Source organism: Pseudomonas sp. NFACC14 (assembly GCF_900106885.1).
Lineage (GTDB): Bacteria > Pseudomonadota > Gammaproteobacteria > Pseudomonadales > Pseudomonadaceae > Aquipseudomonas > Aquipseudomonas fluorescens_AA.
In genome coordinates, this window is the sequence record NZ_FNOA01000001.1 from 824,918 (window position 1) to 881,392 (window position 56,475).

The 56,475-nt window shown below is 62.1% G+C and carries 53 protein-coding genes (2 of these 53 only partly in view); 15 read left to right on the plus strand and 38 right to left on the minus strand.

Annotated elements, in window-relative coordinates:
* The 4 genes from pheA to mtnA all read right to left on the minus strand — a co-directional run.
* Positions 1–106 carry the 5' portion of a prephenate dehydratase gene (gene pheA, locus BLU85_RS03875; RefSeq protein WP_003199233.1) on the minus strand. The gene continues 989 nt to the left of window position 1, outside the view, so the window shows 106 of its 1,095 coding nt (coding positions 1–106); its start codon is at positions 104–106; its stop codon lies beyond the left edge, outside the window.
* Positions 106–1,191: a 3-phosphoserine/phosphohydroxythreonine transaminase gene (gene serC, locus BLU85_RS03880; RefSeq protein ID WP_041024563.1), complete on the minus strand. Its 1,086-nt coding sequence runs from the start codon at positions 1,189–1,191 to the stop codon at positions 106–108. The genes pheA and serC overlap by 1 nt, the downstream gene beginning before the upstream one ends.
* Before the next feature lie 323 nt (positions 1,192–1,514).
* Positions 1,515–4,178: a DNA gyrase subunit A gene (gyrA, locus tag BLU85_RS03885; protein WP_092197709.1), complete on the minus strand. Its 2,664-nt coding sequence runs from the start codon at positions 4,176–4,178 to the stop codon at positions 1,515–1,517.
* A gap of 412 nt (positions 4,179–4,590) precedes the next feature.
* Positions 4,591–5,667 carry an S-methyl-5-thioribose-1-phosphate isomerase gene (mtnA, locus tag BLU85_RS03890; RefSeq protein ID WP_092197711.1) on the minus strand — a complete coding sequence of 359 codons (1,077 nt, stop codon included), beginning with the start codon at positions 5,665–5,667 and terminating at the stop codon, positions 4,591–4,593.
* A 105-nt stretch (positions 5,668–5,772) separates the two neighbouring features.
* Between mtnA and BLU85_RS03895 the strand changes: the two genes are divergently transcribed.
* The 5 genes from BLU85_RS03895 (at position 5,773) to BLU85_RS03920 (ending at position 10,757) form a co-directional block, all read left to right on the plus strand.
* On the plus strand, positions 5,773–7,104 hold the full coding sequence (locus BLU85_RS03895) for a TRZ/ATZ family hydrolase (RefSeq protein WP_092197713.1): 1,332 nt from the start codon (positions 5,773–5,775) through the stop codon (positions 7,102–7,104).
* Between the two features lie 61 nt (positions 7,105–7,165).
* Positions 7,166–7,864 (plus strand): bifunctional 2-polyprenyl-6-hydroxyphenol methylase/3-demethylubiquinol 3-O-methyltransferase UbiG, encoded by a 699-nt coding sequence (gene ubiG / locus BLU85_RS03900; protein ID WP_063322361.1) that lies wholly within the window; start codon positions 7,166–7,168, stop codon positions 7,862–7,864.
* A gap of 4 nt (positions 7,865–7,868) precedes the next feature.
* Positions 7,869–8,540 (plus strand): N-acetylmuramic acid 6-phosphate phosphatase MupP, encoded by a 672-nt coding sequence (gene mupP, locus BLU85_RS03905; RefSeq protein WP_060738596.1) that lies wholly within the window; start codon positions 7,869–7,871, stop codon positions 8,538–8,540.
* A 191-nt stretch (positions 8,541–8,731) separates the two neighbouring features.
* Entirely contained in the window at positions 8,732–9,472 is a 741-nt protein-coding gene (locus BLU85_RS03915; RefSeq protein WP_060738597.1) for a YciK family oxidoreductase, read from the plus strand.
* 358 nt (positions 9,473–9,830) lie between these two features.
* Positions 9,831–10,757: a GGDEF domain-containing protein gene (locus BLU85_RS03920; protein ID WP_092197717.1), complete on the plus strand. Its 927-nt coding sequence runs from the start codon at positions 9,831–9,833 to the stop codon at positions 10,755–10,757.
* Between the two features lie 191 nt (positions 10,758–10,948).
* Here the strand turns inward: BLU85_RS03920 and BLU85_RS03925 are convergent, their stop codons facing one another.
* The 7 genes from BLU85_RS03925 to BLU85_RS03955 all read right to left on the minus strand — a co-directional run bounded on the left by BLU85_RS03925 (position 10,949) and on the right by BLU85_RS03955 (position 18,971).
* Complete coding sequence (locus BLU85_RS03925) at positions 10,949–11,719, minus strand: iron-containing redox enzyme family protein (protein ID WP_371914222.1); 771 nt, start codon at positions 11,717–11,719, stop codon at positions 10,949–10,951.
* A gap of 78 nt (positions 11,720–11,797) precedes the next feature.
* Complete coding sequence (locus BLU85_RS03930) at positions 11,798–14,257, minus strand: EAL domain-containing protein (RefSeq protein WP_092197721.1); 2,460 nt, start codon at positions 14,255–14,257, stop codon at positions 11,798–11,800.
* 181 nt (positions 14,258–14,438) lie between these two features.
* A complete protein-coding gene (locus BLU85_RS03935) occupies positions 14,439–16,253 on the minus strand; it encodes an ABC transporter ATP-binding protein (RefSeq protein ID WP_371128520.1) in 1,815 nt (604 codons plus the stop codon).
* Positions 16,254–16,257: 4 nt separating this feature from the next.
* Positions 16,258–16,860, minus strand: coding sequence for a DsbA family protein (locus BLU85_RS03940; RefSeq protein WP_170847552.1), 603 nt, complete (start codon positions 16,858–16,860; stop codon positions 16,258–16,260).
* Between the two features lie 36 nt (positions 16,861–16,896).
* Positions 16,897–17,838: an oxygen-dependent tRNA uridine(34) hydroxylase TrhO gene (locus BLU85_RS03945; protein ID WP_092197727.1), complete on the minus strand. Its 942-nt coding sequence runs from the start codon at positions 17,836–17,838 to the stop codon at positions 16,897–16,899.
* A gap of 302 nt (positions 17,839–18,140) precedes the next feature.
* Positions 18,141–18,440, minus strand: coding sequence for a BolA family protein (locus tag BLU85_RS03950; protein ID WP_060738604.1), 300 nt, complete (start codon positions 18,438–18,440; stop codon positions 18,141–18,143).
* A 12-nt stretch (positions 18,441–18,452) separates the two neighbouring features.
* Positions 18,453–18,971 carry a DUF2059 domain-containing protein gene (locus BLU85_RS03955; RefSeq protein WP_060738605.1) on the minus strand — a complete coding sequence of 173 codons (519 nt, stop codon included), beginning with the start codon at positions 18,969–18,971 and terminating at the stop codon, positions 18,453–18,455.
* A gap of 202 nt (positions 18,972–19,173) precedes the next feature.
* On the opposite strand from BLU85_RS03955, the gene BLU85_RS03960 reads away from it, so the two are divergent.
* Positions 19,174–20,568 carry a class II fumarate hydratase gene (locus tag BLU85_RS03960; RefSeq protein WP_092167491.1) on the plus strand — a complete coding sequence of 465 codons (1,395 nt, stop codon included), beginning with the start codon at positions 19,174–19,176 and terminating at the stop codon, positions 20,566–20,568.
* A gap of 186 nt (positions 20,569–20,754) precedes the next feature.
* Here the strand turns inward: BLU85_RS03960 and BLU85_RS03965 are convergent, their stop codons facing one another.
* On the minus strand, positions 20,755–21,717 hold the full coding sequence (locus BLU85_RS03965; protein ID WP_041475797.1) for a DMT family transporter: 963 nt from the start codon (positions 21,715–21,717) through the stop codon (positions 20,755–20,757).
* A gap of 191 nt (positions 21,718–21,908) precedes the next feature.
* On the opposite strand from BLU85_RS03965, the gene BLU85_RS03970 reads away from it, so the two are divergent.
* On the plus strand, positions 21,909–22,106 hold the full coding sequence (locus BLU85_RS03970; RefSeq protein ID WP_060738608.1) for a DUF6316 family protein: 198 nt from the start codon (positions 21,909–21,911) through the stop codon (positions 22,104–22,106).
* Positions 22,107–22,266: 160 nt separating this feature from the next.
* Here BLU85_RS03970 and BLU85_RS03975 read toward each other — a convergent pair whose 3' ends face one another.
* A complete protein-coding gene (locus tag BLU85_RS03975) occupies positions 22,267–23,451 on the minus strand; it encodes a thiolase family protein (RefSeq protein WP_092197729.1) in 1,185 nt (394 codons plus the stop codon).
* Positions 23,452–23,554: 103 nt separating this feature from the next.
* Positions 23,555–25,069, minus strand: coding sequence for a polyphosphate:AMP phosphotransferase (pap, locus tag BLU85_RS03980; RefSeq protein WP_092197731.1), 1,515 nt, complete (start codon positions 25,067–25,069; stop codon positions 23,555–23,557).
* 231 nt (positions 25,070–25,300) lie between these two features.
* Here pap and mnmC point away from each other — a divergent pair, with 231 nt between their 5' ends.
* From mnmC to BLU85_RS04005, 5 genes are all read left to right on the plus strand, one after another.
* A complete protein-coding gene (mnmC, locus tag BLU85_RS03985; RefSeq protein WP_092197733.1) occupies positions 25,301–27,283 on the plus strand; it encodes a bifunctional tRNA (5-methylaminomethyl-2-thiouridine)(34)-methyltransferase MnmC2/FAD-dependent 5-carboxymethylaminomethyl-2-thiouridine(34) oxidoreductase MnmC1 in 1,983 nt (660 codons plus the stop codon).
* A 271-nt stretch (positions 27,284–27,554) separates the two neighbouring features.
* Positions 27,555–29,327 (plus strand): N-acetylglutaminylglutamine amidotransferase, encoded by a 1,773-nt coding sequence (locus BLU85_RS03990; RefSeq protein WP_092197735.1) that lies wholly within the window; start codon positions 27,555–27,557, stop codon positions 29,325–29,327.
* 3 nt (positions 29,328–29,330) lie between these two features.
* Positions 29,331–31,076 carry an N-acetylglutaminylglutamine synthetase gene (ngg, locus tag BLU85_RS03995; protein WP_092197737.1) on the plus strand — a complete coding sequence of 582 codons (1,746 nt, stop codon included), beginning with the start codon at positions 29,331–29,333 and terminating at the stop codon, positions 31,074–31,076.
* A 201-nt stretch (positions 31,077–31,277) separates the two neighbouring features.
* Positions 31,278–32,468 carry an osmoprotectant NAGGN system M42 family peptidase gene (locus BLU85_RS04000; RefSeq protein WP_092197739.1) on the plus strand — a complete coding sequence of 397 codons (1,191 nt, stop codon included), beginning with the start codon at positions 31,278–31,280 and terminating at the stop codon, positions 32,466–32,468.
* A gap of 181 nt (positions 32,469–32,649) precedes the next feature.
* Positions 32,650–32,877: a YheU family protein gene (locus BLU85_RS04005; protein ID WP_003199186.1), complete on the plus strand. Its 228-nt coding sequence runs from the start codon at positions 32,650–32,652 to the stop codon at positions 32,875–32,877.
* Here the strand turns inward: BLU85_RS04005 and csrA are convergent.
* The 3 genes from csrA to BLU85_RS04020 form a co-directional block, all read right to left on the minus strand.
* Positions 32,866–33,066 (minus strand): carbon storage regulator CsrA, encoded by a 201-nt coding sequence (csrA, locus tag BLU85_RS04010; RefSeq protein WP_060738615.1) that lies wholly within the window; start codon positions 33,064–33,066, stop codon positions 32,866–32,868. The genes BLU85_RS04005 and csrA overlap by 12 nt on opposite strands.
* Before the next feature lie 151 nt (positions 33,067–33,217).
* Complete coding sequence (locus BLU85_RS04015) at positions 33,218–33,550, minus strand: YnfA family protein (RefSeq protein ID WP_092197797.1); 333 nt, start codon at positions 33,548–33,550, stop codon at positions 33,218–33,220.
* A 57-nt stretch (positions 33,551–33,607) separates the two neighbouring features.
* Positions 33,608–34,423 carry an SDR family oxidoreductase gene (locus tag BLU85_RS04020; RefSeq protein ID WP_092197741.1) on the minus strand — a complete coding sequence of 272 codons (816 nt, stop codon included), beginning with the start codon at positions 34,421–34,423 and terminating at the stop codon, positions 33,608–33,610.
* Between the two features lie 229 nt (positions 34,424–34,652).
* Between BLU85_RS04020 and BLU85_RS04025 the strand changes: the two genes are divergently transcribed.
* Positions 34,653–34,805 (plus strand): DUF3309 family protein, encoded by a 153-nt coding sequence (locus tag BLU85_RS04025; RefSeq protein ID WP_003183939.1) that lies wholly within the window; start codon positions 34,653–34,655, stop codon positions 34,803–34,805.
* Positions 34,806–34,868: 63 nt separating this feature from the next.
* Here BLU85_RS04025 and BLU85_RS04030 read toward each other — a convergent pair whose 3' ends face one another.
* The 11 genes from BLU85_RS04030 to ccmA all read right to left on the minus strand — a co-directional run bounded on the left by BLU85_RS04030 (position 34,869) and on the right by ccmA (position 44,726).
* The gene (locus tag BLU85_RS04030) at positions 34,869–36,962 is read right to left on the minus strand and encodes an LTA synthase family protein (RefSeq protein WP_092197743.1); all 2,094 of its coding nucleotides are present in this window, start codon (positions 36,960–36,962) and stop codon (positions 34,869–34,871) included.
* A 376-nt stretch (positions 36,963–37,338) separates the two neighbouring features.
* Complete coding sequence (locus BLU85_RS04035; RefSeq protein WP_092197745.1) at positions 37,339–37,746, minus strand: hypothetical protein; 408 nt, start codon at positions 37,744–37,746, stop codon at positions 37,339–37,341.
* A gap of 14 nt (positions 37,747–37,760) precedes the next feature.
* The gene (gene ccmI, locus BLU85_RS04040) at positions 37,761–38,963 is read right to left on the minus strand and encodes a c-type cytochrome biogenesis protein CcmI (RefSeq protein WP_092197747.1); all 1,203 of its coding nucleotides are present in this window, start codon (positions 38,961–38,963) and stop codon (positions 37,761–37,763) included.
* On the minus strand, positions 38,956–39,429 hold the full coding sequence (locus tag BLU85_RS04045) for a cytochrome c-type biogenesis protein (RefSeq protein WP_092197749.1): 474 nt from the start codon (positions 39,427–39,429) through the stop codon (positions 38,956–38,958). Before BLU85_RS04045 ends, ccmI begins: the two co-directional genes overlap by 8 nt.
* Positions 39,426–39,962, minus strand: a complete 537-nt coding sequence (locus tag BLU85_RS04050) for a DsbE family thiol:disulfide interchange protein (protein WP_072408483.1) — start codon at positions 39,960–39,962, stop codon at positions 39,426–39,428. The genes BLU85_RS04045 and BLU85_RS04050 overlap by 4 nt, the downstream gene beginning before the upstream one ends.
* Positions 39,959–41,947 (minus strand): heme lyase CcmF/NrfE family subunit, encoded by a 1,989-nt coding sequence (locus BLU85_RS04055; protein ID WP_092197751.1) that lies wholly within the window; start codon positions 41,945–41,947, stop codon positions 39,959–39,961. Before BLU85_RS04055 ends, BLU85_RS04050 begins: the two co-directional genes overlap by 4 nt.
* Before the next feature lie 3 nt (positions 41,948–41,950).
* Positions 41,951–42,406, minus strand: coding sequence for a cytochrome c maturation protein CcmE (gene ccmE, locus BLU85_RS04060; RefSeq protein WP_092197753.1), 456 nt, complete (start codon positions 42,404–42,406; stop codon positions 41,951–41,953).
* Entirely contained in the window at positions 42,403–42,579 is a 177-nt protein-coding gene (gene ccmD, locus BLU85_RS04065; protein WP_003199159.1) for a heme exporter protein CcmD, read from the minus strand. Before ccmD ends, ccmE begins: the two co-directional genes overlap by 4 nt.
* On the minus strand, positions 42,576–43,331 hold the full coding sequence (locus BLU85_RS04070) for a heme ABC transporter permease (protein WP_092167464.1): 756 nt from the start codon (positions 43,329–43,331) through the stop codon (positions 42,576–42,578). The genes ccmD and BLU85_RS04070 overlap by 4 nt, the downstream gene beginning before the upstream one ends.
* 94 nt (positions 43,332–43,425) lie before the next feature.
* Positions 43,426–44,094: a heme exporter protein CcmB gene (gene ccmB / locus BLU85_RS04075; RefSeq protein WP_003183957.1), complete on the minus strand. Its 669-nt coding sequence runs from the start codon at positions 44,092–44,094 to the stop codon at positions 43,426–43,428.
* Positions 44,091–44,726, minus strand: a complete 636-nt coding sequence (gene ccmA, locus BLU85_RS04080; RefSeq protein WP_060738625.1) for a cytochrome c biogenesis heme-transporting ATPase CcmA — start codon at positions 44,724–44,726, stop codon at positions 44,091–44,093. The genes ccmB and ccmA overlap by 4 nt, the downstream gene beginning before the upstream one ends.
* Positions 44,727–44,926: 200 nt before the next feature.
* Here ccmA and BLU85_RS04085 point away from each other — a divergent pair, with 200 nt between their 5' ends.
* Entirely contained in the window at positions 44,927–46,498 is a 1,572-nt protein-coding gene (locus tag BLU85_RS04085) for a flagellar hook-length control protein FliK (protein ID WP_092197755.1), read from the plus strand.
* Positions 46,495–46,824, plus strand: a complete 330-nt coding sequence (locus BLU85_RS04090; protein WP_060738627.1) for an EscU/YscU/HrcU family type III secretion system export apparatus switch protein — start codon at positions 46,495–46,497, stop codon at positions 46,822–46,824. The genes BLU85_RS04085 and BLU85_RS04090 overlap by 4 nt, the downstream gene beginning before the upstream one ends.
* A gap of 779 nt (positions 46,825–47,603) precedes the next feature.
* Here the strand turns inward: BLU85_RS04090 and BLU85_RS04095 are convergent.
* From BLU85_RS04095 to BLU85_RS04140, 10 genes are all read right to left on the minus strand, one after another.
* Positions 47,604–47,999 (minus strand): DUF2802 domain-containing protein, encoded by a 396-nt coding sequence (locus BLU85_RS04095; RefSeq protein ID WP_060738629.1) that lies wholly within the window; start codon positions 47,997–47,999, stop codon positions 47,604–47,606.
* Positions 48,000–48,485, minus strand: coding sequence for a chemotaxis protein CheW (locus BLU85_RS04100; protein WP_003199144.1), 486 nt, complete (start codon positions 48,483–48,485; stop codon positions 48,000–48,002).
* 72 nt (positions 48,486–48,557) lie between these two features.
* Complete coding sequence (locus BLU85_RS04105; protein WP_092204557.1) at positions 48,558–49,433, minus strand: CheW domain-containing protein; 876 nt, start codon at positions 49,431–49,433, stop codon at positions 48,558–48,560.
* A 96-nt stretch (positions 49,434–49,529) separates the two neighbouring features.
* On the minus strand, positions 49,530–50,321 hold the full coding sequence (locus tag BLU85_RS04110) for a ParA family protein (protein WP_060738631.1): 792 nt from the start codon (positions 50,319–50,321) through the stop codon (positions 49,530–49,532).
* 49 nt (positions 50,322–50,370) lie between these two features.
* On the minus strand, positions 50,371–51,255 hold the full coding sequence (motD, locus tag BLU85_RS04115) for a flagellar motor protein MotD (protein ID WP_060738632.1): 885 nt from the start codon (positions 51,253–51,255) through the stop codon (positions 50,371–50,373).
* A gap of 15 nt (positions 51,256–51,270) precedes the next feature.
* The gene (locus BLU85_RS04120; protein WP_003199135.1) at positions 51,271–52,011 is read right to left on the minus strand and encodes a flagellar motor protein; all 741 of its coding nucleotides are present in this window, start codon (positions 52,009–52,011) and stop codon (positions 51,271–51,273) included.
* Positions 52,011–53,144 (minus strand): protein-glutamate methylesterase/protein-glutamine glutaminase, encoded by a 1,134-nt coding sequence (locus tag BLU85_RS04125; RefSeq protein WP_092204556.1) that lies wholly within the window; start codon positions 53,142–53,144, stop codon positions 52,011–52,013. Before BLU85_RS04125 ends, BLU85_RS04120 begins: the two co-directional genes overlap by 1 nt.
* A gap of 48 nt (positions 53,145–53,192) precedes the next feature.
* Positions 53,193–55,445, minus strand: coding sequence for a chemotaxis protein CheA (locus tag BLU85_RS04130; RefSeq protein ID WP_092204555.1), 2,253 nt, complete (start codon positions 55,443–55,445; stop codon positions 53,193–53,195).
* A 30-nt stretch (positions 55,446–55,475) separates the two neighbouring features.
* The gene (locus BLU85_RS04135) at positions 55,476–56,261 is read right to left on the minus strand and encodes a protein phosphatase CheZ (RefSeq protein WP_060738635.1); all 786 of its coding nucleotides are present in this window, start codon (positions 56,259–56,261) and stop codon (positions 55,476–55,478) included.
* A gap of 18 nt (positions 56,262–56,279) precedes the next feature.
* A protein-coding gene (locus BLU85_RS04140; RefSeq protein ID WP_003199125.1) for a chemotaxis response regulator CheY crosses the window boundary here: on the minus strand, positions 56,280–56,475 show its 3' portion. Its footprint extends 176 nt past the window's final position; the window shows 196 of its 372 coding nt (coding positions 177–372); its start codon lies off the right edge, out of view; the stop codon is at positions 56,280–56,282.

Below are 56,475 nucleotides of genomic sequence, written 5' to 3' on the forward strand. Positions count from 1 at the left end.
GGGCGACTTCCTGGGCGCAGCGCGCGCGCTCGCTGATCAGCTCCAGGACCTTTTCGTCCAGGGCATCGATACGCAGGCGCAGCGCCTTGAGTTCTTGCTCAGACATCAGCCATGTTCCTTCTCGAACTCTGCCATGTAGGCGATCAACGCATTGACGGCGTTGATGTCGACGGCGTTGTAGATGGAGGCGCGCATGCCACCGACCGAACGGTGGCCCTTGAGGTTCAGCAGGCCGCGCTCGTCGGCACCGGCCAGGAATGGTTTGTCGAGACGGTCATCGGCCAGGCGGAACGGCACGTTCATCCACGAGCGATCGGTCTTGTTGATCGGGTTGCTGTAGAGGCCACTGGCGTCGATGAAGTCATACAGCGTGCGCTGCTTCACTTCATTGAGCTTGCCGATGGCTTCGACACCGCCCTGCTCCTTCAACCATTCGAACACCAGGCCCGACAGGTACCAGGCCAGGGTCGGCGGGGTGTTGTACATCGAGCCGTTGTCGGCCGCGACCTTGTAGTTGAGCATAGTCGGGCACAGGGAGCGGGCACGCCCCAGCAAGTCTTCACGGATGATGCTGACCAGGATGCCGCTTGGGCCGATGTTCTTCTGGGCACCCGCGTAGATCATGCCGAAACGGGAGATATCCACAGGGCGCGAGAGAATGTCCGAGGACATGTCGGCCACCAATGGCACGTCGCCCGTTTCCGGGATCCAGTTGAATTCCAGGCCACCGATGGTTTCGTTCGGTGCGTAGTGAACGTAGGCCGCATCCTTGGACAGGTTCCACTCGTTCTGGCCGGGAATCGCGAAATAGTCGTAGGGCTTGGCGGTGGCGGCCACATTGACATGACCGTAGCGCGAAGCTTCTTCGATGGCTTTCTGCGACCAGATGCCGGTATCGATGTAGTCGGCCTTGCCGTTTTCCGGCAGCAGGTTCAGCGGGATCTGGGCGAACTGCTGGCTCGCGCCGCCTTGCAGGAACAGCACCTTGTAGTTGGACGGGATGTTCAGCAGATCACGCAGGTCCTGCTCGGCCTTGGTGGCAATGGACACGAACTCATCGCTGCGATGGCTCATTTCCATGACCGACAGGCCCTTGCCATGCCAGTCGAGAAGTTCACCCTGGGCACGCTTCAGGACCGCTTCAGGAAGCGCCGCCGGGCCGGCACAGAAGTTATAGGCTCTCTTGCTCACATCCAATCTCGCTCTGATCTGGTGGTCACTTAAATCTTGAGTCTGCACTGTGGGAGCGAGCTTGCTCGCGATAGCGATGCAACAGTCAACAGTGATGTTGAATGTCAGGCCGTCATCGCGAGCGAGCTCGCTCCCACATAAAGGTATCGTCCACTCCAGGTATGGATGAATCCGTGGCGAGGGAGCTTGCTCTCTCGCCACACTGAATCAAACGAACCTTAAGTGAGCAGCATTACCCCCACAGGGGGATGCGCAGTGTCGCAAATTTTCAAACGGGACAAACAACAAGGGGGCGAATCTTCATCCGCCCCCTGCGTGTCCGCTTAGTCCTGCGGTTCTTCTTCGTCTGCGGCAGCGTCGAGCGGTTGCTCGCCGACAGCGTCGTCGACATCGGCACCGAGGGTACCGTCGAACGCCACGCCTTCCTCGCCGTCCAACTCCTCGCCTTCAACCTCCGACGGCTCCTGGACCCGCTCCAGCCCGACCAGCGTTTCATCACTGGCCAGCTTGATCAGCGTCACGCCCTGGGTGTTACGACCCAGGCTCGACACTTCGGCGACCCGCGTGCGCACCAGGGTGCCCTGGTCGGAGATCAACATGATCTCCTCGCCATCGAGCACTTGGACCGCACCGACCAGACGACCGTTGCGCTCGTTGCTGACCATGGCGATCACGCCCTGGCCGCCACGCTTGTACTCGGGGAACTCGCTGATAGCCGTGCGCTTGCCATAACCACGGGCCGAAGCGGTGAGGATCTGACTGCCTTCTTCGGGGATCAGCATGGAAATCAGCTTCTGGCCTTCCGGCAGGCGCATGCCGCGCACACCGCGAGCGGTACGGCCCATGGCGCGAACGTCGGATTCCTTGAAGCGAGTGACCTTGCCGCCGTCGGAGAACAGCATGACCTCACGCTCGCCGTCGGTGATGGCGGCGGAGATCAGCACGTCACCTTCGTCCAGCTCCAGGGCGATCAGACCGACGCTGCGCTGACGGCTGAAGGACTCCAGCGGGGTCTTCTTCACGGTTCCGTTGGCGGTGGCCATGAAGATGTAGTGCCCCTCGGTGTACTCTTCCACCGGCAACATGGTGGTGATGTATTCACCATCGTCCAGCGGCAACAGGTTGACCAGCGGACGGCCGCGAGCGGCACGGGACGCTTCCGGGATTTCGTAGGTCTTGAGCCAGTACACCTTGCCCTTGCTGGAGAACAGCAGCAGCGTGGTGTGGCTGTTGGCGACCAGCAGGTGAGCGATGTAGTCCTCGTCCTTGACGCCAGTCGCTGACTTGCCCTTGCCGCCGCGACGCTGGGCCTGGTAGGCGGCCAGCGGCTGGGTCTTGGCGTAGCCGCCGTGGGAAATGGTCACCACGCGCTCTTCTTCCGGGATCATGTCACCCAGGGTCAGGTCCAGGCGCGCATCGAGGATCTCGGTGCGGCGCACGTCGCCGTATTCGGCGCGGATCACTTCCAGCTCTTCGCGAATCACTTCCATCAGGCGCGTAGCGCTGTTGAGGATGCGGATCAGCTCGCCGATCTGGTTGAGGATTTCCTGGTACTCGGCCAGCAGCTTCTCGTGCTCGAGGCCGGTCAGGCGGTGCAGGCGCAGTTCCAGGATGGCTTGCGCCTGTTCCGGGGACAGGAAGTACTTGCCTTCGCGCAGACCGTATTGCGGGTCGAGGTTCTCCGGGCGGCACGAATCGGCGCCAGCGCGCTCGACCATCGCCACCACCGCAGTGGACTCCCAAGGGGTGCTGATCAGCGCTTCCTTGGCTTCCGACGGAGTTGGCGAGGCCTTGATCAAGGCGATCACCGGGTCGATGTTCGACAGGGCGACGGCCTGGCCTTCGAGAATGTGGCCACGCTCGCGGGCCTTGCGCAGTTCGAACACCGTGCGGCGGGTGACCACTTCGCGACGGTGACGCACGAAGGCTTCCAGCAGGTCCTTGAGGTTCAGGATCCGCGGACGGCCGTCGATCAGCGCAACGATGTTGATGCCGAACACGCTTTGCAACTGGGTCTGGGCGTAGAGGTTGTTGAGGATCACCTCAGGCACTTCGCCACGGCGCAGCTCGATCACGACACGCATGCCATCCTTGTCGGACTCGTCACGCAGCTCGGTGATGCCTTCGAGCTTCTTCTCTTTCACCAGCTCGGCGATCTTCTCGATCAGGCGAGCCTTGTTCAGCTGGTACGGCAGTTCGGTGATGACGATCTGCTGGCGGCCGCCGACCTTGTCGATGTCTTCCACCGTCGAGCGGGCGCGCATGTAAATGCGACCACGGCCGGTACGGTAGGCTTCGATGATGCCGGCGCGACCGTTGATGATCGCAGCGGTCGGGAAGTCCGGACCGGGGATGTATTGCATCAGCTCATCGACGGTCAGCTCGGGATTGTCGATGAGCGCCAGGCAACCGTCGATGACTTCACCGAGGTTGTGCGGCGGGATGTTGGTCGCCATGCCCACGGCGATACCGCTGGAGCCGTTGACCAACAGGTTCGGGATACGGGTCGGCATGACCGCCGGGATCATTTCGGTGCCGTCGTAGTTCGGCACCCAGTCCACGGTTTCCTTGTGCAGGTCGGCCAGCAGCTCGTGGGCCAGCTTGGTCATGCGCACTTCGGTGTATCGCATGGCCGCGGCGTTGTCGCCGTCCACCGAACCGAAGTTGCCCTGGCCGTCTACCAGCAGGTAGCGCAAGGAGAAGGGTTGCGCCATACGAACGATGGTGTCGTACACGGCAGTGTCGCCGTGGGGGTGATACTTACCGATCACGTCGCCGACGACACGGGCGGATTTCTTGTACGGCTTGTTGAAGTCGTTGCCCAGCTCGCTCATCGCGAACAGCACGCGCCGGTGCACGGGCTTCAAGCCATCGCGCGCATCCGGCAGCGCCCGCCCGACGATTACGCTCATTGCGTAGTCGAGGTAGGACTGTTTCAGCTCGTCTTCGATATTGACCGGGAGGATTTCTTTGGCCAGTTCGCCCATGAGAAGCCTGATTCCTTTTTCTGGTGAAACCTCGTCACATCCAGATGGGACGAACGAAGCTCGCCGCTGCAGAACAAATGCCGTGCAGCGACTTACGACAAATCAACGAGTTATGCCATGGATCTGCGCAGTAAAGGCCACCTCGCGAGGCAGCCTTGGAAACCGCCGGATGTTATCACAAGAGCCGCCACGCACCTATCCCCCAGATGCGCATGGTGCGTAGTTAGTTGACCGGTGACAGGCTGATATGGGACCAGAGGGGCTTAGAAGCGCTGTGGATGGAGATTCAGGGGCAAAATGCAAGGGATTTGTTGCCTTCAAGGGCCTCATCGCGAGCAAGCTCGCTCCCACAGGGATCTTTGCATGTGGAGCGAGCTTGCTCGCGATGGCGGCAATCAGGCAGCACCCATCATCAATGCAACCGCTTGCGGCACATCAACTGTGCCAGCTTCGCGGTGTCCGGGCGCTCGATGATGCCCTTTTCCGTGACGATGACGTCGATCAGATCCGCCGGGGTGATATCGAAGACCGGATTGAAGGCGCCCACCTCCGCGCCGAGCCCCCTGCCGCCGATTTCCAGCAGTTCGCGCCCGTCGCGCTCCTCCGCCGGGATGTCTTCACCGCTGGCCAGGCTCATGTCGATGATCGAGCTCGGCGCCACCACCATGAAACGCACACCATGGTGCATGGCACAGACCGCCAGCTGGTAAGTGCCGATCTTGTTCGCCACGTCGCCATTGGCGGCGATGCAATCGGCACCGACGATCACCCAGGTCACACCCTTGGTCTTCATGATATGGGCGGCGGCGGAATCGGCGTTGAGGGTCACCGGAATGCCTTCCCGGGCCAGTTCCCAAGCCGTCAGGCGCGAGCCTTGCAGCCACGGCCGGGTTTCATCGGCATAGACGCATTCCACCATGCCTTCGATATACGCCCCCCGGATAACCCCCAAGGCCGTGCCAAAACCGCCGGAGGCCAGGGCGCCGGTGTTGCCATGGGTGAGAATGGCCTGGGCGTTGCCCTGGTGCTTGCGGATCAGGTCGACCCCCAACTGGGCCATGGTCAGGTTGGCTTCGCGATCACTCACGTGGATCGCGATGGCTTCAGCCTCGAGTACCGCCAGCGGCTCGGCATGTTCTTTCAAGCGCCCCAGCCGGTCGCGCATTCGATCCAGCGCCCAGAAAAGGTTCGCCGCCGTCGGCCGGGCCTCAGCCAGCAAGGCAAAATCGGCCTCCAGGGCCGCTTGCCAATCGCCGCCTTCGGCCATCCTGGCCCGCGCCGCCAGCACCACGCCATACGCCGCACTGATGCCGATGACCGGTGCGCCGCGCACGGCCATCGAGCCAATGGCCTCGGCCACATCCGCGATACGGGTGCAGGCGATCCAGCTTTCCTCGAACGGCAAGCTACGCTGGTCCAGCAGGTACAGGACGCCATTACGCCAATCGATGGCCTTCACCTTCTCCGCAGCCAATAGTCGATCGCGCATCCTTCACCCCGTACTCATGAACAAAGCCGCCGATTATAGCGATCCCTCCGCGAAGACGCTCGGGTATACTTCGCCATCCTTTATACCCCATGGAACCGTTCCACGATGCCCAAGCCTGCCGTTGCGCTCGACTTATTATTGCTGCCGACCTGGTTGGTGCCTGTCGAACCCGCCGGTGTAGTGCTCAAGGACCATGGCCTGGGCATTCGCGACGGTTGCATCGTGTTCATCGGTCCACGGGCAGAAGCCCTGAAGTGTGACGCCACCGAGGTCCGTGAACTGCCCGGCATGCTGCTCAGCCCCGGCCTGATCAACGCCCACGGCCACGCGGCCATGACCCTGTTTCGCGGCCTGGCCGACGATCTGCCCTTGATGACTTGGCTGGAACAGCACATCTGGCCGGCTGAAGCCAAATGGGTCGATGAAGATTTCGTCCGGGATGGCACTGACCTGGCAATCGCCGAGCAGATCAAGGGTGGCATCACCTGCTTCTCCGACATGTATTTCTACCCCAAGATCGCCAGCGAGTGCGTCCACGACAGCGGGATTCGCGCGCAAATCGCCATTCCGATCCTCGATTTTCCGATCCCCGGTGCCGCCAGCGCCGACGACGCCATTCGTCAGGGCATCGAATTGTTTGGCGACCTCAAGCACCATCCGCGGATCAAAGTCGCATTCGGCCCGCACGCGCCCTACACGGTGGGGGACGAGAATCTGGAGAAAATCCGCGTGATCGCCGAGGAACTGGACGCGGCCATTCATATGCATGTTCATGAAACCGCCTTCGAAGTGCAGCAGGCTGTGGATAACACCGCTGAGCGGCCAATGGCTCGCCTGGCACGTCTGGGCCTGCTGGGGCCACGCTTCCAGGCTGTGCACATGACTCAGATCAGCGACGAGGACCTGGCCCTGCTGGTAGAAAGCAATTGCAGCGTGATCCATTGCCCGGAATCGAACCTGAAGCTGGCCAGCGGTTTCTGCCCGGTGGAGCGCCTGTGGCAAGGCGGCGTCAATGTCGCACTCGGCACCGATGGTGCGGCGAGCAACAACGACCTGGACCTGCTCGGCGAAACCCGCACCGCCGCCCTGCTGGCCAAGGCCGTCGCCGGGTCGGCCACGGCCCTGGATGCCCATCGGGCGCTGCGCATGGCCACGCTCAACGGTGCCCGGGCGCTGGGCATCGAAGCGACCGTCGGCTCCCTGGAAGTCGGCAAGGCCGCCGACCTGGTGGCCTTCGATCTGTCTGGCCTGGCCCAGCAGCCGATCTACGACCCGGTGTCGCAACTGATTTATGCCACCGGCCGCGACTGCGTCAAATACCTGTGGGTAGGCGGCAAGCCGTTACTGGAGGATGGCCGGCTGACCCGCCTGGACGAACCGACACTGATCGCCGCGGCCCAGGCCTGGGGTCGGCGCATCAGCGGCCACAACGAATGACCACGCCCCTGGAGCCACGGCTCGGGGCATCTGATTTTTCAAGCTTTTCGAGGATCTGCACATGAGCAACGTCGACCACGCCGAAATCGCCAAGTTCGAAGCCCTGGCCCATCGCTGGTGGGACCGTGAAAGCGAATTCAAACCGCTGCACGACATCAACCCACTGCGGGTCAACTGGATTGACGAACGGGTCAACCTGGCCGGCAAGAAGGTCCTCGACGTCGGTTGCGGTGGCGGCATCCTCAGTGAGGCCATGGCCCAGCGCGGGGCGACGGTGATGGGCATCGACATGGGCGAAGCGCCGCTGGCGGTGGCGCAACTGCATCAATTGGAGTCAGGCGTCAGCGTGGAATACCGGCAGATCACCGCCGAGGCCCTGGCCGAAGAAATGCCCGGCCAATTCGACGTGGTCACCTGCCTGGAAATGCTCGAACACGTGCCAGACCCGTCCTCGGTCATCCGCGCCTGCTTCCGCATGGTCAAGCCGGGCGGCCAGGTGTTCTTCTCCACTATCAACCGCAACCCGAAGGCCTACCTGTTCGCCATCATCGGCGCCGAATACATCATGAAGCTGTTGCCGCGGGGCACTCACGACTTCAAGAAATTCATCCGTCCCTCCGAACTGGGCGCCTGGAGCCGCGCGGCCGGGCTGACCGTCAAGGACATCATCGGCCTGACCTACAATCCGCTGACCAAGCACTACAAGCTGGCCGCCGACGTTGACGTCAACTACATGATCCAGACCCTGCGCGAGGAATAAGGCGATGCGTCTCAAAGCGGTTCTCTTCGACATGGACGGCACGCTGCTCGACACTGCGCCGGACTTCATCGCCATCTGCCAGGCCATGCGCGCCGACCGTGGCTTGCCACCGATGAACACCCAGCACATTCGCGACGAGATTTCCGGCGGCGCCCGGGCGATGGTCGCGGTGACCTTTTCCATGGACCCGGAATCACCAGGGTTCGAGGAACTGCGCCAGGAATTCCTTGACCGCTACCTCAAGGGTTGTGCGGTCCACAGCCACCTGTTCGACGGCATGGCCGAAGTGCTGGCCGATATCGAAGCGGCCAATCTGATCTGGGGCGTGGTCACCAACAAGCCAGTGCGTTTCGCCGAACCGATCATGCAGCAACTGGGCCTGGCCGAGCGCTCGAAAGTGCTGATCTGCCCTGACCACGTGAAAAACAGCAAGCCGGACCCGGAGCCGCTGACCCTGGCCTGCAAGATGCTCGACCTGGACCCGGCCAGCGTGCTGTTCGTGGGCGATGACCTGCGGGACATCGAGTCCGGCCGCAGCGCCGGCACCAAGACCTGCGCGGTGACCTACGGCTACATCCACCCGGACGACAACCCCAGGCACTGGGGCGCGGATGTGGTGATCGACCACCCCTCGGCGCTGCGTGAAGTGCTGGATAACGCGTTGTGCAGTTGCTGATGTGACTGTCTTGTGATGAAGGGATTTATGTGGGAGCAAGGCTTGCCCGCGATGAAGGCGATGCGGTCGTTCAGGAATCGAGGTGCCTGTTTCGCGAGCAAGCTTTGCTCCCACAGCCTGCTCCCAGCAGCGGGGCTCAATCCCCTCGCCACTACAGCTTCTGCCAACAGATTGATTTGTTGAGGTTTTTTATGTTTGATTATTCCGCCCGTCCCGACCTGCTCAATGGCCGGGTGATCCTGGTCACCGGCGCCGGTCGCGGAATCGGTGCCGCAGCGGCGAAAACCTACGCCGCCCACGGTGCCACCGTACTGCTGCTGGGCAAGACCGAAGCCAACCTGACCCAGGTCTACGATGAAATCGAAGCGGCCGGTCATCCGCAGCCAGCGGTGATCCCGTTCAACCTCGAAACCGCACTGCCCCATCAGTACGATGAACTGGCGGCGATGATCGAAACCGAGTTCGGGCATCTGGACGGCTTGCTGCACAACGCCTCGATCATCGGCCCACGCACCCCACTGGAACAATTGTCCGGTGAGAACTTCATGCGGGTGATGCACGTCAACGTCAACGCGATGTTCATGCTCACCAGCACCTTGCTGCCGCTGCTCAAGCTGTCCAAGGATGCGTCCGTGGTGTTCACCTCCAGCAGCGTCGGCCGCAAGGGCCGGGCCTACTGGGGCGCCTATGGCGTGTCCAAGTTCGCCACCGAGGGGCTGATGCAGACCCTGGCCGACGAAGTCGATACCGTCGCCGCCGTGCGCGCCAACAGCATCAACCCCGGCGCCACCCGCACCAGCATGCGCGCCCAGGCCTACCCGGGAGAAAACCCGCTCAACAACCCGACGCCCGAAGCGATCATGCCGGTCTACCTGTACCTCATGGGCCCGGACAGCACCGGCGTCAACGGTCAGGCGTTCAACGCACAATAACGCACAATAATGAAGCCGCCATCGCGACGATTTACCGTCGCGATGGCGGCCCCGGTCGACGCCAAACCAGACGAACCGCCAAGTCCACGTCGCCCCTGCGTTCGCGACTCGCTATCAATTCATTGATTCCTAATCGGTTTTTACACAAGTGAACCGAATGGCACGACTTTCGCTCTAACCTCTTCAAACATGCCAGGTTCGGCAGGTAATGGACGGTGAGACGAGACTTATGCCTGCCATGGAAAGCGGACTAGACTCAAATCAGTTGTCCTACGGGACTGAAGGACCAGTAAGACGCGCAGCCCAAAGCCGCCACACCCAACCTGCGGGACAGATTTAGCTTAGGGGCTAACGCCAAATGAAAACGCCCAACCAGATCAACGCGTTCGACTTCGACAGCGCCAAATTGCAGCGTTTGGGCCTGACCCAGCCATCGCCGCTCCCTGCACGCTCGGTCAGTCTGTCGCAATTGCGCCAGCAACTGAGCCAGCAACTACAGACCAGCCTGGAGCCGCAGCGGATCCTGGGCCTGTTTTTCCGGGAAATCCAGCGACTGGTGCCCCTGGATGCGTTGGCTTATCAGCACAAAGCCAGTGACCTGCGCCTGGAGTTCGGGCAACGCGGGCATCACACCCTCAGCTATAATCTCAGCCATGAAGGCGAACACCTGGGTGAGCTGGTATTCCGTCGTAACCAACGGTTCTCGGAGGCGGAACAGAGCGACCTTGAATCCATCATGTCGACGCTGCTGTATCCACTGCGCAACGCGCTGCTCTACCGCGCCGCGACCCAAAGCGCCCTGCGCGATCCGCTGACCGGTACCGGCAACCGCATCGCCATGGACCAGACCCTGATGCGGGAAATCGACATGGCCAAGCGTCATTCGCAACCCTTGTCGGTGCTGATGCTCGATATCGATCATTTCAAGCGCATCAACGACAGCCATGGTCACGGCGTTGGCGACGACGTGCTCAAGGCCGTGGCCGAGTCGATCAAGGGCCAACTGCGCAATGTGGACATGGTGTTCCGGTTCGGTGGTGAAGAGTTTCTGATCCTGCTGGCCAATACCAGCCGTGATGCGGCGGCCATGGTCGGTGAACGACTGCGTCATGCCGCCCAGACCCAGGATTACTTCGCCGCAGGCACAAGGATCGAGCTGACGGTCAGCCTGGGGTGCGCCACCCTGCTACCGGGGGAGTCCTCGGAAAGCCTGCTGCGCAGGGCCGACAGCGCGCTGTACGTAGCCAAACGCGAAGGCCGCAATCGGCTGGCGATGGCCGGCTGAAAACGATTGTGGGAACGAGCTCGCTCCCACAGGGATTTGGGGTGAACCTGAAGCCAGCACTCATCCAAAACAACTGTGGGAGCGAGCTTGCTCGCGATAGGGGCCTGGCAGTCAACCTCCCCGTCGACTGCCCAGACCTCTTCGCAAGCAGGCTCGCTCCCACAGGTTGTGTCTATCTGTAGCGGTAGTAATCAGCTACCGGCCAGCGCCAGACGCTCACGGGTGGCAGACGTCCTGCTGGCAGGCTCAGCCTGTTCCAGCTGCATGCAACGCTCCAGGAACAGGTACATGTAGTCATAGCTCTTGCACACGGCCTGGCGCAGCTCCGTTTGCAGGGCCTTGCTCGGGTTCATCCCCGCCAGCGTACAGATGATTTCCAGGGCTTCCCAAGGATGGGCATCGTCGTACTGGGCATGCATCTTCAGCCATTTCATGGCCCGCTTGCGGTCTTCCTCGGCGAAGGCGGCCGCGTAGACACCATTGGAACACACCAGCGCCGACCACTCTCCCGTGGCGCCTTCGATGGCGTAGTTGGTCGCGGCGATGGCCACGATCAACGAGTCCGAGGAACTGGTGTGCCAGCACCAGTGGCTCAAGGCATGAAGCTCAGGCGGTACCTGCTGGGCTTGCAGGTCTTCCAGGGTCACGCCATGGGCGGCGCTCCAGTTGACCCAGTAGTCGGCATGGTTGAGTTCGACACGAATGTTGCGCATCAGCCAGCGACGCGCCATGTCCTCGCCGGGGTGGCGGGCAAAGCGGGTCTTGGTGAGGTTCTGTGCCATGTATAAAGCGAACTGTTCGACGACCGGCCAACCACCAATGAGGTAGTGGCGCATGGTCTTGGCGCTGAGCTTGTTGTCGCGCATGCGCTGATACAGTTCGTGTTCGACAACCCGGCGCTTGCTCTCGCTGCAATCGGTAATGAGCTGCTGTGCCCATTTCGGATAGCTTGTGGCGTCCATGAGCGGGCCTGTTCGGTTGAATGTGTCGATCACTGTCGGGCTCCTTTTGATTGTGATTTTCTCGGATCAACAAGAGTTTCAGCGGAACGTGCCGGGGGCCTTGAATAACAGTGGCTGGGGCCGGGCCGGCCGACATTGCAACGTGTCGCAGGTAAACAATTGCGGGCGTTCGATCACATACCCCTGAGCATAGTCCACCCCTATCTCCAGCAATGCCTGCTCGATCTGGGCGGTTTCAACAAACTCGGCAATCGTGCGCTTACCCATGACGTGCCCGATGTGATTGATCACTTCGACCATTGCACGGTTAATCGGGTCGTCCAGCATATCCTTTACGAAACTCCCGTCGATCTTCAAGAAGTCTACAGGTAAATGTTTCAGGTAAGCGAATGAAGACATTCCGGCGCAAAAGTCGTCCAGAGAAAAATAGCAGCCCAAGCTCTTGAGTTCATTGATAAAGCGGATCGCACTGCCCAAATTCGAAATAGCGCTGGTCTCTGTAATTTCAAAACAAATCATTTCCGGCGGAATCGAGTAAGCCACAAACTGTTTACGCAGGAAGTCGAGGAACGCCTGATCTCCGATAGTTGTGCCTGACAGATTAATCGCACACATCGCCATGGGGCCCTGCCGCGATTCATTCAGGCACTGGCGGATGATCTTGAAGACGTTCTCCACGACCCAACGGTCCAGGGACGTCATCAGCCCGTAACGTTCCGCCGCAGGAATGAAGCTGTCCGGCAGGATCATCCGCCCGGCTTCGTCATGCAGGCGCAACAGGACTTCAATGTGCCCGCCACCATGATCGCCTGGACCCAGCGCGGCGATTTCCTGGGCGTACAGGCAAAAGCGATTTTCCTCCAGGGCCATGTGCAAGCGCTGGACCCAGGCCATCTCGCCAAAACGCAGGGACAACTCCGAGTCGTCGGCATGATAGACCTGGACCCGGTTGCGCCCCTTTTCCTTGGCCATGTAACAGGCCATGTCGGCAGCCCGCAGGGAAGCCTCCAGGGTCGTCGGAGTCTGGGCGATATGCACCAGGCCGATGCTCACGGTGGTCACGAACGGCCGGCCCTTCCAGACAAAGTGCAGGTTCTGCACGGTCTGGCGCAACCCTTCGGCGATTTTTTCCGCCGCCTCCGGCGAACAGTTCTCCAGCAGGATCCCGAACTCATCGCCACCCAGCCGGGCCAGGGTGTCGTTTTCCCGCAGCCCTGACTGCAGCAAGGCGCAGATATGCCGCAACAATTCGTCACCCGCCGCATGACCGCAGGTGTCGTTGACCAGCTTGAACTGATCCAGGTCGAGAAACATCAAGGCATGGCGCCCGATCTGGCGAGTGAGATTGTGCAAGGCCTGCTCGAGGCGATACTCGAATTCGCGGCGGTTGGCCAGGCCAGTCAGGGCGTCATGGGTGGCCTGCCACGACAGGTTGGCGATGTATTGCCGCTCCTGGGTCATGTCATGCAGCACCAGCACGGCGCCACTGACCTTGCCCGCATGGCGGATCGGAGCGCCCACCAGGGTGACCGACACGGTGCTGCCATCCAGGCGCTGGATCAGTTTCGAATGTTCACTGGCGCCGCTGAGCCGACCGCTGAGGATGTGCTCGATCAGGGTCAGTCCTTCGGTCTGAGCATTGTCATCGAGCAAATTGAACAATGCGGCCAGGGGCAAGCCCGTGGCGTGTTCGGCTTTCCAGTGGGTCATCGCTTCGGCGGCGGGGTTCATGTAGGCGATGGCCCCCTCCACGTCGGTGGTGATCACCCCATCGCCTATGGATTGCAGGGTGATCTGTGCCCGCTCTTTCTCCATCTGCAGCGCATTGGCGAACACCTGCCGCTGGGCCAGCAGTTTATGGGTACGCAACAACGCCAGGACGATCAACCCCAGGGCGGTGGCGAAATTGGTCACCAGCAAGAGCCGCAGGATGAAACGCGAGCCCTCGCCCAATGCGTCGCTAAACGCCTTGGCAGCCGGGGTGACGGAATCGTTGATCGCAAAGATCTGGGCCTTCCAGCCGCGAATATCCACCTCTGACGCCTGGCCCGCGACAATACTGCTGTGCATCTGCCGGGCAACGTTATCCAGTTCGGTCAGGTAGCCATCGCCCACCGTCCAGAGATCGATGGCTTCTTCCAGATAACTGAAGTGACGGAAATTCAGATAAAGCCAGATCAGGCTGGCCACATCGTCCGGGTGATTGCCGCCCTTGAGGATGCCGGCCCGTGCCGCTTCCAGGTTCGGCGGTTGGCGGTCCAGCGCTACCCGCAGTTCATGGCCGCCCTCGGGTACGGCGATGGCTTGCTGGTATTTGCGGAAAATCGCCTCGTCGCGGCTGTCGGCGTAGAGGTTGAGGTAATAGATGGCGTCTTTCTGGCCCTTGGACCAGAGACTCTCCCCCGCTACATAGCCGCGGACTGCGGAAAGCACGTAAAGGCTGACGCCGCCAAGCAATGCCTGAAATAGCACAACGGCAATAAAGGGCCAGACGATGCCCAGCAGCCGTGGTGTTCCGAGAGTCTGCTTTTGCTTCATGAGGTCCCTTGCACAGGTACTGCCGGACGAACACCCGCCAGAATTCCGCTCCTGACTCAACAGCCTAGGCTAGTTTTCGCCCCATAGAATGGATGGATGAAGAGATCTTTGCGTGGAATTTGGAAGAATCGGCGTGTTTGCCTGTTTTTTCCGATACTAAGCACAGAAAACGGCGGGAAACTCAAGGCTGTTGTATCTGTTGCAAATGACCGTAGAGTCGAGCGTAGAGACCCCCGTCGGCAATCAACTGCAAATGGTCGCCGTCTTCGGCGACTTGCCCACCGTCGAACACCAATACCCGATCGGCCTGCTTCACCGCCGAAAGCCGGTGGGCGATGATCAACGTGGTGCGCGCGCTCAAAAAACGCGCCAGCGCCTGGTGAAGGTTGTACTCGGTGGCCGCGTCCAATGCCGAGGTGGCTTCGTCGAGAATCACCACCCGCGGGTCGGCCAGTACCATGCGGGCGATGGCCAGCCGTTGGCGCTGTCCGCCCGACAGCCGAACCCCGGAACGCCCTACCACGCTTTCCAGGCCCTGGGGCAACGCCCGTACCGTGGCGTCGAGCTGGGCGATTTCCAATGCCCGCCAGCAGTCGTCGTCGCTGCATTCACGCCCCATGGCAAGGTTGGCCCGTACCGTGTCGTTGAACAGCGCCGGATGTTGCAACACCACTGCGACATTCTCCCGAATGGTTTCCAGGCCGATCTCCTGCTGCGTGGCGCCGCCAAAACGAATGCTGCCCGACTGTGGCGTGTACAGCCCCAGCAGCAACTGCACCAAGGTGCTCTTGCCGCCGCCACTGGCCCCGACGATGGCGACTTTCTCGCCCGGCGAAATGGACAGGTTCAACTGGTCGAGCACCAGCTCCTCGCCGTAACCGAAACTCAACCCCTGGATTTCGATGCCCACGGTGTCACGGCCCTTGAACGGATCGACGCCCCCCGTGTACTGGGGCTCGTCGGCCCGGGCCAGCAGTTCGTTGATCCGGTTCAAGGCGCCGCCGGCCGCGTAATAGGCGTATTGCAGGTTCAACAGTTGCTCGACCGGGCCGATCATGAACCAGAGGTAGCTGAACACCGCCAGCATCTGGCCGATGGACAGGTCGGAAAACACCACGGTGAGCATGGCCGCCGCGCGAAAAATATCGATGCCGAACTGGAACAGCAAACCACTGGCGCGGTTCGAGGCATCGGTTTTCCACTGCGAATTCACGGCGTAATCGCGGACCTCCTTGGCACGCATCCCCAATCGGCCAAGGAAATAACCCTGGCGGTTGCCGGCGCGCACTTCCTGGATGGCATCCAGGGTTTCGGTCAAGGCCTGGGTGAAGCGCGAGGTGCTGTCGTTCTCCAGCTTCTTGAGGTGTTTGACCCGCTTGCCCAGTTGCACCGTGGCGTAGATCACCAGCGGGTTGAACAGCAGGATCAGCAGCGCCAGCTTCCAGTGCATCCACACCAGGATCCCGGCGGTGCCCACCAGGGTCAGCATCGCCACCAGGAAACGGCTGAGGGTCTCGCCGATGAATTTGTCGAGGGTGTCCAGGTCGGTGACCAGGTGGGCCGCCACGGTGCCGCTGCCCAGGCTTTCGTACTCGCCCAGGGAGATTCGCTTGAGGCGTTCGATCAAGCGGATGCGAATGCGATAGACAATGTCCTTGGCCAGCCTGGCGAACAGGCGCGCCTGCACCACGTTGAACAGCAAGGCGCCACAGCGCAGGGTCAGGGTCGCCAGCAACATCAGCCCGATGTAGCCGGCTGCGCTCTGCCAGGCCGTGGGTAAGGCATGGTTCATGACTTTCAGGGCCGCATCGCCGTGGCCCAGCAGGACCTCGTCCACCAGCAGCGGCAACAGCAACGGAATCGGCACGCTGCACAGCGTCGCCAGCACGGCCACGCCGTTGGCGATCCACAGGGCTTTTTTATGTTTGAGGGCCAGGCGACGGATCTCCGCCCAGCTCAACCGGTCGATGCGCTGCGAGGTCGATGGGGCTGACAGCCGCTCAGGCACAGGTCGCGCGCTCCAGCCAGCGGCCAAGCAAGGGCGACAACTGGCTCAGGGGCTGGTAACCGTTGGTCAGCAAGGCCAACTGGCCGTCACGCTCGGCCAGTAGCGTGGGAAACCCGGCAATGCCCAAATCCTGGACCCAGGTGAAATCCGCCGCGGTGGCCGCGTGCTGGTCGGCGCGGTCGAAGGCCGCGGCGAATTCGATGCGTGGCAACCCCGCCTGCTCGGCCAGTTCCACCAGGACGCTGGCGTGGGTGACGTCACGGCCTTGTACATAAAAGGCCTGTTGGATCAGCTTCACCAGCGTCCAGGCCAGGTCCGGGGCCAGGCTGCGGGCCGTCACCACTGCCCGGCAGGCGGGCTCGGTGTCGTAGACGAAACCATCCGGCAACGCGCCTTCAAACTTGAAGGGCTGGCCAGTGGCCTGGGTCACGGCCTGCCAGTGCTCGAGAATGTAGCGCCGGGTGGTCGGCTCCAGCGCCGAACCGCTGCCGGTGCGCAAACCGCCCACCACCAGGTGCAACTCCACACCTGCGGCGTGCGCCTGCTCGACCAACGCCTCGGCCACCGGCGCAAAGCCCCAGCACCAGGAACACATCGGGTCCATCACATAGAGCAGGCGTGACGTCATGGCTCAAGCCTCGGAAGATGTTTGCTTGTAGTTGTAGCCGATCGGGTGCGGCATGTTGCGCGCCTTGGCCAACTCGATCTGTTTCTGCCGGTCGATGGCGCTGCGACGGGTTTTCTCGCTCAGCTTATCCCAGCAATGCGGGCAACTGATGCCAGGCACATAGTGCTCCGAAGCGCGGTCTTCCACGCTCACCGGAGTACGACAAGCATGACATTGATCGTAGTCCCCTTCGCTGAGGTCGTGGCGAACGGTCACGCGGTTATCGAACACGAAGCAGTCGCCGCGCCACTTGGTTTCTTCCTGAGGGACCTCCTCGAGGTATTTCAGGATGCCGCCCTTGAGGTGATAGACCTCGTCGAATCCCTGGCCGAGCATGTAGCTGGAGGCTTTTTCACAGCGAATGCCACCGGTGCAGAACATCGCGACTTTCTTGTGCCTGGTCGGGTCGAAGTGGGCCTTGATGTACTCGGGGAACTCGCGAAAGCTGGTGGTCTTGGGGTCGATGGCGCCTTCGAAGGTGCCGATGGACACTTCATAATCGTTGCGAGTGTCGATCAGCAGCACTTCCGGATCGCTGATCAGCGCATTCCAGTCCCGCGGTTCGACGTAGGTGCCGACTTGCTTGTTCGGGTCCACGCCTTCGACGCCAAGGGTGACGATTTCTTTCTTGAGCTTGACCTTGGTGCGGTAGAACGGCTGCTCATCGCAATACGACTCTTTATGGTCGATGTCGATCATGCGCGGATCGTTCTTGAGCCAGGCCAGCAGGCCGTCGATGCCTTCGCGGGTGCCGGAGACCGTGCCGTTGATGCCTTCCTCGGCGATCAGCAACGTACCTTTGATGCCGTTGTCGAGCATGGCCTTGAGCAAGGGCTCACGCAGCTCGACGTAATCTTCCAGGGTGACGAACTTATACAGTGCCGCCACGACAATGGGTTGTGTCATGGGTGTTTCTCCAGGTGGCTACCCTCGTAAAGGGTGAACCGGATACGAAAAAAAACGCGCCGGGTGAGCGGCGCGTTGCGGATTCTAGCAAAAACAATATGGCTTTAGGAGCGAAGTGCCCTGCAGGCAAGTGGAGCGAAGCGCTTATCGTGGCGAGGGAGCTTACCGCCGGCTGCTCTGTAGGAGCTGGCGAAGCCTGCGATCTTTTAATCTTTCGCTTGAGATTCAAGTGCAAGGAGAAAGATCGCAGCCTCGTTGCACTCGACAGCTCCTACAGCCCCAATGGGAGCAAGCCCTATCGATCAGTGCTTGCTACCACCGGCACAGGTCGGCGAAGCCGGGGCCGCGTCGATCCGGGCCCATTCCTCGGGTGTGTAGGTGTGCAGCGCCAACGCATGGAATTCGCCCATCAGCTCGCCCAGCGTGCCATAGACCTTCTGGTGACGCTTGACGCGATTGAGCCCTTCGAACTGCTGGCTGACCACCACGGCCTTGAAGTGGGTCTGCAGGCCACGGCTGTGCATGTGGCTTTCATCCAGCACTTGCAAATGCTCGGGCTGCAACAGCCCGAGCGTTGATTCGATGCGTTGTTGCATGCTCATACCGGGCTCCGCTTACGGCTTTTTCTTGGCTGGAGCGGCTTTTGGCTCGAGTTCGGCCGTCATGTCGGCCAGCAGCTTGTTGACCACCGGCACCGCGCTTTCCAGCTTGGCCTGGGTCAGTTGGGCCGATTGCTGGGTCAACTGTGGCATTTTTTCCAGGACTTTCTTGCCCAGTGGCGACTGGTAGAAGGCGACCAGGTCCTTGAGCTCCGATTCGTTGAAGTTGCTGGTGTAGAGCTTGACCATGTCCGGCTTGAGCTTGTTCCAGCCGATGGCTTGGTCCAGCGCGGCATTGGCCTTGGCCTGGTAGGTTTCCAGGGTGGCTTTTTTCGACTCAGGGGCCTTGGTCTGTTCAAAGCGCTGGGCGAACATCTGCTGCACTTGCATGTACACCGGAGTGCCCAGTTTGTCAGCGTGCGCCAGGGTCAGGAACGCTTCGGCGCTGGCGTTGTGGCTGGCGGTATCGGCGAAAACAGGGCCGCTGGCACACACCAGAGCAACTGCGGTACAGATGGCACGAAGACGGGTCATCGAGTTTCCTTTCATTACAGGCGAGGTAAAACCCCAAGGGCGACCATTCTGCGCCTAAAAAACGCCGGGGCTCAACCCCGACGGTTGTCGGGTCCGATTGACGGGCCGAAGCCACCGTTGCTGGATTGAGGGATGATTGAGGGAACCGGAGCCGCCCATCTGGGCCTAAACTGCGCATTCAGCCCTTAAGGAGTTTGACCCGATGAGCCGTATCGAAACCGACAGCCTTGGCCAGGTTGAAGTCCCGGACGACGCCTACTGGGGCGCGCAGACGCAGCGTTCCATGATCAACTTCGCCATTGGCAACGAACGCATGCCGCTGTCGGTGTTGCACGCCCTGGCGCTGATCAAGAAGGCCGCCGCACGAGTCAATGATCGCAATGGCGACCTGCCTGCCGACATCGCCCGCCTGATCGAACAGGCCGCCGACGAAGTGTTGGCCGGCCAGCACGACGATCAGTTCCCACTAGTGGTCTGGCAGACCGGCAGCGGGACCCAGAGCAACATGAACGTCAACGAAGTGATCGCCGGACGCGCCAACGAACTGGCCGGCAACCCCCGCGGCGGCAAGAGCCCGGTGCACCCCAACGACCATGTCAACCGTTCGCAGAGCTCCAACGACTGCTTCCCCACCGCGATGCACATCGCCGCCGCCCAGGCCGTGCATCAGCAATTGTTGCCGGCCATCGGCGAGCTGTCCGGCGGTCTCGCGGAGCTGGCCGCGCGCCACATGAAGCTGGTCAAGACCGGCCGTACCCACATGATGGATGCCACGCCGATCACCTTTGGCCAGGAGCTGTCGGCGTTCATTGCCCAGCTCGATTACGCCGAACGGGCGATTCGCGCCGCGCTACCGGCGGTCTGCGAACTGGCCCAGGGCGGCACGGCAGTGGGCACCGGGCTCAATTCACCCCATGGGTTCGGCGAAGCGATTGCCGCTGAACTGGCGGCGCTGTCGGGCCTGCCGTTCGTCACCGCACCCAACAAGTTTGCCGCGTTGGCCGGCCATGAACCCCTGACCTCGTTGTCCGGCGCGCTGAAAACCCTCGCCGTGACCCTGATGAAAATCGCCAACGACCTGCGCCTGCTGGGCTCCGGGCCACGGGCCGGGTTCGCCGAGGTGAAGTTGCCGGCCAACGAACCGGGCAGTTCCATCATGCCCGGCAAGGTCAACCCGACCCAGTGCGAAGCCTTGTCGATGCTAGCCTGCCAGGTCATGGGCAACGACGTGACCATCGGTTTTGCCGCCAGCCAGGGGCATTTGCAGTTGAACGTGTTCAAACCGGTGATCATTCACAACCTGCTGCAATCGATTCGCCTGTTGGCCGATGGCTGCAGCAACTTCCAGCAGCACTGCATCGCCGGGCTCGAGCCGGACGCCGAACAGATGGCCGCGCACTTGGAACGTGGGTTGATGCTGGTGACCGCGCTGAACCCGCACATCGGCTACGACAAGTCAGCGGAAATCGCCAAGAAAGCCTACGGTGAAGGGCTGACCTTGCGCGAGGCGGCGTTGCAGCTGGGGTACCTGACCGATGAAGAGTTCGATGCCTGGGTGAGGCCGGAGAATATGCTGGAAGCGGGTAGCCAGGGCTGAGTTTTGCCTTGATCGATAGTGCGCTATCGCGAGCAAGCTCGCTCCCACAGGGACAGCGTGGACCGCGATAGGACATCCACTGAAGATCCACTGTGGGAGCGAGCTTGCTCGCGATGAGGCCGGCAGGCTCGACATCACTGTTGCCTCACAAGCCGTTATCGCGAGCAGGCTCGCTCCCACAGGGGGCTAACGCCCGACAGCCAAGCGCTCGCGCCGGGCCCTGAGCCCGGCGATCAGCGAGGGCCCCAGGGCAACCAGCGCCGACCCCAGGACCACCAGCACCGCCCCGCCATAGCCCAACAGATTGATCTGCTCGGCATGGACATAATCAGGCCACCACCAGGCCGCCATCGCCACCGCGGCGAAGGTCACCAGCGGCGTGATCGCCAGGGTCGCGCTGACCCGCGACGCTTCCCAATGGGCCAGGGCTTCGGCAAACGCGCCATAGGCAATCAGTGTGTTGAGGCAGCAAGCGAGCAACAACCAACCTTGCAACGGGCTCAATTGCAGCGCCTCCAACGGATGCACCCAGGGTGTGAGCAGCAACGCGCAGAACAGGTAGATCACCATCATCACCTGCAACGAGTTCCACACCGTCAACAATTGCTTCTGGCCCAGGGCATAGAACGTCCAGACCGTCGACGCCAGCAACACCATCAGCACCCCGGCGGTGTAGTCGCTCAGGGACGTCAGCAGCTCGCCCAGGCGCTGGTTGAAAAACAGCGTGAAACCGATCAGCAGCACCAGCAGGCCGATGCCCTGCCCCACGCTGAACCGCTCCTTGAACACGAACAGGCTGGCGACCAGCAACATGATCGGCCCCATCTGCACCACCAGTTGCGCGGTGCCGGGGCTCAAGCGATTCAGGCCCATCAGGTACAGCACGTAGTTGCCCACCAGCCCGAGCACCGCCATCGCCACCAGCCAGCCGCCGCGAGGGCCGAGCACCTTGCGACTGGGCAGGCGCCGGGTGGCCGCCAGATAGATGAACAGCAAACCGCCGGACACCAGCAAGCGAAACCAGGTCACGGTGACCGGGTCCATCACTTGCAGCACTTGCTTGAGCTTGATCGGCAGGATTCCCCAGAGCAGGGCAGTCAACAGGGCAAGGAACAAGCCGTAGACCCAGCGACCGGACGATATGTGCATGCAACCCTCGAAGCCCAGGACAAAGAACGCCCATTCTAGGCATCTATCGCCCAGCAACACAGGAACAGTTGTGGATTAATTGAACCGGGTACGGATATGGCACATGGCCGCCTATCGGCTCGCCAAGCAGCCGCCAACGCCAGCCCCTAAACTTCACTCAACCTGATCCGCCGCCTCTTTTGGAGCCCCTCATGCTCGGCAAACGCGCCCAGGACCTCGCCCCTGCGATGGTCTTTCCCAGTGATCGGATTTGCCGGATAAACGGCGAATTTTACTTCAACACCCGGGAAGGCACCCAGGAAGGGCCGTTCGCCAGTCGCGAGGATGCGTTGCGGGAGGTAGAGGCGTATGTACAGCGAATGCTGCAACTGACGCAGGTCGCCAGCTAGCGCACCGCGCTCTTGCTCCCACTGGGCTCTGTAGGAGCTGGCGAAGCCTGCGATCTTTTGCTCTTTTACTTGAGATTCAAGCGTCCGGGGAAAGATCGCAGCCTCGTTGCACTCGACAGCTCCTACGCAGTCCAGTCGCCACAAAAGCGCTGTGCCATGCTTATCCCACCGCCTCGAACAACCCCGTAGCCCCCATCCCGCCGCCCACGCACATGGTCACGATGCCGTAACGCAGGTTGCGCCGTTGCAGCTCACGCACCAGATGCCCCACCTGCCGCGAACCGGTCATGCCGAATGGATGGCCGATGGAGATCGAACCGCCATTGACGTTGTATTTCTGCGGATCGATTTCCAGCCGGTCGCGGCTGTACAGGCACTGGGATGCAAACGCCTCGTTGAGTTCCCACAGGTCGATATCGGCGATCCGCAAGCCCTTGGCCTTGAGCAGCTTGGGCACCGAAAACACCGGGCCGATACCCATTTCGTCCGGCTCGCAACCGGCCACCGTAAAGCCACGGAAAAACGCCTTGGGCTTGAGCCCCAGGGCCTGGGCTTTTTCCAGGCTCATCACCAAGGTCATCGAAGCCCCATCGGACAACTGCGAGGAGTTGCCCGCCGTCACCGAGCCGTCTTCGGCAAACACCGGCTTCAGGCCCGCGAGGCTTTCATAGGTGGTGTCGGGACGGTTGCAGTCATCACGATCGACCACGCCATCGAGGATCTGCACGGCACCCGTGTTCTTGTCCTCGACCCGGTACTTGACCGCCATCGGGATGATTTCGTCATCGAACAACCCGGCCGCCTGGGCCTTGGCGGTGCGTTGCTGGCTCTGCAAGGCGTAGCGATCCTGCTCCTCGCGGCTGACCTGGTAGCGTCGGGCGACGATTTCGGCGGTCTCGCCCATGGGAAAATAAATCCCGGGCACCTGCTCCTTGAGCAGCGGGTTGATCAGGTTGTCGGTGTTGACGCTTTTCATCGTCAGGCTGATGGACTCCACCCCGCCGGCCACGATGATGTCGCTGCAACCGGAAGCGATCTGGTTGGCGGCGATGGCAATGGCTTGCAGGCCCGAAGAACAGAAGCGGTTGAGGGTCATGCCGGCCGTGCCGATGCCCAATTGCGAGAGCACCGCCACGTTGCGCCCGATATTGTAGCCCTGGGCACCTTCATTGGACCCGGCCCCGACGATACAGTCCTCGACACTGGCCGGGTTGATGTCGTTGCGCGCCAGCAAGGCATTGACGCAATGGGCCGCCATGTCATCCGGACGGGTCATGTTGAACTTGCCACGAAAGGACTTGGCCAGGCCGGTCCGTACGCTGTCGACGATCACCACTTCACGCATGGCTGCACCTCATTGTTGTAGTCGGTTGAGAGTGGATCGAGCATAGATCCACCGGATAACCTACCGCGACAATCATTCACCTCGCGTATGCGCGCCCATCGCCCTAGCGCTTCTTCTTGCGAGCCTGTTTCGCACTGCGCTCGAAAGCCGCCTCCAGCGCCTGGTTGAGGGTGCGCAACACCTTGACCCGCGCCCAGCGCTTGTCGTTGGCCTCCACCAAGGTCCAGGGTGCAATCTCGGTGCTGGTGCGGTCGACCATGTCGCACACCGCGGCGCGGTAGTCATCCCACTTGTCGCGGTTGCGCCAGTCATCCTCGGTGATCTTGAAGCGTTTGAACGGGATGTCCTCGCGCTCTTGGAAACGTTCCAGCTGGGTTTCCTTGTCGATCGCCAGCCAGAACTTGACCACCACCACACCGGCATCGGCGAGCTGTTCCTCGAAGTCGTTGATCTCCCCGTAGGCCCGCAGCCAGTCGGCCTGGCTGCAAAACCCTTCGACCCGCTCCACCAACACCCGGCCGTACCAGGAGCGGTCGAACATGGTGAACTTGCCGCGTGCGGGAATATGCCGCCAGAACCGCCACATGTAGGGATGGGCGCGCTCTTCTTCCGTGGGCGCGGCGATGGGCACGATGTTGTATTGGCGCGGGTCCAGGGCCGCCGTGACCCGCCGGATCGCCCCGCCCTTGCCCGCCGCGTCATTGCCTTCGAACACCGCCACCAAGGCATGCTGGCGCATGCGTTTGTCCCGCAGCAGCCCGGCGAAGCGCGCCTGCTCGGTGATCAGTTGTTCTTCGTAGTCGGCCTTGTCCAGGCGCCGGGTCATGTCCAGGCTGTCGAGCAACGTGATCTGGCCATCCAACTCGGGCAGCGGCGCCACGCTGACCTTTTGCGGCTTGATCTTCGGCCGGTCCAGGGCCTGGCGCAAGCCGTCGAGCAGGATCCGCCCGACGGTGAGGCTGCGATAACAGCTGTCCACCCCTTCGATCACATGCCACGGTGCGTAATCGCGACTGGTGCGGCGCAGCACACGCTCGCCGTATTTGACGAACTTGTCATAGGTCTGGGATTGCTGCCAATCCAGCGGGCTGATGCGCCAACTGTGCAGCGGGTCATCCTTGAGCCCCTTGAGGCGGGCCTTCATCTGCTTCTTGGACAGGTGGAACCAGAACTTGAAGATCAGCGCGCCCTCATCGCAGAGCATTTTTTCCAGGCGCTCGGCCCCGGCGATCGCCTGGTCGAGCCGTGGGTCCTTGAACTCGCCATGGACCCGGCCTTGCAGCATCTGGCTGTACCAGTTGCCGAAGAAAATCCCCATGCGCCCCTTGGCCGGCAGCATCCGCCAATAACGCCACGCGGGAGGTCGCGCCAGTTCTTCGTCGGTCTGTTGGTCGAAGGTGCGCACTTCGATCAGCCGCGGGTCCATCCATTCATTGAGCAACTTCACCGTCTCGCCCTTGCCCGCGCCTTCGATGCCGTTGATCAACACGATGACCGGAAAACGACCCTGCTGCTGCAACTCGAACTGCGCTTCCAGCAGTGCTTCACGCAGGGCCGGCACCTCGGCCTCAAAGGTGTCTTTATCGATGATGTGACCGATTTCAGCGGATTCGAACATGGACAGCTCCTTCCAGGGATTGGGGCAAGACTAGCGGATTGGATGCGGCCCGTGTAGGAGCTGTGTAGGAGCTGTCGAGTGCAACGAGGCTGCGACCTTGTCCCAGTCAATTGAGTCTCAAGCGAAAGATCGCAGCCTCGTTGCACTCGTCAGCTCCTACGGATGCGTATGCACAGGAGCAATCGGTAGTCGATCGGCTAGAATGGCCGCTCAGTTTCGACCGAGCCTGCCATGACGCCTGTACAGCAACACGCCCAACTCGACTGGGACGACCAGGGTCGCCCGCGTTCGCGGGTGTTCGACGACGTGTATTTCTCCGATCAGTCCGGGCTGGAAGAAACCCGTTACGTGTTCCTCGAACAGAACAACCTGGCCGAGCGCTTTGCCACGCTGCCCGCCGACGGGCGCCTGGTGATCGGCGAAACCGGCTTTGGCACCGGCTTGAATTTCCTCTGCGCCTGGCAGTTGTTCGAACAATGCGCGCCGGCCGGGGCGCGGCTGCATTTCGTCAGCGTCGAGAAATATCCATTGACTCCGCAGGACCTGTGCCGGGCCCTGGCCCTCTGGCCGCAGCTCGCCCTCCAGGCCGAGCAACTGCTTGGGCAATACGTGGCGATCCATCAGGGGTTCCAGCGCCTGGTCCTGGCCAATGGGCGGGTGACGCTGACCCTGTTGATCGGCGATGCCCTGGAGCAGTTGCCGCAACTGGACGGGCAGATCGACGCCTGGTTCCTGGACGGTTTCGCACCGGCCCGGAACCCCGAGATGTGGACCGCCGAGCTGTTCGCCGAACTGGCCCGGCTGGCCGCACCCGGCGCCACCCTCAGCACCTTCACCAGCACCGGCTGGGTCCGGCGTTTGCTGAACGCGGCGGGCTTCAAGATGAAGCGCACGCCGGGCATCGGCCATAAGTGGGAAATCCTGCGGGGCGTGTTTCTTGGCTGGCCGGAGCAGACGGCGGCGCCATCCCCGGCAAAACCCTGGTACGCCCGCCCCGTGCCCCCCACCGGCGAGCGCCGGGCCCTGGTGATCGGGGGCGGCCTGGCCGGTTGTGCCAGCGCGGCGAGCCTGGCCGCACGTGGTTGGCAGGTGACGCTGCTGGAGCGTCATGCCGGGTTGGCCGAGGAGGCCTCCGGCAACCCCCAGGGCGTGCTGTACCTCAAGTTGTCGGCCCACGGCACCGCATTGTCGCAGATGATCCTCAGCGGCTTCGGCTACACCCGACGCGTGCTGGAGCAACTGCAACGCGGCGTTGACTGGGATGCCTGCGGCGTTTTGCAGTTGGCCTTCAACAGCAAGGAAGCCGAACGCCAGGCACAACTGGCCGAGGCGTTCCCAACGGATCTACTGCGCACTCTGGATCAGTCCGAGGCCCAGGCCCGATCCGGTATCGGCCTGGCCTGTGGAGGCTTGTTTTATCCCGAGGGCGGCTGGGTGCATCCGCCAGCGTTGTGTCGCTGGCAAGCCTCGGGACCGGCGATCGATGTGCAACCCCATCATGACGTGCTGCACTTGCGCCGCGTCGATGGCCAATGGCAGGCATGGGACCGCGAACGCTGCCTGGCCAGTGCGCCGGTGGTGATCCTCGCCAGTGCTGCCGAGATCAAACGCTTCGAACCGGCTGCCGACTTGCCGCTCAAGCGCATTCGCGGGCAGATCACCCGTCTGCCGCAAACCCGCCGCAGCCAGAGCCTGGCGACGGTGGTCTGCGCCGAAGGTTATGTGGCGCCGCCGCGGCAGGGTGAACATACCCTGGGCGCCAGTTTCGACTTCAACAGCGACGACCTGACCCCCACCGCCGCCGAGCACGCCGGCAACCTGCGCATGCTCGAAGAAATCTCCCAAGACCTGGTGCAGCGCTTGAACGCCGCTACCTTGGACCCGGAGCACCTCGAAGGCCGCGTGGCGTTTCGTTGCACCAGCCCGGATTACCTGCCGATTGTCGGACCGTTGGCCGACCGCCAAGCCTTTACCGACGCCTATGCGGCCCTGGGCAAAGATGCCCGCCAAGTACCGGACGTCCCTTGCCCGTGGCTCGAGGGCCTGTACATCAACAGCGGCCACGGTTCCCGAGGCCTGATCACCGCGCCCCTGTCGGGCGAACTGATCGCCGCCTGGCTGGACAACGACCCCCTGCCACTGCCCCGCAGCGTGGCCGAGGCCTGCCACCCGAACCGGTTCGCGTTGCGGGCCTTGATTCGGGGCAAGGCTTAGCACCGACTTCTTAAGACATGTCACAACCCTTGTGGGAGCGAGCTTGCTCGCGATAGCGTTGGGTCAGTCAACTCAGAGGTCAACTGATCCTCCGCTATCGCGAGCAAGCTCGCTCCCACAAGGATCACGCGACATTCAACCCAACCCCGCCCGCCGGCTTATAACGCATCGATCTAAAACTCACAGCAATCCCTCCGGTCAGTTTCAGGGTACCTGCCCTTTTGGCAGGTGCTGCTTGACCCCTCCCCAACGGAAAAACCGGTAAGGACTTATGTGCGGATTAGCTGGAGAGTTACGTTTCGATCAACAACCTGCGGACCTTGCGGCCGTGGAGCGAATCACCCATCACCTGGCCCCTCGTGGCCCTGACGCGTGGGGTTTTCATAGCCAGGGGCCGATTGCTCTGGGCCATCGGCGCCTGAAAATCATGGACCTGTCGGACGGCTCGGCCCAGCCGATGATCGACAATCAACTGGGCCTGTCCCTGGCCTTCAACGGCGCGATCTACAACTACCCGGAACTGCGCACCGAGCTCGAAACCCTGGGCTACACCTTCTATTCCGGTGGCGACACCGAAGTGCTGCTCAAGGGCTACCACGCCTGGGGCGAAGCGCTGCTGCCCAAGCTCAACGGCATGTTCGCGTTCGCCATCTGGGAGCGCGATGCCAAGCGGCTGTTCATCGCCCGCGACCGCCTCGGCGTCAAGCCGCTGTACCTGTCGCGCACCGGCCAGCGGCTACGTTTCGCCTCGGCATTGCCGGCCCTGCTCAAGGGCGGCGACATCAACCCCATGCTCGACCCGGTGGCCCTCAACCATTACCTGAATTTCCACGCCGTGGTCCCGGCGCCCCGTACCTTGCTGGCCGGTGTTGAAAAACTGCCGCCCGCTACTTGGATGCGCATCGAAGCCGACGGCACCACCGAGCAGAAAACCTGGTGGACCCTGCCCTACGGCCCTCGGGCCGACGAACAGCACCTGAACCTGGAAGACTGGACCGACCGCGTGCTCGACAGCACCCGTGAAGCCGTCGCCATTCGCCAGCGTGCCGCCGTGGATGTCGGCGTGCTGCTGTCCGGGGGCGTCGACTCAAGCATGTTGGTGGGTCTGTTGCGGGAAGTGGGCGTGGAAGACCTGTCCACGTTCTCCATCGGTTTCCAGGATGCCGGCGGCGAGCGCGGTGACGAATTCCAATATTCGGACCTCATCGCCAAGCACTACGGCACCCGCCACCACCAACTGCGCATCGACGAAAAAGAGATCATCGAGCAACTGCCCGCGGCGTTCCGCGCCATGAGCGAGCCGATGGTCAGCCACGACTGCATCGCCTTCTACCTGCTGTCGCGGGAAGTGGCCAAGCATTGCAAAGTCGTACAAAGCGGCCAGGGCGCCGACGAGCTGTTCGCCGGTTACCACTGGTACCCGCAGGTCGATGGCGCCAGCGATCCGTACGCCGCCTATCGCGCTGCGTTCTTCGACCGCAGCTACGAAGAATATGCCGCCACCGTGCAGCCCAACTGGCTGACGGCCAATGACGCGGCCGGTGACTTCGTCAAGGAACATTTCGCCCAACCTGGGGCCGATGCCGCGGTGGACAAGGCCCTGCGCCTGGACAGCACCGTGATGCTGGTGGACGACCCGGTCAAGCGCGTCGACAACATGACCATGGCCTGGGGCCTGGAAGCGCGCACGCCGTTCCTGGACTACCGCTTGGTGGAGCTTTCGGCCCGGGTCCCGGCAAAGTTCAAGTTGCCCGATGGTGGCAAGCAGGTACTCAAGGAAGCCGCCCGACGGGTGATCCCCAGCGAGGTGATCGACCGCAAGAAAGGTTATTTCCCAGTGCCAGGCCTCAAGCATCTGGAAGGCCACACCCTGGCCTGGGTCCGCGAACTGCTGCTGGATCCGAGCCAGGATCGCGGCCTGTTCGACCCGGCCATGCTCGACCGCCTGCTCACCGACCCCAACGGCCAGCTCACGCCGTTGCGTGGTTCGCGGCTATGGCAACTGGCGGCGCTGAACCTGTGGCTCAGCGAGCAAGGAATCTGATCGATGAAACCTCACGCAACCGTTCACAACCAACGCCTCTTGCGCGGCCAGGCGCCTTCTTACGAACGCCTGCAGGCACGCCTGGCCGAAGACGGCAGCGAATTGGGCGCCGACCCGATCGCGGTGCATTGTGGCTGGGGTCGACTGCTGATCGGCCACACCTTCCCGGACCCGGCGAGCCTGGCCCGGGAACTGCTCAACGAACAACCCGGCGAACGCGACATTGCCTTGTACGTGGCCGCGCCCCAGCAAGTGCTGGGATTGGAGCCGGCGCAACTGTTCCTCGATCCATCCGACACCTTGCGCCTGTGGTTCAGCGACTATCGCCAGTCCACCCGGGTGTTTCGCGGTTTCCGGATTCGCCGGGCCCAGAGCGAGGCCGACTGGCAGGCCATCAACCAGCTCTACCAGGCCCGGGGCATGTTGCCCATCGACCCGCTGCGACTGACCCCGCGTCACGAGGGCGGCCCGGTCTACTGGCTGGCCGAAGACGACGACACCGGCACGGTGATCGGCAGCGTCATGGGCCTGAATCATCAGAAGGCCTTCAACGACCCGGAAAACGGCAGCAGCCTCTGGTGCCTGGCCGTAGACCCGCAATGTTCACGCCCTGGTGTTGGCGAAGTACTGGTGCGCCATCTCATCGAGCATTTCATGAGCCGGGGTTTGAGCTACCTCGACCTGTCGGTGCTGCATGATAATCGCCAGGCGAAAAACCTCTACGCCAAGCTCGGTTTTCGCAACCTGCCGACCTTCGCCATCAAGCGCAAGAACGGCATCAACCAGCCGTTGTTTCTCGGGCCGGGCCCCGAGGCGCAATTCAACCCCTATGCACGGATCATCGTCGAGGAAGCCCACCGTCGCGGCATCGAAGTGCAGGTGGACGATGCCGAGGCCGGCTTGTTCACCCTCATCCACGGGAGCCGCCGGGTGCGCTGCCGAGAATCCCTGAGCGACTTGACCAGCGCCATCAGCATGACCTTGTGCCAGAACAAAAGCCTGACCCACAAGGTACTGAAAAGCGCCGGCCTTAACCTGCCGGCCCAGCAGTTGGCGGGCAACGCCGATGACAACCTGGCGTTCCTCGATGAGCACGAACGGGTGGTGGTCAAGCCGCTGGACGGGGAACAGGGCCAAGGTGTGGCGGTGGATCTGCGCACCATCGAGGAAGTGCAGAGCGCCATCGAGACGGCTCGGCAGTTCGATAGCCAGGTGTTACTGGAAAGCTTCCACGAAGGGCTGGACCTGCGCATCCTGGTGATCGGCTTTGAAGTGGTGGCGGCGGCGATCCGGCGTCCGGCGGAGGTGATCGGTGACGGCCGGCACACCATCGGCGCGCTGATCGAAGCCCAAAGCCGCCGACGGCAGGCCGCCACAGGCGGTGAAAGCAAGATCCCGATGGATGCCGAGACCCTGCGCACACTCAACGCGGCGGGGTTCGACTACGACAGCGTGCTGCCGGCCGGGGAACACCTGTTCGTCCGGCGTACGGCGAACCTGCATACCGGCGGCGTGCTGGAGGATGTCACCGCCATCCTGCATTCGACCCTCGTCGATGCGGCGGTGCGCGCCGCCCGGGCGTTGGACATTCCCATGGTCGGCCTCGACCTGCTGGTGCCGGCGGCCGATCAACCCGAGTATGTGTTCATCGAAGCCAACGAACGCGCCGGCCTGGCCAACCACGAACCCCAGCCCACCGCCGAGCGCTTTGTGGACTTGTTGTTTCCTCATAGCCAGACGGTGGCCTAGCAGAAATGTGGTGCCTGAACAGTCCCCATCGCGAGCAAGCTCGCTCCCACATGGAATTTTTGGTGTTTATACATTCTGTGTTCACTGCGGAAACTCTGTGGGAGCGAGCTTGCTCGCGATAAGGCCAGTGCAAGCCCCCTTATCCAACAGTCGGACTCACTCATCGAAACCATCGATGCGCTCAACCCATCAGGAGTTTCCATGATCAGTAAAATTCCCGAACCGGATCTCGAATACCTGCAAAAGGTCCTGCTGGAAATGCTCGCCATTCCCAGCCCCACCGGCTTTACCGACACTATCGTGCGCTACGTCGCCGAGCGGCTCGAGGAGCTGGGTATCGCGTTCGAAATGACCCGTCGCGGCACGATCCGCGCCACGCTCAAGGGCCGCAAGAGCAGCCCCGACCGGGCCGTCTCGGCGCACCTGGATACCATCGGTGCCTCGGTGCGGGCCATCAAGGACAACGGTCGCCTGACCCTGGCCCCGGTAGGTTGCTGGTCCAGCCGGTTTGCCGAAGGTAGCCGGGTCAGCCTGTTCACCGACACCGGCGTGATTCGCGGCAGCGTGCTGCCATTGATGGCGTCCGGGCACGCGTTCAACACCGCCGTGGATGAAATGCCCATCAGTTGGGACCACATCGAATTGCGCCTGGATGCCTATTGCGCCACCCGCGCCGACTGCGAAACCCTGGGGGTGGGCATCGGCGATTATGTGGCCTTCGATCCCCTGCCGGAATTCACCGAAAGCGGCCACATCAGCGCCCGGCACCTGGACGACAAGGCCGGGGTCGCGGCGCTGCTGGCGGCGCTCAAGGCAATTGTGGACAGCGGTGAAGAACTGCTGATCGATTGTCACCCACTGTTCACCATCACCGAGGAAACCGGCAGCGGCGCCGCAGCCGCGCTGCCCTGGGACGTCAGCGAATTCGTCGGCATCGACATCGCGCCCGTCGCCCCCGGCCAGCACTCGAGCGAACATTCGGTCAGCGTGGCGATGCAGGACTCCGGAGGCCCCTACGACTATCACCTGTCGCGGCACCTGCTGAAACTGGCCAAGGAGAACGACATATCGGCCCGCCGTGACCTGTTCCGCTATTACTTCAGCGATGCTCATTCGGCCATCACCGCCGGCCACGATAGCCGTACCGCCCTGCTCGCCTTCGGCTGCGACGCCACCCATGGCTACGAACGCACCCACATCGACAGCCTGGCCGCCCTCAGCCGTCTGCTCGGCGCCTACATTCTCAGCCCACCGGTGTTCGCCAGCGACGCACAACCGGCCCAAGGCTCGCTGGACCGCTTCAGTCACCAGATCGAGCATGATGCACAGATGGAAAGCGATACCCGGGTGCCATCGGTGGATAGCCTGGTGGGACAGCGGTCGGATAGCTGATCCAACATTCACTGTCTGGGCTATTGCCATCGCGAGCAAGCTCGCTCCCACACTTGAAATGCATTCCCCTGTGGGAGCGAGCTTGCTCGCGATGAGGCCAGAACAGCCCCCACAAAACCCAAGGCTAGCCGCAAAAGCCCATTGGCCGTAGCATCGCCTCATTGTCTAGCCGAGGTACCCCATGCTCATCCCCCACGACCAACTCGAAGTCGACACACTCACTCGCCTGATCGAGGATTTCGTGACCCGCGACGGCACCGACAACGGTGACGACACCCCCCTGGAAACGCGGGTTCTACGGGTCAGGCAAGCGCTGACCAAAGGCCAAGCGTTGATCGTCTTCGACCCCGAAAGCGAACAGTGCCAGCTGATGCTCAAGCACGACGTGCCCAAGCACCTATTCGACTGAACACGCCTTGCGGGCGGCGTGGGCCTTTTTCCTCTGGATCTTTTCGTAGATTTCGGAGCGATGGACATCGACGTGCCGTGGCGCTTCCACGCCAAAACGCACGGTGGTGCCGCTGACCGACAGCACACGGACGGAAATATCGTCACCGATGGAAATCAACTCACCCACAGCGCGGCTTAATACGAGCATGGTTCTTGTCCTTAAGAATGTCTGGACCCTGACCATGCCCGGCCTGCTTTCCGTTCTCAAGACACCGGCGAGAATTCAGTAAGGCCCTACAAGCAAAGTTCTTGCGACTGAAGGAAACTTCCTGCAAAACCCTGCTGGACCGTAGGTTATTTCAGGAGGCCGAGAACCGCGGGCCAAATAAAATCACGCTCGCCCCCAGCACGCAGAGCGCCACGCCAATCCAGTCGGAACCCAGTGGCCGGACCCGTTCCACCACGGCCAGCCAGCCAATCGAGGCAACGATATAGATGCCGCCATAGGCGGCGTAGGCACGGCCGGCGTACGTCGCTTCGATGCGAGTCAGCAACAGGGCGAACAAGGTCAGGCTGAGCAGCGCCGGGGCGATCCACCAGGCGCTCTTGCCTTGGCGCAGCCACATCCAGAAGGCGTAGCAACCGGCGATTTCAAACAGCGCGGCGAGAAAAAACCATAAGTAATTGAGCATGCAGATGTCCATCAGGAAGGCCGAATGGCGCCATCCTGAGGACATCGGGCAGCCAGGTCAATTCAGGTTCTGCCGAGCCTTGGCGCGCATCTTGTCGGCCATGACGGTCATTTCGTCGTACAGCAACTGTGGGTTCTTCTGCTTGAGGGCCCACGCCATGCGTCCCTGTTCATGGGGCAGGATCATGAACTGACCCTGGGCGACTTGCTGGTAGATGTAGTCGGCAATGTCGGCGGCGCTGATCGGCGAGCTTTCCAGCAATTTGCCAACCTGGGCCTTCATGGCCGGGGTCGGACCGCGGAAGGAGTCCAGCAGATTGGTCTGGAAGAACGATGGGCACACCACGTGTACGCCGACCTCCTGCTGCGCCAGTTCAACCAACAGGCTTTCCGACAACGCCACCACACCGGCCTTGGCCACGTTGTAGTTGCTCATGGCTGGCCCCTGCATCAGGGCGGCCATGGAAGCGATGTTGATGATCTTGCCGCGGCTTTTTTCCAGCAGTGGCAGGAACGCCTTGCAGCCCTTGACCACGCCCATCAGGTTGATCGCGATCTGCCAGTCCCAATCCTCCAGGGAGAGTTCGCTGAAGAACCCACCCGAGGCGACGCCGGCATTGTTGACGATGATATCGATGCCGCCGAGCTTCTCTTCGCAAGCCTGGGCGAACGCCGTCAATTGGCTGTAGTCGCGCACATCGCAGCGCTGGATGAAGCCGTCGCCACCCGCCGCGCGCACGAGTTTGAGGGTTTCCACAAGGCCTGGTTCGCTGACATCCGATAAGGCCAGGCGCCAGCCTTCACGGGCCCAGCGCAGCGCGATTTCGCGACCCAGGCCGGAGCCGGCACCAGTGATCATCATGCGATTTTGCATAGCAAACAGCCTTGTTCCGGGAGAGATAGGCCGAGTGTAGCGAAGGCGCCTGCCGGACCCACGCTCCATCAGATTGCTGAATGGCGAGGGCAAACCGTAGCCGCTATAAAAACTTTGAATTTTTTACCAGACGTAACGGTCGGACTTAATAAGCCGCCCGGATTTAACACATGCGTGCTGGTAGTTGGAAGTTACAACACTCCAAAACTGACCAATAAGGAAATCTACAATGGGCACAATACTTATCATCATCCTGATCCTCCTGCTGATCGGTGGTCTTCCGGTCTTCCCGCACTCCAGAAGTTGGGGTTACGGTCCGTCCGGCATCATTGGTGTAGTGTTGGTGGTGCTGTTGGTCCTGCTATTACTGGGCAAGATATAAACCGCTAAGTAAGCGCAAAAAAAAGAGGCCTTCGCAGGCCTCTTTTTTTATGCTCGCCGTTTATCAGTCCGGCTTGCCGTCAACAACGCCCGCGGTGTTATCCAACAGGCTCTTGGTCGCGGTTTGCAGGAACGATTCGAGCTTGAGCTTCATCTCGGCAGTGTCCGGTGCGTCCGGGATGATTTGCGCATGAGGGTTGGCGCCCAATTCATAGCGGTACATCTTCGGCGGCATTTCCTTCTCCTTCGGCAGGACCAGGATCTTGTCGTCGCGAATGATCGCCGTCGTCTGTTCACTGCCCGACGGCTTGATCACGCCAAAACCGGTGTCGCCTTCCGGCAGGTTCAACAGGTCACGGCCCCAGCACTGGTTCCGTACCTGCCCACCGAGACGGCCCATGATGGTCGGTACGATGTCGACCTGGGTGCCCACGGTATGGCTACGCTGGCCGAATTTTTCCTGGACGCCGGGGCCGATCAACAGCATCGGCACGTTGAAACGGCCCAGGTCCATTTCGGTGATCTGGCGTTCGTTGCCAAAGCCATGGTCGCCCACCACCACGAACAGGGTTTCCTTGAAGTAAGGCTCCTTGCGGGCCTTCTCGAAGAACTGGCCCAGCGCCCAGTCGGCGTAGCGCATGGCCGTCAAGTGTTCGTTCAGGCTGCCACGGTCGGTGACCGGCTCGACCGGCAACGGCGTCGGCAACGCATAAGGCGTGTGGTTGGACAGGGTTTGCAGCAAGGCATAGAACGGCTTGCCATTTTCCCGGGCCTTGAGCTCGATCAGGCCACGGTCGAACATGTCTTGGTCGGACACGCCCCAGGTGGGGTCGGAAAACACCGGGTTCACGAAGTCGTTACGCCCGATGAAGTTGGTCATGCCCTGGCTGCTGAAGAACCCCGACTGGTTGTCCCAGGCGAAATCGCCGTTGTAGACATACACGTCGTCGTAGTTTCGGGCGCTGAGCAGTTGCGGCAAGCCTGACAGCTTGTGGCTGCCTTCCGGCGTCTGCATCAGGTATTCGAAACCCGGCAGGTTCGGGAAGCATGCCATGGTGGCGAACATGCCCTGGTGGGTGTGGGTACCGTTGGAGAAAAAACGGTCGAACAGCAGGCCTTCCTTGGACAGTTTGTCCATGTAAGGCGTGATGTTGCCCGGCGCGCCCAGGGCGCCCACCGAGTGCCCGGCCATGCTTTCCATGAGGATCACGACCACGTTCTTGATCGGCAGGGTCTTGTCCGCCGGCGGCGTGTAGTCGCGGCGCACGGCGGCGGTCTCGGTGTCCACGAGCTTGTCGTCAGGCATCACCAGCATGTCACGCACGGTCTGCTGGGCCAGCGGCTGCTCGAGGGTGGCTTTCCAGATGTTGTCACGGTCTTCGGACATCCGGCTCTTGGCTGCCGCCACCAGCGACAACGTGCCATTGAGTCCAAGCTGGTTGGCGAAGTTCGAGTCGGTGGTGTAGACGTCCCCCCAACGCAGTGGCGGACCTTGGCGCAGGGTGCCGCGCGCGGCGACCACGGCCACCAGCAGGCAAACCACGAACACCGCGACACGCCCATACCACGGGGCGATCTGCCGGGTGCCGATAGTACCGCCACTGAACGGTCCACGGGGACGGGTGGCGCGGTCGGCGCCCTTGAACGCCAGGGCGAGGATGACGGTGCCGCCGACCCAGGCCAGCAGGTAGCGCACCACCGGGAAACCGTACCAGAGCATACTCATCACGGTTTTCGGGTCTTCCTTCACATATTGGAAGACCAGACCGTTGAGGCGTTGGTGGAATTCACGGTAGAAGTCCATCTCCATCAAGCCGAGGAACAGCGCGATGCTGGAGGTGACGGTCAGCCAGAAACGAAAAAAACCGCGGGCAGCCATGGCCCTTGCGCTGAACAACGCCAGCAGCAACGGGATGCAGAGGTAAACCACCAGACGCAAGTCGAAGCGCAGGCCGTTGACGAATGCTTCAACGAAGGTCGAGGCCGGGGTGTCGAGAATCATCTCGCGGTTATAGACCAGCAGCGCCACGCGCAGCAGGCTTAGCATAACCATCATCACCAGGGCGCAAAGCAACGTGTAGGCCAGGTGCGATTTGACGGTCGGTTGCAGCAGGCGATGCGTGGTGCGCTGCTGACTCAGGGCGTCCGGGATTGCCATGTCGTTTAAGGACCCTATTGGAATTGGAGTGACAAAAGAGAAACAACGGCGCGCCCTCTGTTGGCCAAAGCCTGACCCCGGGGCTTGCGCGAGTGCGCAAATGTTGCACGAACGGCTAGGGCATTGCCATTAAATAACCGGCGGCGATATGAGCGCGGGGGATTGTCCGCAAGATTTAGTGAAAATTTCGTTCAAAGAATATCCAGAAACACAAAAATCCCGGCCTGGTCCGGGAAGCTGTGGCGAGGGGATTTATCCCCGTTGGGTCGCGAAGCGACCCCATCACTGTGGATTCAATCTGACTGACATACCGAGTCATCAGGTTTCAGGGCTGCTTCGCAGCCCAGCGGGGATAAATCCCCTCGCCACAGGGACCTTAATGAAACTGTCGCCCAAGGCCCGCCGGCACGCCTTCGATGGTGGTGTCTTCCCATGGGCCATTCGGGCTGACGGAACGGCTCCAACCGTTGTTCCAGCGGTAATAGGTACGCTGGCGATAGAACGTATTGGTCTGGTTGTCCAGCACATAGACCCCCAGCTTGGCATCCCAATGGCTGTTGCCACCCGGTGGCGGGGCGAAGCTGGCGGAAGTGCGCGGCAACGGCTTGGTCGGTTTGTTCGGGATGGCCGGCTTGCCTGGAGGCGTGGACGGGGCCGGCTTGGTGGTCGGGGTCGACGGTGGAATCGGTGGCAGCGGCGCCGAGGGCTCCGACGGACGCTGGACCGCACAAGCGCTCAAGCCCATGACGAGCGTGAGCAGGGTGATACGAGCGATGGCGGTCATGGTGCGAATTCCTGTTATTTGTCCGGGCTGTCGATGGTCAATTGCTGCTGCGCGGTGGTGCTGCTCGCCAGGGGCTGGCTGCGGCCGATCCACTCACCCGCGGTCGGCTGACCGGCCCGGGAGATGCGCGCCATCAGTTGGACTTCGGGGAAGTTCGACAGTTTCAACTGCGGCATCATGGCGTCCGCGTCGCCCAGTTCCACCGTGACCGGCAGATCGGCCACCGTCAGGCGTTTGGCGGCCAGCGGCGCCGGTGGGCCGGAGACGGCACGGGCGAAGATGAACACGCTGTCGCCCGGCTGTACCTTGGCCTTGAGTGCCGGTGCCAGATCGACGCGGACCTTGAGCAATGCCCCGGTCTTGGCCACCGGGGCCTTGGCGACTTTGCCACCGCTGGCTTGCAGCTTCTCGGTGGCACGGGCAATGCCACCCTGCAGCGCCTCGCGGGATTTGTCGCCTTCCGGCAGTTGCGCGAGCAGACGCCCCCAGTAGTCGATCGCATCCTGATAACGCTCGCCTTCAAACGCGGCGATGCCCAACAGGCCGAGGCTGGTGACTTCCTTCGGATCGAGCTTGAGCGCTTCGTCGGTCAAGGCCTGGACTTTATCCGACCATTTCTTGCCATCGGCGAAATACTGCGCCTGGGCCCACTGGCCCAACAGTTCCGGTTGACGACCGGCGACGGTCACGGTGCGTTCGAAGATCTTCGCCGCGTCCGCCGGACGATCCTGAGCCATGTAGGTGCGCCCGAGAAAATACAGGCCCTCGGCATTATCCGGCTGCGCCGCCACCGCGCGCTCCAGGCGCAGGGTCATCTCTTCCATCGACTGCGGCGCCTGGGCGAATTCACGGGTCAGCTCGACCTTGTCACTGGCACCGAAATGCAGGTACAGCGCCAGGCCCAACACCGGCACCAGCACGGCGGCGAGCAACGGCAATGGCTTGCCCAGCCGGGATTCGCGCGGTGCGTCGGCGCCCTCGGTATCGGCGAGCAGTTCACGGGCGGCTTCGGCGCGACCGGTATCCAGTTGCGCGGCGTTGAGCACGCCCTCCTCCCGTTCAGCCTGCAATTCGGCCACGCGTTCCTGATACAGCGCCACATTGAGCGCGGTGCGGTCCTCCTCCAGTTGGGCGCGACGACCACGCAGCACAGGGATCAACAGAAAACTCAGGGCAACCAGAAGAAGCAGACCTGCGGCGAGCCAGAAATCAATCATGCTTGGTTTTATCCAACAGTTGGTCGAGGCGCTGGCGCTCTTCGACGGAAAGCGTGTCCGGGGCGGCTGTACGCTGGACCCGGCGGCGGCGCACGATCACCGCGATGACGACGAAACCGCCGAGCAACAGCCCGGCGGGGCCGAACCAGAGCAGCGCGGTCTTGGAGGACAGGGCGGGGTTGTAGCGCACGAACTCACCGTAGCGATCGACCATGAAGTCGATGATCTGCTGGTTGTCCTTGCCCTCGCCGAGCATGCGAAAGATTTCCTTGCGCAGGTCGGCGGCAATCGGGGCATTGGAGTCGGCGATGTCCTGGTTCTGGCACTTGGGGCAGCGCAGTTCCTTAGTCAGTTCGCGAAACCGCTCGCGCTCGCCGTCGTTGGCGAATTCGTAGGTGTCGATGGCGGCCCGGGCCACTCCGACCAGGCTCAAGCCGAGGATGGCGGCGGCTAACCAACGCTTCATGGCTTGGCCTCGTCCACCAGGGCTTGGTACTTGGCGGCCAGTTTCTCGCGCCAGACCTGTTCGTCGATCACGCCGACGAACTTGTCGCGGATCACACCCTTGGCATCGATGAAGAAGGTTTCCGGTGCGCCATAGACACCCAGGTTCAGGCCCAGGGAGCCGTCTTCATCACGAATGTCCAATTGATACGGGTTGTGGAATTCGGCCAGCCACTTCAAGGCGTCGGCATTGACGTCCTTGTAATTGACGCCGTAGATCACCACGCCGTTCTGGGCCAGCTTGTTCAGCACCGGGTGTTCGACCCGGCAGGAAATGCACCAGGTGCCCCACACGTTGACCAGCGCCGGCTTGCCCAGCAGGTCGGCGCGGGTCAGGGTCTTGTCACCTTGCACCGAGGGCAGGGAAAACTCCGGGAACGGCTTACCGATCATTGCCGAGGGCAATTCACTCGGGTTCAGGTACAACCCCCTGTACAAAAACACCGCCATCAACAGGAACAGCGCCAGCGGCAACACCATCAACCAACGTTTCATGCAGTGGCTCCCGTCGCGCCCAGGGCTTCACGCACCCGGGCTTTCACCTTGACCCGATAGCGCCGATCCAGCGCCGCCAGCACCCCACCCAGGCCGGTGAGCAAGCCACCGAACCAGATCCAGCGCACGAACGGCTTGACATGGACCCGCACCGCCCATGCGCCGTCGCCCAGGGATTCGCCCAAGGCCACATAGAGGTCGCGGGTGAAACCGGCATCGATCCCAGCCTCGGTCATGACCGAGTTCTGCACGGTGTAGAGGCGTTTTTCCGGATGCAACACAGTGACTTCCTGACCGTCGCGAATGACCCGCACGGTGCCTTTGTCGGACGTGAAGTTAGGCCCCTCGAAATGCTTGGCGCCCTCGAACACGAACTGGTAACCGCCCAGGTCCATGGACTCGCCCGGCGCCAGGCGCAGGTCGCGCTCGGCACTGTTCTGGCTGGAGAGCACCACGCCCAGGGCGCAGACGGCGATGCCCAGGTGGGCGATCTGCATGCCCCAGTAACTGCGGGTCAGGGTCGGCAGGCCTTTGATCAGGCCTTTGTGGCGGGTCTTGTCGAAGATATCCCGGACGCCGGCCAGCAACACCCAGGCCGCCAGCACGAACGTCGCCAGCACCGCCCAGTTGAAGTCGCCATAGGCCACGCCGGCCACCACGGCCAGGGCGGCCGTGCCCAGCAGCACTGGGGTCAACATGCCCAGCAGCCACTTGACCGGCGTGTCCTTCCAGCGCACCAGCACACCGATGGCCATCACCACCATCAGGATCGCCATCAGCGGAATGAACAACGCGTTGAAGTACGGCGGGCCGACCGACAGCTTGGCGCCGGACAGCGCATCGAGCACCAGCGGGTACAACGTCCCCAGCAGGATCATCGACGCGGCCACCACCAGCACCAGGTTGTTGCCCAGCAACAGGGTTTCCCGTGACCAGAGGTTGAAGCCGACCTGGCTCTTGACCACCGGCGCACGCAGGGCGAACAACGTCAGCGAACCGCCGACGACGAACAGCAGGAACATCAGGATGAACACGCCACGCTCAGGGTCCGAGGCGAAGGCATGCACCGACGTCAGCACGCCGGAACGCACCAGGAACGTTCCCAGCAGGCTCAGGGAGAACGCCGCGATGGCCAGCAGCACGGTCCAGCTCTTGAACACACCGCGCTTTTCCGTGACAGCCAGGGAGTGAATCAGCGCCGTGCCCACCAACCAGGGCATGAACGAGGCGTTTTCCACCGGGTCCCAGAACCACCAGCCGCCCCAACCGAGTTCGTAGTAGGCCCACCACGAACCGAGGGTGATGCCGATACCGAGGAAGGCCCAGGCGACGATGGTCCACGGGCGCGACCAGCGTGCCCACGCGGCATCGAGGCGACCCCCGAGCAACGCGGCGATGGCGAAGGAGAAGGCCACGGAAAAACCGACGTAGCCCATGTAGAGCATCGGTGGGTGAACGATCAGGCCGATGTCCTGCAACAATGGGTTGAGGTCGCGGCCATCCATCGGCATCTGCGGCAGGATGCGCTTGAACGGGTTGGATGTGACGATCAGGAACAACAGGAAGCCGGTACTGATCATGCCCATCACCGCCAGCACCCGGGCCAGCATCACCTGGGGCAACTGCCGGGAAAACACCGAGACCGCGAAAGTCCAGCCGGCGAGGATCAACGCCCAAAGCAATAGCGAACCTTCGTGGGCGCCCCACACGGCGCTGAACTTGTAGTACCAGGGCAAGGCGCTGTTGGAGTTGCTGGCGACGTACTCCACGGAAAAGTCGTCGGCCATGAACGCATAGGTCAGGCAACCGAAGGCGAACAGCATGAAGGCGAACTGCCCCCACGCCGCCGGCTGGGCCAGGCTCATCCACAAGCGGTCGCCGCGCCAGGCGCCGAGCAAGGGCACCACGGCCTGTACCAGGGAGAAACACAGGGCCAGGATCATCGCCAGGTGGCCCAACTCGGGAATAAAGATGCCAGCAGTCATCGATCAGCCCTCCTTCACGGGAGCGGGCGCCGACTGGCCGCTGTCTTTCAAGGCCTTGGTCACTTCCGGCGGCATGTATTTTTCATCGTGCTTGGCCAACACTTCGTCGGCCACCACCACGCCATCGGCGTTGAGCTTGCCCAGGGCGACGATGCCCTGCCCTTCGCGGAACAGGTCCGGGAGGATGCCGCGATAGGTGATGGTCACGGTCTTGTTGAAGTCGGTGACATTGAATGTCACGTCCAGTGAATCCCCGGAGCGCACCAGCGAGCCTTTTTCCACCATGCCGCCAGCACGGATGCGGGTGTCCTTGGGCGCTTCGCCACTGGCGATCTGGGTCGGGGTGTAGAACAGGTTGATGTTCTGCTGCAAGGCGCTCAGGGCCAGGCCGACCGCGGCACCGACACCCACCAGGATCGCCAGAATGATGACAAGACGTTTTTTGCGCAGCGGATTCACTGACCGTTCTCCCGGCGCAGACGACGCGCCTCTTGTTGCAGATACCGCTTGCGGGCCAGGATCGGCACCGCCACGTTGAGGGCCAGCACCACCAGGCAAATGCCATAGGCCGACCAGACATACAGGCCATGATGACCCATGGCGAGGAAATCGCCGAATGAAGCGAAACTCATCGAGCGGCCTCCAGGCTGTTCTGTACTTCGGCCTTCACCCAACTGGCCCGGGATTCGCGCTTGAGCACTTCCAGGCGCATGCGCAGCAACAGCACCGCGCCGAAGAAACAGTAGAAGCCCAGCACCGTCAGCAACAGCGGCAGCCACATTTCCACGGGCATCGCCGGCTTTTCGGTGAGGGTGAACGTCGCGCCCTGGTGCAGGGTGTTCCACCACTCCACCGAGTACTTGATGATCGGGATGTTGATCACGCCGACAATCGCCAGCACCGCGCAAGCCTTGGCGGCACTGTCACGATTGCTGATGGCGTTGCCCAGCGCAATAAGACCGAAGTACAGGAACAGCAGGATCAGCATGGACGTCAGTCGGGCATCCCAGACCCACCAGGAACCCCAGGTCGGCTTGCCCCAGATGGCCCCGGTGACCAGCGCCACCGCGGTCATCCAGGCGCCGATGGGCGCGGCGCATTGCAGGGCCACGTCGGCCAGCTTCATCTTCCACACCAGCCCGACCACACCACACACGGCCAGCATCACGTAGATGGACTGGGCCAGCATCGCGGTGGGAACGTGGATGTAGATGATGCGGAAGCTGTTGCCCTGCTGGTAATCCGGCGGGGCGAAGGCCAGGCCCCAGACGACGCCGGAGCCGATCAGCAGCAGAGCGAAGAGGCTCAACCAGGGCAGCATCTTGCCGCTGATACCGTAGAACCACTTGGGTGAGCCGAGCTTATGAAACCAGGTCCAGTTCATTGCTGTTTCCATCACGGTTGCGGCTCGTCATCACGAGCTGCCAGGTCTGCCTTAACTTCCGCAGAAGTGGTCAATGCTTGACCAGGCCTCATTATTATTCGCCGACGCTGATCTTCAGGCCAGCGGCTATTGCAAAGGGTGTAAGGGTTATCGCCAGGGCGGTCAGGCTCCCAAGCCACAGCAGATAACCGGTCGCGGGCATGCCCTGCAACGCTGCTTGCAAAGCACCACTGCCCAGGATCAGCACCGGGATATACAAGGGCAGGATCAGCAGCGCCAGCAACAGGCCACCGCGCTTCAACCCCACCGTCAACGCCGCGCCTACCGCACCGAGCAGGCTCAATACCGGCGTGCCCAGCAGGAGCGACACCAGCAGCACCGGCATGCACGCGGCGGGCAAACCCAGCATCATCGCCAACAGCGGCGAAAGCAGCACCAGCGCCAGCCCGGAAAAAACCCAGTGTGCCAGTACCTTGGCCAAAACCAGAAGGGCCAGGGGGTGCGACGAAAGGACCCACTGTTCCAGGGAACCGTCTTCGAAATCACTGCGGAAAAGCCCGTCCAGCGAGAGCAGGACCGATAAAAGCGCGGCCACCCAGACCAGTCCCGGAGACAAGGTTTGCAACAATTGAGTCTCCGGACCGACCGCCAGTGGGAACAACGCGATGACGATCGCAAAGAACACCAACGGATTGGCCAATTCGGCCGGACGACGAAAAAGCAGGCGCGCCTCGCGGGCCAGTAACAGGCCAAACACACTCATACGGCCCAGTTCCCAAGATCGATGTTGCGATAGCCGGACGGCATCCGCGCCAGCGTGTGGTGGGTGGTCAACAGCACCATGCCGCCGTTTTCGCAATGCCGTGCCAGGTGTTCCTCGAGCTGCGCGACGCCCTGCTTGTCCAGGGCAGTGAACGGCTCGTCGAGGATCCACAGCGGTGGACCGTCCAGGTACAACCGGGCCAGGGCCACCCGGCGCTGCTGACCGGCGGACAAGGTGTGGCTCGGTACATCCTCGAAGCCGCGCAGCCCGACCGCCGCCAACGCCTGCCAGATCGCCTCGCGGCCGGCCGGCGTGTGCAGAGCGCAGAGCCAGCTGAGGTTTTCTTCGGGGGTCAGCAAGTCCTTGATGCCGGCGGCATGGCCGATCCAGAGCAGGTTACGGGCCAGCTCGCTGCGCTGGCTGTGCAAAGGCTGGCCATTGAGCAACACTTGGCCCGCGGTGGGCTGCATCAATCCGGCGAGCAGGCGCAACAGGCTGGTCTTGCCACTACCGTTGGGGCCACTGATCTGCACCATATCGCCCGGCGAGAGTCTCAATTCGAGATTTTCGAAAAGCAGCCGCAAGTCTCGCTCACAGGCGAGGCCAACGGTTTGCAGGAGAGGACTGGTCAAGGGATCGCGGGCCTTATACGGTTCAAGTCGGCGGTGCAGCGGCCGTTAAAGAGGTGCAGCATAGATGCTTTGACGGCCTGTTCCACAGAGCTGCGTCAAACAATTGCAAAGGTTTTCGCCACTCCCTGAAAGACGGGCGGCATTATACATGTGATGCCCTACTCTCAAGAGGGCTTATTTTCCCCAGGGTAAGACCGCAGATGACAGGCGACATCAACATCCTGCCGCTGCCCCAGGCCACGGCAACGACGCGTATGCCAGCGGTGACGGGCGAGTTGCTCAAATTGCTGGCACCGGCCGAAGGGCTGATCGGCCCCGGCCAGACCGCCCAGGCCGAAGTGCTGTCGCTCAAGCAGGCCGACCAGACTTTCCAGCTGTTGCTCAAGGTCACCCTGGAGAGCGGCCGCCAGACTACCGTGCAAGCCACCAGCACCCAGCCATTACCCCAGGGCACCAGCCTGGCCGTGACCCAACCGTCCCCCAGCAACCTGACGATTGCCGTGCAGCAGGCCGTTGCCTCCAGCGTCGCCACCTTGACGCGCATCGACACGGCGCAGATGCCGGTCGGCACGCTGCTGCAAGGCAAGGTGCTGACCAGCCAGGCATTGCCGTCATTGCCTGGGCAGCCAGCGGTCTACCGGTCATTGGTGAGCCTGCTCAACACCGCCCAGGCCGGCAGTACCCTGGACATCGACAGCCCCCGACCGCTGCGCATCGGCACGCTCTTGAGCGCCCAGGTGCAAGATGCCCAGACGCTCAAATTCGTTCCCCTGAGCAACCGCCAGGAGCAACTGGCGGTGAGCCAGCAACTGCTCACCCAAGTGAGCCGCCAGGGCTCGCTGGACAGCCTGATCACTGCCCTGCAAAACCTGCCGGTCACCGACGACACCGGCTCCGAGCTGCGCGCCGCGGCGACTCGCTTGTTGGCCGGGCTGCCGGATGTCCAGCAACTGAGCACGCCCAGGGGCTTGGCCCAGGCCATGGTCGCCAGCGGGGTGTTCCTGGAAAGCAAACTGCTCGCCGGCCAGCCACCGAGCCTGGCGCCGGACATGAAAGGCGACCTGCTGAAACTGATCGCCCAACTGACACCGGCCCTGCCTGCCTCCACCAACCTCAGCGCCATCATTGCCGCCAATACGCTGGCACAGGTCCTGCCGAGTTTCGTGCGCAGCGCCCTGGGGATGCTCGGCCAGGTCAGCGCCAAGCCGCAACCCACCAGTTTTCCGCTGCCCTCGCGCCAGTTGAAAGACCAGGACGAAGGCGGCGATCTGGAGCATCTGCTGCGTCTGGCCGCCGCTGCCGTGTCGCGCCTGCAAAGCCATCAGTTGTCGAGCCTGGAACAAACCGGCCTGACCGACGACGGTCGCTTGATGAGCACCTGGCAGTTGGAGATCCCGATGCGCAACCTGCAGGACATCGTGCCGTTGCAGGTCAAGTTCCAGCGCGAGGAAACCCCGCCCCGGGAACAGCCAGAGGAACGCCGGGAAGAACGCGAGCCGAAACAGCAGCTCTGGCGGGTCGAACTGGCATTCGACATGGAGCCGCTCGGTCCGTTGCAGATTCAAGCCCAGTTGCTCAGCGGCAGCCTGTCCAGCCAATTGTGGGCCGAACGGCCGTACACCGCGAGCCTGATCGAAAGCAACCTGACAGCCCTGCGTGAACGCCTGGTGACCTGTGGCCTGAACGTCGGCGACCTGGACTGTCACCTTGGCACTCCGCCCCAAGGCCCCAAGACTCGCCTGGAACAACGCTGGGTGGACGAAACCGCATGACAACCCACACCGAACCCCGCCAGGCCATCGCCCTCAAATACGACGGCCACCATGCCCCGACCCTCACCGCCAAGGGCGACGAAGCACTGGCCGAGGAAATCCTGCGCATCGCCCGGGACAGTGAAGTACCGATCTATGAAAATGCCGAGCTGGTGAAGCTGCTGGCACGGATGGAGTTGGGGGACAGCATCCCGGAAGAGCTGTACCGCACGATTGCCGAGATCATCGCGTTCGCCTGGAACCTCAAGGGCAAGTTCCCCCAAGGCCATGACCCGAATGCGCCGAGTGTCGAAAAGGACGTGACCGACCGCGGCGACGATTACTGATCACAGCCACAAGAACGCCAGAAAAACCTGTGGGAGCCGAGCTTGCTCGCGATGACGGGCGCACATCCGACATCGCTGTCGACGGCCACACCGCTATCGCGAGCAAGCTCGCTCCCACATGGGGTCTGCGACAGAGTGCGGGCAAAATGCTGGGGCCTGCTTCGCAGGCCAGCGGGAGCAAGCGCCCTCGCCACGGGCGTTATGGGCTGGTTGGAATGATCAGTGTGAACGCCAGAAAAACCTGTGGGAGCGAGCTTGCTCGCGATGACGGGCGCACATCCGACATCGCTGTCGACGGTCACACCGCTATCGCGAGCAAGCTCGCTCCCACATGGGGTCTGCGACAGAGTGCGGGCAAAATGCTGGGGCCTGCTTCGCAGGCCAACGGGAGCAAGCGCCCTCGCCACAGGGGTTATGGACTGGCTGGAATGATCAGTGTGAACGCCAGAAAAACCTGTGGGAGCCGAGCTTGCTCGCGATGACGGCGCACATCCAACATCGCTGTCGACGGCCGCACCGCTATCGCGAGCAGGCTCGCTCCCACATGGGGTCTGCGACAGAGTGCGGGCAAAATGCTGGGGCCTGCTTCGCAGGCCAGCGGGAGCAAGCGCCCTCGCCACGGGCGTTATGGGCTGGTTGGAATGATCAGTGTGAACGCCAGAAAAACCTGTGGGAGCGAGCTTGCTCGCGATGACGGGCGCACATCCAACATCGCTGTCGACGGTCACACCGCTATCGCGAGCAGGCTCGCTCCCACATGAATGCTGCGAAGAAAGCGATCAGCCGCCTCGGTGCAGCTTGCTCATCAACTCCGCCTCGGCTTGGGTCAGGCCGCAGGCTTGGGTCAGTTCGTCGACGCTGGCGCCCATGCCCACCAGGCGGGCGGCCTGGGCGAAGGACAGGCTGGAGGGGTCACGTTGTTCCAACTGGGCGAGTTTGTCCGGCAACGGCGCAACCACGGCACGCAGCTCATGGAGCGCTTCGCCCATGCGCACAGTGCCGTTCTGGTAATCGTCGACGCGCTTGGCCAGGTCCTTGATGCGCTGGTCGCGCAGCGCATCGCCCTGGGCCTGCTGAGCGGCAATCTGCCGCTGGCCACGTATGTATGCCAAGAACATCGCCAGCGTACCTGCCCAGAAAAGGAACAGGACAATGACTGCTACCTCAAGAATCAATCAGATACTCTCCAGTTCCGACCACTCTTCTTCGCTCATCATCTTGTCCAGTTCAACCAGAATCAGCAACTCGTTATTCTTGTTGCACACGCCTTGAATGAACTTGGCGGACTCTTCGTTACCCACGTTAGGCGCCGTCTCGATTTCCGACTGGCGCAAGTAAACCACTTCGGCGACGCTGTCGACCATGATGCCAACCACTTGCTTGTCGGCTTCGATGATGACGATCCGGGTGTTGTCGCTGATCTCGGCGTTCATCAGGCCGAAGCGCTGACGGGTATCGATCACAGTGACCACGTTGCCACGCAGGTTGATGATGCCCAGCACATAGCTGGGTGCACCCGGTACCGGGGCGATCTCGGTATAGCGCAGCACTTCCTGAACGCGCATCACGTTGATGCCGTAGGTTTCGTTATCGAGCTTGAAGGTCACCCATTGCAGAATCGGATCTTCAGAACCCTTTTGAGACGACGCCTTATCATTCATACCTTGACCCCTCGAAAAACCGCCTGTGGCGGCGTGTATTCTGTCCGGCGACGCTGTGCGCCACCGGTTGTCTTATTTCGGTTTCTGGACCGGCTTCTTGCTGCCGCCCAGGTGTTTTGCCCCGCCGCTGGCGATCAACTCCGCCAGTTCGGCAACGTCCAGCAAGGCGCACATGTGCTCGATCACCGTACCGGCCAGCCATGGCCGTTGCCCTCGATGGCTGCGCCACTTGATCTCGTTCGGATCCAGGCGCAGCGAACGGCTGACCTGGTGCACCGCCAATCCCCACTCATAACCTTGCACCGAAATCACGTATTGCAGGCCCTGGCGAAAATCATCGCGATAACGGTCCGGCATCACCCAGCGTGCCGTATCCAGTACCTTCAGGTTGCCCGCCTGGCTCGGCAGGATCCCGAGGAACCATTCCGGCTGGCCGAACAACGGCGTCAGTTCCTGCCCGGCCAGGGAGTAAATCGATCCCAGGCAGACCAGCGGCACCGCCAGGGTCAACCCGGCCACATCGAACAACAAACATTCGAACGGCTCGGCGGCCCAGGCCGGACGGTCGTCGCCCGGCACCGGTGGCGGTGGGTTGCTCGGCGGCAAGTGGACTTCCACCACCGGCGTCACCAGCCCCTGCAGCAACGGGGCAACGGTCGAGACCGGCGCCAGGATCGGAGCAGGTGCCTCCATTACCGCCAGTTGTGGCTTGATGAACGGCGCTTCGACCGCTGCGGCCACCACTGATTTCTGTGCGTCACGGGCCTGCTCTTCGAGCACGGCCGCTTTAAATTCATCCAGCACACCCTCGGCTTCGACGTGTTCGGGCAACGCCTCGATCACGCTGGGCGGCGGTGGCAGTTCTTCGGTCGCTTCCTGCAACAGCCCATCCAGATAGGACTGCAGGGCCATTTGCGGACGCGAGGTTGTCTTTACTGGGCGGTTCATGGGAACAGTGCGCCACTTGAAGAGGTTATCGGCATGAATGCGGCAGGACTTGAGCGTTCGCAAGCGAACACACTGGCAGTGGAAAGCCTCGTCACCTTAAGCCACCTGCTGCGGAACAAGCTGTTGGGCCAGCAGATGCTTGAGCAGCGCTCGGTAAGCCAACACGCCACGACTCTTGCCATCGAATTGCGATGGGGTCACACCGGCGCGGCTGGCATCCCGCAGGCGGGTGTCGACGGGGATATAGCCCTGCCAGATGTCATCCGGGTACTTGTCCCGCAACACCCTCAGAGTCCCCAGGGACGCCTGGGTGCGACGGTCGAACAGCGTCGGCACGATGTTGAAGGCCAGCGTCTGTTTGCGCGAGCGGTTGACCATCGCCAGTGTATTGACCATGCGCTCCAGCCCCTTGACGGCCAAATGTTCGGTCTGCACGGGGATCACTAATTGCTGACTGGCGGCCAGGGCATTGACCATCAGCAACCCCAGCAACGGCGGGCTGTCGATGATCGCGTAATCGAAATCCTGCCACAGCTGCGCCAGACTCTTGGCGATCACCAGCCCCAGGCCGCTCTGCCCGGGCGATTGTCGCTCCAGGGTGGCCAGGGCGGTGCTCGACGGCAATAGGGAAATCCGCTCGTCGCTGGTGGACAACAGCAATTGCCCCGGCAAGCCTTCGGGCACGACGCCCTTGTGCAGGAACAGGTCGAAGTTGCTGTGCTCAAGGCTATCGGGATCGTAGCCGAAATAGCTGGTCATCGAGCCATGGGGGTCCAGATCGACGATGACCACGCGCTTGCCCGCCTCGGCCAGCAACCCGGCTAAAGCGATGGAAGATGTGGTCTTGCCCACACCACCTTTTTGATTGGCGACTGCCCAGACTCTCATTCGGATCGTTCCTCCCGGCCGAAACAGGCTCGACCGAGAAATAGCTCGATTATAAAGCGGGTGACGGAGAATTGACGGCACTCTGTCTTCCCGGCGACTTGACCGGAGCCGGTGCAGTTTGTGTGCCAGCCCGCTTCAATGCCGCATCCGGGGTTGCATTGGCCGTACCGGTACCGGTCAGGCTACGACGTACATCGAGGTTACGCGACACCACCAGCACCACCCGCCGGTTGCGCGCACGCCCCTCGGCCGTGGCGTTGTTGGCCACCGGCTGGAACTCACCGTAGCCCACCGAGGCCAGGCGACCGGGGTTAACGCCCTGCATCGCCAGCATGCGCACGATGCTCGCCGAACGGGCCGAGGACAGTTCCCAGTTGGTCGGGTATTGCGCGGTACGGATCGGCTGGTCGTCCGTGAAGCCTTCGACATGGATCGGGTTGTCGAAAGGCTTGAGGATCGCCGCGACCTTATCGATGATGTTGAACGCCATGTCGCTGGGCATGGCGTCGCCGCTGCCGAACAACAGGCTGGAATTGAGTTCGATCTCGACCCACAGCTCATTGCCGCGCACGGTCATCTGGTTGGAGCTGATCAGGTCACCGAACGCCGCACTGATGTCGTCGGCGATGCTTTTCAACGGATCGCTACTGCCGGCGATACCGGCATCGACCTGCTCGCTGTCCTTGACCAAGGGTTTGGCCGGGGTGGTGGTCTTGGGCCGCTCTTCACCGATGGGAATCGGCTTGAGGGCGCGGTCGGAGTCGGTGAAGACCCCGATCAACGCCTCGGAAATGACTTTGTATTTGCCTTCGTTGACCGACGAAATCGAATACATGACCACGAAAAAAGCGAACAGCAACGTGATGAAGTCGGCATAGGAAACCAGCCAGCGTTCATGATTGACGTGTTCTTCACGATGCCTGCGACGTGCCATTTCCCATGCCTCCCATCAGTCCATGAAACCCTGGAGCTTCAACTCAATGGAACGCGGATTTTCACCTTCGGCGATCGACAGGATCCCTTCCAGCAGCATTTCGCGATAACGCGACTGGCGCAACGCGATGGACTTGAGTTTGGCCGCGATGGGCAGCAGCACCAGGTTGGCACTGGCCACGCCGTAGATCGTGGCGACGAACGCCACGGCGATACCACTGCCCAGCTGCGATGGATCGGCCAGGTTGCCCATCACATGGATCAGGCCCATCACCGCACCGATGATGCCAATGGTCGGCGCGTAGCCGCCCATGCTTTCGAATACTTTGGCCGCTTCGATGTCACGGCTTTCCTGGGTGTAGAAATCCACCTCCAGAATGCTGCGGATGGCTTCCGGCTCGGCGCCGTCCACCAGCAATTGCAGGCCTTTGCGTGAGTAGCTGTCGGGTTCGGCGTCGGCCACTCCTTCCAGGCCCAGCAGGCCTTCCTTGCGAGCGGTCAGGCTCCAGTTCACCACGCGGTCGATGCCACCGGCCAGGTCGACACGGGGCGGGAACAGAATCCAGATCAGTACCTGCATGGCCCGCTTGAAAGCACTCATGGGCGACTGCAACAGCGCCGCGCCAATGGTGCCACCCAGCACGATCAACGCCGCCGGGCCGTTGGCCAGAGCGCCCAGATGACCGCCTTCCAGATAATTGCCGCCAATGATGGCGACGAACGCCATGATGATGCCAATCAGGCTGAGCACATCCATTACAGGCAGGCCTCGACCAGGTGTCTACCGATGTCGTCCAACCCGTACACCGCGTCGGCAAGATCGGCTTTGACGATGGCCATCGGCATGCCGTAGATCACGCAGCTGGCTTCGTCCTGGGCCCAGATCGCACTGCCGCCCTGCTTGAGCAGCCGTGCGCCTTCGCGACCGTCGGCGCCCATGCCGGTGAGCACCACCGCCAGAACTTTGTCACCGTAGGACTTGGCCGCGGAACCGAAGGTAATATCCACGCAAGGCTTGTAGTTCAGGCGCTCATCGCCCGGCAGGATCTTCACCGCACCGCGGCCGTCGATCATCATCTGTTTGCCACCCGGCGCCAGCAATGCCAGGCCCGGACGCAGGATGTCACCATCCTCGGCTTCCTTGACGTTGATGTTGCACAGCTTGTCCAGACGCTCGGCAAACGCTTTGGTGAACGCCGCCGGCATGTGCTGGATCAGCACGATGGGCGCCGGGAAGTTGGCCGGCAACTGGGTCAGGACCCGTTGCAGCGCCACCGGGCCGCCCGTGGACGTACCGATCGCCACCAGCTTGTAGGCTTTGCGCTTGGGTGCCGGCGACGTTGCACTGGCAGGTGCCGAACGCGTCGGCGCAGGTGCCGGGGCGCTGCGTACCGGGGCCGGATTGAAGCTGCTCGATGCCGTCGGCGCTGGCGCGGGGCTTGGCGCCGCAACCGGGGCTGGCGCTGGTGTGCTGTAGGCACCGACACGACGATTGCTGCGGGAAATGCTGTGGACCTTTTCGCACAGCAACTGCCGGACTTTGTCGGGGTTGCGCGAAATGTCTTCGAAATTCTTCGGCAGGAAATCCACCGCCCCGGCGTCCAGCGCATCGAGAGTTACCCGGGCGCCTTCGTGAGTCAGGGACGAGAACATCAAGACCGGGGTCGGGCAGCGCTGCATGATATGCCGCACGGCCGTGATACCGTCCATCATCGGCATCTCGTAGTCCATGGTAATCACGTCCGGCTTGAGTGCCAGGGCCTGATCGATCGCCTCTTTGCCATTAGTCGCGGTACCGACGACCTGAATACTCGTGTCCGCCGAAAGAATTTCCGAGACGCGGCGACGGAAAAACCCCGAATCGTCCACCACCAGGACTTTAACTACCATAAACACTCCGTTAGACGAGGCGCGGCCCTGGGCCGCCCCCCTCCAGAATCAAATACGCCGGGCGGCGTAACGCTTGAGCATGCTTGGCACATCGAGAATCAACGCGATGCGGCCGTCGCCGGTGATGGTGGCGCCGGACATGCCCGGGGTGCCCTGTAGCATCTTGCCCAACGGCTTGATGACCACTTCTTCCTGGCCCACCAACTGGTCGACGACGAAGCCGATCCGCTGGGTGCCCACCGAAAGGATCACCACATGGCCCTCGCCCTGCTCCACATGAGCCGCGGAACTGACCAGCCAGCGCTTGAGGTAGAACAGCGGCAATGCCTTGTCCCGTACGATCACCACTTCCTGGCCGTCGACCACGTTGGTGCGCGACAGGTCGAGGTGGAAGATCTCGTTGACGTTGACCAGCGGGAAGGCGAAGGCCTGGTTGCCCAGCATCACCATCAGGGTCGGCATGATCGCCAAGGTCAACGGGACCTTGATGACGATCTTCGAGCCCTGGCCCTTGGTCGAGTAGATGTTGATCGAACCGTTGAGCTGGGAAATCTTGGTTTTCACCACGTCCATGCCCACGCCACGGCCCGACACGTCGGAAATCTCGGTCTTGGTCGAGAAACCCGGGGCGAAGATCAGGTTGTAGCACTCGGTGTCGCTCAGGCGGTCGGCGGCATCCTTGTCCATTACACCGCGTTTCACCGCGATGGAACGCAGCACGTTCGGGTCCATGCCTTTGCCGTCGTCGGAGATCGACAGCAGGATATGGTCGCCTTCCTGCTCGGCGGCCAGGATCACCTTGCCGCTGCGGACCTTGCCCGAGGCTTCGCGTTCTTCCGGCGACTCGATGCCGTGGTCGACCGCGTTGCGCACCAAGTGGACCAGCGGGTCGGCCAGGGCCTCGACAAGGTTCTTGTCGAGGTCGGTCTCTTCACCCACCAGTTCCAGGTTGATTTCTTTCTTGAGCTGGCGAGCCAGGTCACGAACCAGGCGCGGGAAGCGCCCGAAGACTTTCTTGATCGGCTGCATCCGGGTCTTCATGACCGCGGTCTGCAAATCGGCCGTTACCACGTCGAGGTTCGACACGGCCTTGGACATGGCTTCGTCCTGGCTGTTGAGGCCCAGGCGTACCAGACGGTTACGCACCAGCACCAGTTCGCCGACCATGTTCATGATCTCGTCCAGGCGTGCGGTGTCGACCCGAACGGTGGTCTCGGCTTCGCTGGCCGGTTTTTCCGCTGGCGCAGCCGCCGGAGCCCGGGCTGGCGCCGCGGCGGCAGCGGCAGGCTTGGCGGGCTCGGCCTTGGGTTCCGGTGCCTTGGCGGCGGGTTTGGGTGCAGCAGCCTTGGCCGCCGGTGCCGCCGCGGTGGCGGCAGGCGCGGCAGACGCCGTACCGACTTCGCTGAACTTGCCCTTGCCATGCAGCTCATCGAGCAGCGATTCGAATTCGTGGTCGCTGATCAGATCGCTGCCAGCGGCAGCGGCGGCAGGCTTGGCCGGGGTCGGCGCCGAAGCGATGGCCGAATCCAGCGCGTCAACGGCAAAGGTGCCCTTGCCATGCAACTGGTCGAGCAGCGCTTCGAATTCGTCGTCGGTGATGTCGGAGCTGTCGCCCGCCGCTTTCGGGGCGGCCGGGGCCGTCGGCGGGACGACCGCATCCGGCGCGAACTGGCCTTTGCCGTGAAGCTGGTCGAGCAGCGACTCGAACTCGGCATCGGTGATTTCATCGCTGCCAGCCCCGGCGGCTTGCGCAGCAGGAGCGACCTGAGCGGCCGGCGCCTCGGCCTGGGCCTTGACGGTATTGAGGGAGTCCAGCAGTTGTTCGAATTCGTTATCGGTGATGTCTTCCGATTCTTCGGCGACCGGCTCCTCAACCACCGCTTCGGCAACCGGTGCCGCTTCGTCAGCCGATTGCGGCTCGGCCAGGCGTGCCAGCGCGGCGAGCAACTCGGGGGTGGCAGGGGTGATCGGCGAGCGCTCGCGCACTTCGCTGAACATGCTGTTGACCGCATCCAGCGCTTCGAGCACCACGTCCATCAATTCCGAGTCAACGCGACGCTCACCCTTGCGCAGGATGTCGAACACGTTCTCGGCAATGTGACAGCACTCCACCAGCTCGTTGAGCTGGAGGAAGCCGGCGCCTCCTTTTACAGTGTGGAAACCGCGAAAAATTGCATTGAGCAGATCCGCATCATCAGGTCGGCTTTCCAGCTCGACCAGCTGTTCGGATAGTTGCTCTAGAATCTCGCCGGCCTCAACCAGGAAATCCTGAAGGATCTCTTCATCGGCGCCGAAGCTCATTAATGGCTGCTCCTAAAACAGGGCTAAAACTCAGAATCCAAGGCTGGACAGCAAATCGTCCACATCGTCCTGACCGGACATAACGTCTTCTCTTTTATCGGCATGAATTTGCGGACCTTCACCCTGAGAGAGATGTTTTTGTGGATCTTTTTCAGCAAGCATCGCTTCACGGTCGTGTTCGATGCCTGCAAAGCGGTCGACCTGGCTAGCCATCAACACCAGTTTGAGCAGGTTGCTTTCCACTTCGGTGACCAACTGGGTCACACGCTTGATCACCTGGCCGGTCAGGTCTTGATAGTCCTGGGCCAGCAGAATGTCGTTGAGGTTGCTTGCCACGGCGCGGTTCTCGGTGCTGCTGCGCGTCAGGAAACCGTCGACCCGTCGGGCCAGCTCCCGAAACTCTTCAGCACCGACTTCACGACGCATGAACCGGCCCCAGTCGGTGCTCAAGGCCTGGGCTTCTTCGCTCAGGCCATTGACCAGCGGCGTTGCGCTTTCCACCAGGTCCATGGTGCGGTTGGCCGCGGCTTCGGTCAGCTTGACCACATACCCCAGGCGCTCGGTGGCGTCGGTGATCTGCGAGACTTCCTCGGCCTGCGGCATGTGCGGGTCGATCTGGAAATTGACAATCGCACTGTGCAGTTCACGCGTGAGCTTGCCCACTTCCTGATACAGACCGCGGTCACGGGTCTGGTTGAGCTCATGGATCATTTGAACCGCATCGCCAAAGCGACCTTTTTCAAGGCTGTCGACCAGTTCGCGGGCATGTTTTTTCAGGGTCGATTCGAAATCGCCCATTGAAGATTCGTTGTCCATAGCTCCCCCGTGGCGCCGTTAACCGATGCGTTCGAAGATTTTTTCGATCTTCTCTTTCAACGCCTGGGCCGTGAAGGGTTTGACCACATAGCCGTTCACACCGGCCTGGGCCGCTTCGATGATCTGCTCGCGCTTGGCTTCGGCAGTGACCATCAACACCGGAAGGTGCTTGAGTTTTTCGTCGGCACGCACCTGGCGCAGCAGGTCGATACCG

Excerpts from the sequence above, each read along its gene's own strand:
- gyrA (WP_092197709.1), bottom strand. The coding sequence starts at position 4,178 with ATGGGCGAACTGGCCAAAGAAATCCTCCCGGTCAATATCGAAGACGAG.
- mtnA (WP_092197711.1), bottom strand. The coding sequence starts at position 5,667 with ATGCGCGATCGACTATTGGCTGCGGAGAAGGTGAAGGCCATCGATTGG.
- BLU85_RS03895 (WP_092197713.1), top strand. The coding sequence starts at position 5,773 with ATGCCCAAGCCTGCCGTTGCGCTCGACTTATTATTGCTGCCGACCTGG.
- ubiG (WP_063322361.1), top strand. The coding sequence starts at position 7,166 with ATGAGCAACGTCGACCACGCCGAAATCGCCAAGTTCGAAGCCCTGGCC.
- mupP (WP_060738596.1), top strand. The coding sequence starts at position 7,869 with ATGCGTCTCAAAGCGGTTCTCTTCGACATGGACGGCACGCTGCTCGAC.
- BLU85_RS03915 (WP_060738597.1), top strand. The coding sequence starts at position 8,732 with ATGTTTGATTATTCCGCCCGTCCCGACCTGCTCAATGGCCGGGTGATC.
- BLU85_RS03920 (WP_092197717.1), top strand. The coding sequence starts at position 9,831 with ATGAAAACGCCCAACCAGATCAACGCGTTCGACTTCGACAGCGCCAAA.
- BLU85_RS03925 (WP_371914222.1), bottom strand. The coding sequence starts at position 11,719 with ATGGACGCCACAAGCTATCCGAAATGGGCACAGCAGCTCATTACCGAT.
- BLU85_RS03930 (WP_092197721.1), bottom strand. The coding sequence starts at position 14,257 with ATGAAGCAAAAGCAGACTCTCGGAACACCACGGCTGCTGGGCATCGTC.
- BLU85_RS03940 (WP_170847552.1), bottom strand. The coding sequence starts at position 16,860 with ATGTGTTCCTGGTGCTGGGGCTTTGCGCCGGTGGCCGAGGCGTTGGTC.
- BLU85_RS03945 (WP_092197727.1), bottom strand. The coding sequence starts at position 17,838 with ATGACACAACCCATTGTCGTGGCGGCACTGTATAAGTTCGTCACCCTG.
- BLU85_RS03950 (WP_060738604.1), bottom strand. The coding sequence starts at position 18,440 with ATGAGCATGCAACAACGCATCGAATCAACGCTCGGGCTGTTGCAGCCC.
- BLU85_RS03955 (WP_060738605.1), bottom strand. The coding sequence starts at position 18,971 with ATGACCCGTCTTCGTGCCATCTGTACCGCAGTTGCTCTGGTGTGTGCC.
- BLU85_RS03960 (WP_092167491.1), top strand. The coding sequence starts at position 19,174 with ATGAGCCGTATCGAAACCGACAGCCTTGGCCAGGTTGAAGTCCCGGAC.
- BLU85_RS03965 (WP_041475797.1), bottom strand. The coding sequence starts at position 21,717 with ATGCACATATCGTCCGGTCGCTGGGTCTACGGCTTGTTCCTTGCCCTG.
- BLU85_RS03970 (WP_060738608.1), top strand. The coding sequence starts at position 21,909 with ATGCTCGGCAAACGCGCCCAGGACCTCGCCCCTGCGATGGTCTTTCCC.
- BLU85_RS03975 (WP_092197729.1), bottom strand. The coding sequence starts at position 23,451 with ATGCGTGAAGTGGTGATCGTCGACAGCGTACGGACCGGCCTGGCCAAG.
- pap (WP_092197731.1), bottom strand. The coding sequence starts at position 25,069 with ATGTTCGAATCCGCTGAAATCGGTCACATCATCGATAAAGACACCTTT.
- mnmC (WP_092197733.1), top strand. The coding sequence starts at position 25,301 with ATGACGCCTGTACAGCAACACGCCCAACTCGACTGGGACGACCAGGGT.
- BLU85_RS03990 (WP_092197735.1), top strand. The coding sequence starts at position 27,555 with ATGTGCGGATTAGCTGGAGAGTTACGTTTCGATCAACAACCTGCGGAC.
- ngg (WP_092197737.1), top strand. The coding sequence starts at position 29,331 with ATGAAACCTCACGCAACCGTTCACAACCAACGCCTCTTGCGCGGCCAG.
- BLU85_RS04000 (WP_092197739.1), top strand. The coding sequence starts at position 31,278 with ATGATCAGTAAAATTCCCGAACCGGATCTCGAATACCTGCAAAAGGTC.
- BLU85_RS04005 (WP_003199186.1), top strand. The coding sequence starts at position 32,650 with ATGCTCATCCCCCACGACCAACTCGAAGTCGACACACTCACTCGCCTG.
- csrA (WP_060738615.1), bottom strand. The coding sequence starts at position 33,066 with ATGCTCGTATTAAGCCGCGCTGTGGGTGAGTTGATTTCCATCGGTGAC.
- BLU85_RS04015 (WP_092197797.1), bottom strand. The coding sequence starts at position 33,550 with ATGCTCAATTACTTATGGTTTTTTCTCGCCGCGCTGTTTGAAATCGCC.
- BLU85_RS04020 (WP_092197741.1), bottom strand. The coding sequence starts at position 34,423 with ATGCAAAATCGCATGATGATCACTGGTGCCGGCTCCGGCCTGGGTCGC.
- BLU85_RS04025 (WP_003183939.1), top strand. The coding sequence starts at position 34,653 with ATGGGCACAATACTTATCATCATCCTGATCCTCCTGCTGATCGGTGGT.
- BLU85_RS04030 (WP_092197743.1), bottom strand. The coding sequence starts at position 36,962 with ATGGCAATCCCGGACGCCCTGAGTCAGCAGCGCACCACGCATCGCCTG.
- BLU85_RS04035 (WP_092197745.1), bottom strand. The coding sequence starts at position 37,746 with ATGACCGCCATCGCTCGTATCACCCTGCTCACGCTCGTCATGGGCTTG.
- ccmI (WP_092197747.1), bottom strand. The coding sequence starts at position 38,963 with ATGATTGATTTCTGGCTCGCCGCAGGTCTGCTTCTTCTGGTTGCCCTG.
- BLU85_RS04045 (WP_092197749.1), bottom strand. The coding sequence starts at position 39,429 with ATGAAGCGTTGGTTAGCCGCCGCCATCCTCGGCTTGAGCCTGGTCGGA.
- BLU85_RS04050 (WP_072408483.1), bottom strand. The coding sequence starts at position 39,962 with ATGAAACGTTGGTTGATGGTGTTGCCGCTGGCGCTGTTCCTGTTGATG.
- BLU85_RS04055 (WP_092197751.1), bottom strand. The coding sequence starts at position 41,947 with ATGACTGCTGGCATCTTTATTCCCGAGTTGGGCCACCTGGCGATGATC.
- ccmD (WP_003199159.1), bottom strand. The coding sequence starts at position 42,579 with ATGAGTTTCGCTTCATTCGGCGATTTCCTCGCCATGGGTCATCATGGC.
- BLU85_RS04070 (WP_092167464.1), bottom strand. The coding sequence starts at position 43,331 with ATGAACTGGACCTGGTTTCATAAGCTCGGCTCACCCAAGTGGTTCTAC.
- ccmB (WP_003183957.1), bottom strand. The coding sequence starts at position 44,094 with ATGAGTGTGTTTGGCCTGTTACTGGCCCGCGAGGCGCGCCTGCTTTTT.
- BLU85_RS04085 (WP_092197755.1), top strand. The coding sequence starts at position 44,927 with ATGACAGGCGACATCAACATCCTGCCGCTGCCCCAGGCCACGGCAACG.
- BLU85_RS04090 (WP_060738627.1), top strand. The coding sequence starts at position 46,495 with ATGACAACCCACACCGAACCCCGCCAGGCCATCGCCCTCAAATACGAC.
- BLU85_RS04100 (WP_003199144.1), bottom strand. The coding sequence starts at position 48,485 with ATGAATGATAAGGCGTCGTCTCAAAAGGGTTCTGAAGATCCGATTCTG.
- BLU85_RS04105 (WP_092204557.1), bottom strand. The coding sequence starts at position 49,433 with ATGAACCGCCCAGTAAAGACAACCTCGCGTCCGCAAATGGCCCTGCAG.
- BLU85_RS04110 (WP_060738631.1), bottom strand. The coding sequence starts at position 50,321 with ATGAGAGTCTGGGCAGTCGCCAATCAAAAAGGTGGTGTGGGCAAGACC.
- motD (WP_060738632.1), bottom strand. The coding sequence starts at position 51,255 with ATGGCACGTCGCAGGCATCGTGAAGAACACGTCAATCATGAACGCTGG.
- BLU85_RS04120 (WP_003199135.1), bottom strand. The coding sequence starts at position 52,011 with ATGGATGTGCTCAGCCTGATTGGCATCATCATGGCGTTCGTCGCCATC.
- BLU85_RS04125 (WP_092204556.1), bottom strand. The coding sequence starts at position 53,144 with ATGGTAGTTAAAGTCCTGGTGGTGGACGATTCGGGGTTTTTCCGTCGC.
- BLU85_RS04130 (WP_092204555.1), bottom strand. The coding sequence starts at position 55,445 with ATGAGCTTCGGCGCCGATGAAGAGATCCTTCAGGATTTCCTGGTTGAG.
- BLU85_RS04135 (WP_060738635.1), bottom strand. The coding sequence starts at position 56,261 with ATGGACAACGAATCTTCAATGGGCGATTTCGAATCGACCCTGAAAAAA.